Annotated in this window: 57 protein-coding genes (2 of these 57 running past the window's edge); 30 read left to right on the top strand and 27 right to left on the bottom strand. The window is 63.4% G+C overall.

The window, feature by feature from the left end:
- A protein-coding gene (locus NXT3_RS06100; protein ID WP_104838964.1) for an ABC-F family ATP-binding cassette domain-containing protein crosses the window boundary here: on the top strand, positions 1-1,884 show its 3' portion. The gene continues 6 nt to the left of window position 1, outside the view; 1,884 of the gene's 1,890 nt are visible here — the last part of the coding sequence; its start codon lies off the left edge, out of view; the stop codon is at positions 1,882-1,884.
- Positions 1,885-1,896: 12 nt separating this feature from the next.
- Here NXT3_RS06100 and NXT3_RS06095 read toward each other — a convergent pair whose 3' ends face one another.
- Positions 1,897-2,736, bottom strand: a complete 840-nt coding sequence (locus NXT3_RS06095) for a GNAT family N-acetyltransferase (RefSeq protein WP_104838963.1) — start codon at positions 2,734-2,736, stop codon at positions 1,897-1,899.
- A gap of 187 nt (positions 2,737-2,923) precedes the next feature.
- On the opposite strand from NXT3_RS06095, the gene NXT3_RS06090 reads away from it, so the two are divergent.
- On the top strand, positions 2,924-3,850 hold the full coding sequence (locus NXT3_RS06090; RefSeq protein ID WP_097539394.1) for a Gfo/Idh/MocA family protein: 927 nt from the start codon (positions 2,924-2,926) through the stop codon (positions 3,848-3,850).
- 171 nt (positions 3,851-4,021) lie between these two features.
- On the opposite strand, the gene NXT3_RS06085 is transcribed toward NXT3_RS06090, so the two are convergent.
- Together NXT3_RS06085 and NXT3_RS06080 are read right to left on the bottom strand one after the other, a co-directional pair.
- Positions 4,022-4,486 carry a DNA polymerase III subunit chi gene (locus NXT3_RS06085; RefSeq protein WP_097539393.1) on the bottom strand — a complete coding sequence of 155 codons (465 nt, stop codon included), beginning with the start codon at positions 4,484-4,486 and terminating at the stop codon, positions 4,022-4,024.
- 120 nt (positions 4,487-4,606) lie between these two features.
- Positions 4,607-6,100: a leucyl aminopeptidase gene (locus NXT3_RS06080; protein WP_097539392.1), complete on the bottom strand. Its 1,494-nt coding sequence runs from the start codon at positions 6,098-6,100 to the stop codon at positions 4,607-4,609.
- Here NXT3_RS06080 and NXT3_RS06075 point away from each other — a divergent pair.
- The 7 genes from NXT3_RS06075 (at position 6,078) to rsmA (ending at position 14,013) form a co-directional block, all read left to right on the top strand.
- Positions 6,078-6,416, top strand: a complete 339-nt coding sequence (locus NXT3_RS06075) for a hypothetical protein (RefSeq protein ID WP_158665318.1) — start codon at positions 6,078-6,080, stop codon at positions 6,414-6,416. The genes NXT3_RS06080 and NXT3_RS06075 overlap by 23 nt on opposite strands.
- Positions 6,413-7,585 carry an LPS export ABC transporter permease LptF gene (gene lptF, locus NXT3_RS06070; protein ID WP_097526503.1) on the top strand — a complete coding sequence of 391 codons (1,173 nt, stop codon included), beginning with the start codon at positions 6,413-6,415 and terminating at the stop codon, positions 7,583-7,585. Before NXT3_RS06075 ends, lptF begins: the two co-directional genes overlap by 4 nt.
- Positions 7,582-8,664, top strand: a complete 1,083-nt coding sequence (gene lptG / locus NXT3_RS06065; RefSeq protein WP_104838962.1) for an LPS export ABC transporter permease LptG — start codon at positions 7,582-7,584, stop codon at positions 8,662-8,664. Before lptF ends, lptG begins: the two co-directional genes overlap by 4 nt.
- Positions 8,664-11,012, top strand: coding sequence for an LPS-assembly protein LptD (locus tag NXT3_RS06060; RefSeq protein WP_097526505.1), 2,349 nt, complete (start codon positions 8,664-8,666; stop codon positions 11,010-11,012). Before lptG ends, NXT3_RS06060 begins: the two co-directional genes overlap by 1 nt.
- Positions 11,013-11,210: 198 nt before the next feature.
- Complete coding sequence (locus NXT3_RS06055) at positions 11,211-12,149, top strand: SurA N-terminal domain-containing protein (RefSeq protein ID WP_037413859.1); 939 nt, start codon at positions 11,211-11,213, stop codon at positions 12,147-12,149.
- A gap of 11 nt (positions 12,150-12,160) precedes the next feature.
- Complete coding sequence (gene pdxA / locus NXT3_RS06050) at positions 12,161-13,189, top strand: 4-hydroxythreonine-4-phosphate dehydrogenase PdxA (RefSeq protein ID WP_104838961.1); 1,029 nt, start codon at positions 12,161-12,163, stop codon at positions 13,187-13,189.
- Complete coding sequence (gene rsmA, locus NXT3_RS06045) at positions 13,189-14,013, top strand: 16S rRNA (adenine(1518)-N(6)/adenine(1519)-N(6))-dimethyltransferase RsmA (protein ID WP_097526507.1); 825 nt, start codon at positions 13,189-13,191, stop codon at positions 14,011-14,013. The genes pdxA and rsmA overlap by 1 nt, the downstream gene beginning before the upstream one ends.
- Before the next feature lie 15 nt (positions 14,014-14,028).
- Here the strand turns inward: rsmA and gmk are convergent, their stop codons facing one another.
- The 7 genes from gmk to fabD form a co-directional block, all read right to left on the bottom strand.
- On the bottom strand, positions 14,029-14,688 hold the full coding sequence (gmk, locus tag NXT3_RS06040) for a guanylate kinase (protein ID WP_037379753.1): 660 nt from the start codon (positions 14,686-14,688) through the stop codon (positions 14,029-14,031).
- A 3-nt stretch (positions 14,689-14,691) separates the two neighbouring features.
- A complete protein-coding gene (locus NXT3_RS06035) occupies positions 14,692-15,579 on the bottom strand; it encodes a YicC/YloC family endoribonuclease (protein ID WP_037413969.1) in 888 nt (295 codons plus the stop codon).
- 198 nt (positions 15,580-15,777) lie between these two features.
- Positions 15,778-16,965, bottom strand: coding sequence for an endolytic transglycosylase MltG (mltG, locus tag NXT3_RS06030; protein WP_037413855.1), 1,188 nt, complete (start codon positions 16,963-16,965; stop codon positions 15,778-15,780).
- Positions 16,966-17,252: 287 nt separating this feature from the next.
- Entirely contained in the window at positions 17,253-18,518 is a 1,266-nt protein-coding gene (gene fabF / locus NXT3_RS06020; RefSeq protein ID WP_097526566.1) for a beta-ketoacyl-ACP synthase II, read from the bottom strand.
- A gap of 217 nt (positions 18,519-18,735) precedes the next feature.
- Entirely contained in the window at positions 18,736-18,972 is a 237-nt protein-coding gene (locus tag NXT3_RS06015) for an acyl carrier protein (RefSeq protein WP_003531676.1), read from the bottom strand.
- 340 nt (positions 18,973-19,312) lie between these two features.
- A complete protein-coding gene (gene fabG, locus NXT3_RS06010) occupies positions 19,313-20,050 on the bottom strand; it encodes a 3-oxoacyl-[acyl-carrier-protein] reductase (RefSeq protein ID WP_097526508.1) in 738 nt (245 codons plus the stop codon).
- Positions 20,051-20,089: 39 nt separating this feature from the next.
- On the bottom strand, positions 20,090-21,034 hold the full coding sequence (fabD, locus tag NXT3_RS06005; RefSeq protein ID WP_097526509.1) for an ACP S-malonyltransferase: 945 nt from the start codon (positions 21,032-21,034) through the stop codon (positions 20,090-20,092).
- A 327-nt stretch (positions 21,035-21,361) separates the two neighbouring features.
- Between fabD and NXT3_RS06000 the strand changes: the two genes are divergently transcribed.
- Positions 21,362-22,405 (top strand): aldo/keto reductase, encoded by a 1,044-nt coding sequence (locus NXT3_RS06000; protein WP_104838960.1) that lies wholly within the window; start codon positions 21,362-21,364, stop codon positions 22,403-22,405.
- A gap of 36 nt (positions 22,406-22,441) precedes the next feature.
- Here the strand turns inward: NXT3_RS06000 and NXT3_RS05995 are convergent, their stop codons facing one another.
- Positions 22,442-22,774, bottom strand: coding sequence for a four-helix bundle copper-binding protein (locus NXT3_RS05995; RefSeq protein ID WP_097526511.1), 333 nt, complete (start codon positions 22,772-22,774; stop codon positions 22,442-22,444).
- Between the two features lie 371 nt (positions 22,775-23,145).
- Between NXT3_RS05995 and rpsF the strand changes: the two genes are divergently transcribed.
- From rpsF to NXT3_RS05970, 5 genes are all read left to right on the top strand, one after another.
- Positions 23,146-23,595 (top strand): 30S ribosomal protein S6, encoded by a 450-nt coding sequence (gene rpsF / locus NXT3_RS05990; RefSeq protein ID WP_037379737.1) that lies wholly within the window; start codon positions 23,146-23,148, stop codon positions 23,593-23,595.
- A gap of 24 nt (positions 23,596-23,619) precedes the next feature.
- Positions 23,620-23,868: a 30S ribosomal protein S18 gene (rpsR, locus tag NXT3_RS05985; protein ID WP_012707461.1), complete on the top strand. Its 249-nt coding sequence runs from the start codon at positions 23,620-23,622 to the stop codon at positions 23,866-23,868.
- A gap of 188 nt (positions 23,869-24,056) precedes the next feature.
- A complete protein-coding gene (locus tag NXT3_RS05980; protein WP_097526512.1) occupies positions 24,057-25,010 on the top strand; it encodes a YybS family protein in 954 nt (317 codons plus the stop codon).
- 36 nt (positions 25,011-25,046) lie between these two features.
- Positions 25,047-25,622 (top strand): 50S ribosomal protein L9, encoded by a 576-nt coding sequence (gene rplI, locus NXT3_RS05975; protein ID WP_097526513.1) that lies wholly within the window; start codon positions 25,047-25,049, stop codon positions 25,620-25,622.
- Positions 25,623-25,947: 325 nt separating this feature from the next.
- A complete protein-coding gene (locus tag NXT3_RS05970) occupies positions 25,948-27,447 on the top strand; it encodes a replicative DNA helicase (RefSeq protein ID WP_037413841.1) in 1,500 nt (499 codons plus the stop codon).
- Between the two features lie 196 nt (positions 27,448-27,643).
- Here NXT3_RS05970 and NXT3_RS05965 read toward each other — a convergent pair whose 3' ends face one another.
- The 3 genes from NXT3_RS05965 to NXT3_RS05955 form a co-directional block, all read right to left on the bottom strand.
- Complete coding sequence (locus NXT3_RS05965) at positions 27,644-27,949, bottom strand: branched-chain amino acid transport AzlD family protein (protein ID WP_097539383.1); 306 nt, start codon at positions 27,947-27,949, stop codon at positions 27,644-27,646.
- Positions 27,946-28,599 carry an AzlC family ABC transporter permease gene (locus NXT3_RS05960; protein WP_104839945.1) on the bottom strand — a complete coding sequence of 218 codons (654 nt, stop codon included), beginning with the start codon at positions 28,597-28,599 and terminating at the stop codon, positions 27,946-27,948. The genes NXT3_RS05965 and NXT3_RS05960 overlap by 4 nt, the downstream gene beginning before the upstream one ends.
- A 118-nt stretch (positions 28,600-28,717) precedes the next feature.
- Positions 28,718-29,575 (bottom strand): AraC family transcriptional regulator, encoded by an 858-nt coding sequence (locus NXT3_RS05955; protein WP_037413835.1) that lies wholly within the window; start codon positions 29,573-29,575, stop codon positions 28,718-28,720.
- A gap of 142 nt (positions 29,576-29,717) precedes the next feature.
- Here NXT3_RS05955 and alr point away from each other — a divergent pair, with 142 nt between their 5' ends.
- From alr to NXT3_RS05930, 5 genes are all read left to right on the top strand, one after another.
- Entirely contained in the window at positions 29,718-30,857 is a 1,140-nt protein-coding gene (gene alr, locus NXT3_RS05950; protein ID WP_104838959.1) for an alanine racemase, read from the top strand.
- Positions 30,858-30,991: 134 nt separating this feature from the next.
- Entirely contained in the window at positions 30,992-32,395 is a 1,404-nt protein-coding gene (gene radA, locus NXT3_RS05945; protein WP_104838958.1) for a DNA repair protein RadA, read from the top strand.
- A 141-nt stretch (positions 32,396-32,536) separates the two neighbouring features.
- Positions 32,537-33,136 carry a CvpA family protein gene (locus NXT3_RS05940; protein WP_037413830.1) on the top strand — a complete coding sequence of 200 codons (600 nt, stop codon included), beginning with the start codon at positions 32,537-32,539 and terminating at the stop codon, positions 33,134-33,136.
- 146 nt (positions 33,137-33,282) lie between these two features.
- Entirely contained in the window at positions 33,283-34,773 is a 1,491-nt protein-coding gene (purF, locus tag NXT3_RS05935; RefSeq protein ID WP_104838957.1) for an amidophosphoribosyltransferase, read from the top strand.
- A gap of 12 nt (positions 34,774-34,785) precedes the next feature.
- Positions 34,786-35,526, top strand: coding sequence for an SDR family NAD(P)-dependent oxidoreductase (locus tag NXT3_RS05930; protein WP_037413827.1), 741 nt, complete (start codon positions 34,786-34,788; stop codon positions 35,524-35,526).
- Between the two features lie 76 nt (positions 35,527-35,602).
- Here NXT3_RS05930 and NXT3_RS05925 read toward each other — a convergent pair whose 3' ends face one another.
- From NXT3_RS05925 to NXT3_RS05910, 4 genes are all read right to left on the bottom strand, one after another.
- Complete coding sequence (locus tag NXT3_RS05925; RefSeq protein WP_037413825.1) at positions 35,603-36,466, bottom strand: CDP-alcohol phosphatidyltransferase family protein; 864 nt, start codon at positions 36,464-36,466, stop codon at positions 35,603-35,605.
- Positions 36,467-36,475: 9 nt separating this feature from the next.
- A complete protein-coding gene (locus NXT3_RS05920) occupies positions 36,476-37,174 on the bottom strand; it encodes a phosphatidylserine decarboxylase (protein ID WP_104838956.1) in 699 nt (232 codons plus the stop codon).
- A gap of 107 nt (positions 37,175-37,281) precedes the next feature.
- A complete protein-coding gene (locus tag NXT3_RS05915) occupies positions 37,282-39,174 on the bottom strand; it encodes an ABCB family ABC transporter ATP-binding protein/permease (protein ID WP_104838955.1) in 1,893 nt (630 codons plus the stop codon).
- A gap of 205 nt (positions 39,175-39,379) precedes the next feature.
- Complete coding sequence (locus NXT3_RS05910; RefSeq protein ID WP_104838954.1) at positions 39,380-41,092, bottom strand: LysM peptidoglycan-binding domain-containing protein; 1,713 nt, start codon at positions 41,090-41,092, stop codon at positions 39,380-39,382.
- A gap of 243 nt (positions 41,093-41,335) precedes the next feature.
- On the opposite strand from NXT3_RS05910, the gene NXT3_RS05905 reads away from it, so the two are divergent.
- A complete protein-coding gene (locus NXT3_RS05905; RefSeq protein ID WP_037413812.1) occupies positions 41,336-41,953 on the top strand; it encodes an LOG family protein in 618 nt (205 codons plus the stop codon).
- Position 41,954: 1 nt separating this feature from the next.
- Here the strand turns inward: NXT3_RS05905 and rarD are convergent, their stop codons facing one another.
- The 7 genes from rarD to cysS form a co-directional block, all read right to left on the bottom strand.
- Positions 41,955-42,893, bottom strand: coding sequence for an EamA family transporter RarD (rarD, locus tag NXT3_RS05900; RefSeq protein WP_037413811.1), 939 nt, complete (start codon positions 42,891-42,893; stop codon positions 41,955-41,957).
- Positions 42,894-43,064: 171 nt separating this feature from the next.
- Positions 43,065-44,681 (bottom strand): citramalate synthase, encoded by a 1,617-nt coding sequence (cimA, locus tag NXT3_RS05895; RefSeq protein ID WP_037413819.1) that lies wholly within the window; start codon positions 44,679-44,681, stop codon positions 43,065-43,067.
- Between the two features lie 52 nt (positions 44,682-44,733).
- Positions 44,734-45,696, bottom strand: coding sequence for a prolyl aminopeptidase (gene pip, locus NXT3_RS05890; protein WP_104838953.1), 963 nt, complete (start codon positions 45,694-45,696; stop codon positions 44,734-44,736).
- Positions 45,693-46,193 carry a GFA family protein gene (locus NXT3_RS05885; RefSeq protein ID WP_104839944.1) on the bottom strand — a complete coding sequence of 167 codons (501 nt, stop codon included), beginning with the start codon at positions 46,191-46,193 and terminating at the stop codon, positions 45,693-45,695. The genes pip and NXT3_RS05885 overlap by 4 nt, the downstream gene beginning before the upstream one ends.
- Positions 46,193-46,669 (bottom strand): GFA family protein, encoded by a 477-nt coding sequence (locus NXT3_RS05880; RefSeq protein WP_037413809.1) that lies wholly within the window; start codon positions 46,667-46,669, stop codon positions 46,193-46,195. The genes NXT3_RS05885 and NXT3_RS05880 overlap by 1 nt, the downstream gene beginning before the upstream one ends.
- On the bottom strand, positions 46,666-47,148 hold the full coding sequence (locus NXT3_RS05875; protein ID WP_037413806.1) for a GFA family protein: 483 nt from the start codon (positions 47,146-47,148) through the stop codon (positions 46,666-46,668). Before NXT3_RS05875 ends, NXT3_RS05880 begins: the two co-directional genes overlap by 4 nt.
- Before the next feature lie 34 nt (positions 47,149-47,182).
- Positions 47,183-48,583 (bottom strand): cysteine--tRNA ligase, encoded by a 1,401-nt coding sequence (gene cysS, locus NXT3_RS05870; protein ID WP_104838952.1) that lies wholly within the window; start codon positions 48,581-48,583, stop codon positions 47,183-47,185.
- A gap of 415 nt (positions 48,584-48,998) precedes the next feature.
- On the opposite strand from cysS, the gene NXT3_RS31905 reads away from it, so the two are divergent.
- Positions 48,999-49,166 carry a hypothetical protein gene (locus tag NXT3_RS31905; protein ID WP_176536611.1) on the top strand — a complete coding sequence of 56 codons (168 nt, stop codon included), beginning with the start codon at positions 48,999-49,001 and terminating at the stop codon, positions 49,164-49,166.
- Here the strand turns inward: NXT3_RS31905 and NXT3_RS05865 are convergent.
- Positions 49,163-49,939: an SOS response-associated peptidase gene (locus NXT3_RS05865; RefSeq protein ID WP_097526522.1), complete on the bottom strand. Its 777-nt coding sequence runs from the start codon at positions 49,937-49,939 to the stop codon at positions 49,163-49,165. The two genes, NXT3_RS31905 and NXT3_RS05865, sit on opposite strands and share 4 nt — an antisense overlap.
- A 59-nt stretch (positions 49,940-49,998) precedes the next feature.
- Here NXT3_RS05865 and NXT3_RS05860 point away from each other — a divergent pair, with 59 nt between their 5' ends.
- From NXT3_RS05860 to NXT3_RS05825, 8 genes are all read left to right on the top strand, one after another.
- The gene (locus NXT3_RS05860; RefSeq protein WP_097526523.1) at positions 49,999-50,481 is read left to right on the top strand and encodes an NUDIX hydrolase; all 483 of its coding nucleotides are present in this window, start codon (positions 49,999-50,001) and stop codon (positions 50,479-50,481) included.
- The gene (locus tag NXT3_RS05855; RefSeq protein ID WP_037413797.1) at positions 50,478-50,921 is read left to right on the top strand and encodes a TIGR02301 family protein; all 444 of its coding nucleotides are present in this window, start codon (positions 50,478-50,480) and stop codon (positions 50,919-50,921) included. The genes NXT3_RS05860 and NXT3_RS05855 overlap by 4 nt, the downstream gene beginning before the upstream one ends.
- 159 nt (positions 50,922-51,080) lie before the next feature.
- Positions 51,081-51,350: a hypothetical protein gene (locus NXT3_RS05850; protein WP_018239227.1), complete on the top strand. Its 270-nt coding sequence runs from the start codon at positions 51,081-51,083 to the stop codon at positions 51,348-51,350.
- 14 nt (positions 51,351-51,364) lie between these two features.
- Positions 51,365-52,111, top strand: coding sequence for a hypothetical protein (locus NXT3_RS05845; RefSeq protein WP_037413795.1), 747 nt, complete (start codon positions 51,365-51,367; stop codon positions 52,109-52,111).
- Between the two features lie 249 nt (positions 52,112-52,360).
- On the top strand, positions 52,361-53,209 hold the full coding sequence (locus NXT3_RS05840) for a CAF17-like 4Fe-4S cluster assembly/insertion protein YgfZ (protein ID WP_104838951.1): 849 nt from the start codon (positions 52,361-52,363) through the stop codon (positions 53,207-53,209).
- The gene (locus NXT3_RS05835) at positions 53,206-53,814 is read left to right on the top strand and encodes a YfbR-like 5'-deoxynucleotidase (protein ID WP_037413790.1); all 609 of its coding nucleotides are present in this window, start codon (positions 53,206-53,208) and stop codon (positions 53,812-53,814) included. The genes NXT3_RS05840 and NXT3_RS05835 overlap by 4 nt, the downstream gene beginning before the upstream one ends.
- A gap of 1 nt (position 53,815) precedes the next feature.
- Entirely contained in the window at positions 53,816-54,355 is a 540-nt protein-coding gene (locus NXT3_RS05830) for a tyrosine phosphatase family protein (protein ID WP_104838950.1), read from the top strand.
- The gene (locus NXT3_RS05825; protein ID WP_095677923.1) at positions 54,345-55,325 is read left to right on the top strand and encodes an NUDIX hydrolase; all 981 of its coding nucleotides are present in this window, start codon (positions 54,345-54,347) and stop codon (positions 55,323-55,325) included. Before NXT3_RS05830 ends, NXT3_RS05825 begins: the two co-directional genes overlap by 11 nt.
- 3 nt (positions 55,326-55,328) lie before the next feature.
- Here NXT3_RS05825 and NXT3_RS05820 read toward each other — a convergent pair whose 3' ends face one another.
- Positions 55,329-55,357, bottom strand: the 3' portion of a protein-coding gene (locus NXT3_RS05820) for a superoxide dismutase family protein (protein WP_104838949.1). The gene runs 493 nt beyond the window's last position; only the last 29 of its 522 coding nucleotides appear in the window; its start codon lies off the right edge, out of view; its stop codon occupies positions 55,329-55,331.

The raw sequence follows: 55,357 nt of genomic DNA, 5'->3' as shown, positions 1-55,357 counted from the left end.
CAGATTACCGGCCTCTCCGCCCGCGTCGCGGGCCGTCTTCTTATCGAAAACGCTTCCGTGACGCTTCCGGCCGGCACGAAGGCCGGCCTTGTCGGCCGCAACGGCGCCGGGAAGTCGACGCTCTTCCGGATCATCACCGGCGAACTTGCCGCCGAGACCGGCAGTGTCTCCGTGCCGAAGAACGCGCGGATCGGCCAGGTGGCCCAGGAAGCGCCGGGGACGGACGAGCCGCTGATTGAAATCGTGCTGAAGGCTGACAAGGAACGCGCCGCCCTTCTGGCAGAGGCCGAAATCGCCACCGACCCCCACCGGATCGCCGAGATCCAGATGCGGCTTGCCGATATCAGCGCCCATTCGGCGGAAGCACGGGCGGCAAGCATCCTCGCCGGCCTCGGCTTCGACCATGAGGCGCAGCAGCGCCCCGCCTCCTCCTTCTCCGGCGGCTGGCGCATGCGCGTGGCGCTTGCGGCCGTGCTCTTTTCCGAGCCGGACTTGCTGCTGCTCGACGAGCCGACCAACTATCTCGATCTCGAAGGTACCTTGTGGCTCGAGGATTACATCCGCCGCTATCCACATACGGTGATCATCATCAGCCATGATCGGGACCTGTTGAACACGGCCGTCAACGCGATCGTCCACCTCGACCAGAAGAAGCTCAACTTCTATCGCGGCTCCTATGACCAGTTCGAGCGGCAGAAGGCGGAAGCCGACGAACTGCAGATGAAGGCGAAGGCCAAGAACGAAGCCGCCCGCAAGCATCTGCAGAGTTTCATCGATCGATTCAAGGCGAAGGCATCCAAGGCCCGGCAGGCGCAAAGCCGCATCAAGGCGCTCGAACGCATGGGCACGGTCGCCGCCGTCATCGAGGAGCATGTCCAGGGCTTCTCCTTCCCAGATCCGGAGAAGCAGGTCGCCTCGCCGATCGTCGCCATCCAGGGCGGTGCGGTCGGATACGAGCCGGGCAAGCCGATCCTGAAGAGGCTCAGCCTGCGCATCGACGCGGACGACCGCATTGCGCTGCTCGGCTCCAACGGCAACGGCAAGTCGACCTTTGCGAAATTCATCTCCGGCCGCCTTGCGGCAGAGGCCGGCGAGGTGCGGATCGCGCCGGGCCTGAAGACCGGCTTCTTCGCCCAGCATCAGCTCGACGATTTGATCCCGACGCAAAGCGCCGTGGAACATGTGCGCCGCCGCATGCCGGATGCGCCGGAAGCAAAGGTCCGCTCGCGCGTCGCACAGATGGGGCTGTCGACCGAGAAGATGGATACGCCAGCCAAGGACCTTTCCGGCGGCGAGAAGGCGCGGCTGCTCATGGGGCTCGCCGCTTTCGATCAGCCGAACCTTCTGATCCTAGACGAGCCGACCAACCATCTGGACATCGACAGCCGCAACGCGCTGATCACCGCCCTCAACGACTATTCCGGCGCCGTCATCCTGATCTCGCATGACCGCCACCTGATCGAAGCAACCGCCGACCGGCTTTGGCTGGTGCGGGACGGAACGGTGACGAGCTATGACGGCGATCTCGAAGACTATCGAAGCGTCATTGTCGGCGGCCCCAAGGCGAAGGACGAAAAGCCGAGGGCCAACGGCTCGGACGAAAGCCTGTCGAAGGCCGACCAGCGCAAGGCCAATGCCGGCAAGCGTGCTTCGCTGGCGCCGCTCAAGAAAAGGATCAACGAGATCGAGTCCTTGACGGCAAAACTCGAGAAACTGATTCAGGCCCTCGATGCCGAGTTGGCCGACCCGACGCTCTACGAGAAAGCGCCCGCAAAGGCGGCTCAGCGCGCAAGGGAACGGGCGGAGGCGGTAGCAAAGCTCGCCCAGGCCGAAGAGCAATGGCTCGAGCTTTCGGCCGAATACGAGGAGGCGATGGCCAGTTAGAGCAGGCCACGCTCAGCCGAGTTCGAAGGTCGTAATCCCGTAAATCCGTGGAAGCGGCAGGTCCGGCGCCGGTCCACGATACATGCGCGCGGTCTCGAAAACCGGCTTCATGTTGTAGCGCTCGCAAAGTGCCCTCGCCGAGGCGTTCGGCTCGGGAATGTCGAGGAAGATCCGCTGCCCCTTTGCTCCCGCAGCCAGCTTGCGGAACACGAGGTCGGCGCCGGTCTCGTTGTCGGCAAAGAGCGGGCCGATCTTCAACCCTTCGCGGCAGGCGCGGATCGTCCCGTATCCGACGATGGTGCCGTCGCGCAGGAGAAGCACGCTCCGACGGGTCGGCAACTGTTTCGTCCATTCGTAGAGAAAGGCGTCGCGTCGGGCCGGATTGAAGCGGCGGTCATAGTCAATGAGAGCGGCAACATGCACCGGGGCCGCGTCGACAAGATGGGTGCCCGGAGGCTCGGTGACATCGACGGAACCGCCATAGCGGACGTTCGCATGCGCCCAGGCGAAGCCCGATTTTCGATAGTTGCCCTGCTGCGCCACCACCCCGTCAAGGCCGATGACGCGGCCTTCGCTGCTGGCAATCGCCCGATCCCAGAGGGCGAAGCCGATGCCCCTGCCCCGAAACACCGGATCGGCGATGTAAAGGCCAAGAAAGGCATACTGGCTGCCGTAGCGCACCAGCGATAGGCCAGCCGCCAGGGCTTCCTCTTCCGTTGCGACCCAATAGCCCTCCGGATCGGCCGCCCAGAAGGCGTTGCCGTCCTCCAGGCCGGGATTCCAGCCCTCCCTCGCCGCCCAGTCGATGATTGTGTCAAGCTCGGCGCGCGTCGCATGGCGGATGTTCGGCATGGCAAATCCTCGACTGTGCTCCGAATGATGAGGGCGCAAGACCATCGTCATCCGAGGCATAACAGATTTGTTTGCATCTTGTGCCCCGAGGTGCCAGCTTGTTTCAAGACCGAACCCCGCTTGCCCGCCGCCCTCAATCTGCTACAAGAGGCGGCAATAAGTCATACTAATTAAGAGCGAAGCACCCATGTCCCCCATTCGAATTGCCATTGTCGGCGTCGGCAAGATCGTGCGCGATCAGCATCTGCCGGCGCTTGCCAAGGATGCCGACTATCAACTGATCGCGGCAGCGAGCCGCCATGGAACGGTCGACGGCATCGACAATTTCAAGTCGATCGAGGCGATGCTCGAGGCGGTACCGGCGATCGACGCGGTGTCGCTCTGCATGCCGCCGCAATACCGCTACGAAGCGGCCCGCACTGCCCTCGAGGCCGGCAAGCACGTCTTCCTCGAGAAACCGCCGGGCGCGACCTTGAGCGAGGTCGCGGACCTTGAGGCGCTGGCGGCGGCCAAGGGCCGTTCGCTCTTCGCCAGCTGGCATTCGCGCTATGCACCGGCGGTCGAAGCCGCCAAGGCCTTTCTGGCGTCGACGACGATCCGCACCGTCAGGATCATCTGGAAGGAGGATGTCCGCCACTGGCATCCGAACCAGGAATGGATCTGGGCAGCCGGCGGGCTCGGCGTGTTCGATCCGGGCATCAATGCCCTGTCAATCATCACCCACATCCTGCCGCGGCCGATCTTCATAGCCTCGGCGACGCTTGAATTCCCCGAGAACCGCGACGCACCGATCGCCGCCTCGATCGCCTTCAGCGATGCCCAAAAGCTCGACGTTTCGGCCGAATTCGACTGGCGCCAGACGGGCAAGCAGAGCTGGGACATCATTGCCGAGACCGAAGCCGGCGAGATGGTTCTTTCCGAAGGCGGTGCCAAGCTCGCCATCGACGGCAAGATCGTCCACGACGAGCCGGAGCAGGAATATCCGATGCTCTATCGCCGTTTCGCCGAGATCATCAAGGAGGGCCGGTCGGACGTCGACCTGTCGCCGCTCCGGCACGTCGCCGACGCCTTCATGCTCGGCCGACGAAAATTCGTGGAAGCATTCCACGACTGAGATGAAGTGCCGGCGAGGTATCGTTTGCCTCTCGCCGCTGTTTGCAGATTTGCCCCTCACCCTAACCCTCTCCCCGCACGCGGGGAGAGGGGACTTAGAGGGGCCGCGAGTCTCCTTCGCCCCGGCTGCGGGGAGAAGGAGGCCGGCAGGCCGGATGAGGGGCACGGGCGATCATCCCTGCTGTGATTCGGCCTTCTTCTCCCACCTTCCGTCGCGGTTTTGCTGCCAATAGGTGAGGTTATGCCCCTCGCCCTTCAGCCGCTTCCATTGGCCGCGCGCCGCCTCGAGTTGCCCCTGGTCGTACCCGTCGAACATGAAGACGACGCGCTCGTATTCGGAAAGCGGCGGCGGCTCGGCGCCGTCGACGAGGAAGCGCACGGTCGCGCTATTCCGGTTGCCACTGTCGGCGACGATCAGAATCGGTTGCTCGGCGGCAAACTCACCCGCATCCGTGCCGTGCGGCAGAAAGCTGTCGTCGCGGTAGACCCAGAGATGCGTGTCGAGCGCGTCGCGCCTCTCCGCATCGACCGTTTGCACGGCCACCCGCCAGCCGCGCTCGAGGCTTCTGTCCAGGAGCGGCGGCAGGGCGTCCTCGAGTTTCGATTCGGTCAGGTGGTAGAAAAGGATTTCGGTCATTCCCGCAGCCCACTACAGCGCCGCGCGTCTTATCAGACGCGCAAAGGACGCTGTAGCACTTTGGATTGCTGCATGTCTTTATCCTTAAATCGGCGATTTAAGGATACATGCAGTAGGCAATCAGGATTCGTAGTTTGCCCGGACCAGTTCGTCGAGGAGACGCACGCCGAAGCCGGAACCCCAGGACTGGTTGATCTCATCGGTCGGCGAACCCATCGCGGTGCCGGCGATGTCGAGATGCGCCCAGGGCGTATCCTTGACGAACCGCTTCAGGAACTGCGCCGCCGTCACCGAACCGCCGTGGCGGCCGCCGGTATTTTTCATGTCTGCAAATTTGCTGTCGATCATCTTGTCGTATTCCTTGCCGAGCGGCATCCGCCACAGGCGCTCCCGCGTCGTCGTGCCGGCCTTCAGCAGCTGTTCGGCGAGGCGATCATCGTTCGAGAACAGCCCGGCATAATGATTGCTGAGCGCCACCATGATCGCGCCGGTCAGCGTGGCGAGGTCGATCATCGCCTTCGGCTTGAAGCGATCGTTGCAATACCAGAGCGCGTCGCAGAGGACGAGCCTGCCTTCGGCATCGGTGTTGATCACCTCTATCGTCTGGCCGGACATGGACGTGACGATATCGCCAGGGCGCTGCGCACTGCCGTCCGGCATGTTCTCCACGAGCCCGATGATGCCGACGGCATTGACGCTCGCCTTGCGGGCCGCCAGCACATGCATGAGACCGGTCACGGCGGCGGCACCGCCCATATCTCCCTTCATCTCCTCCATGCCGGAGGCGGGCTTGATCGAGATGCCGCCCGTGTCGAACACGACGCCCTTGCCGATGAAGGCAATCGGCTTGTCCTTTGCCTTGCCGCCCTTCCACTGCATCACGACCAGCCGCGGCGGGCGGGACGATCCTTGCGCGACGCCGAGGAGCGCGCCCATTCCGAGCTTCTTCATTTCCCGCTCGGTCAGGATCTCGACCTCGATGCCGAGCCTCTCAAGTTCCTTCGCACGCGCCGCGAACTCCACGGGGCCGAGCACATTGGCGGGCTCGTTGACGAGGTCGCGCGCCAGGAAAACGCCCTCGCCGACCGCCTGGGCGGTGGCGAATGCCTTCTTCGCGGCGATGACCATACCGGTGACGATGGTGACCTTCACCACTTTCTGAGCAGACTTCGAGTCGTCGTCGGACTTGCGTGTCTTGTAGCTGTCGAAGGCATAGGCGTTCATTTCCATGCCGAGGGCGAAGTCGGCCGCCGCCTTGCCGGTTACCTCGGCATCCGGCGCATCGATGAAGATGGTGGCCTTCTCGGCGTTGCGCAGCTTCGCGGCCGCGGCACCGCCGGCTTTCAGCCAGTCGTGGCTCGTGAGCGCTGCCGCATCTCCAAGGCCGAGCAGAATGATCCGATCCGCCGGCGAGCCGTGCGGGGCGACGACGTCGAGCGTGGAGAGCGCCTTGCCGGTGAACTTGCCGATCTTCGCCGCCTTCGGCAGCACTCCCTCGGGATCCACGACAGCGGCACCTGCCGGTTCCTTCGCGCCGGCGACCTGGAGGAGGACTGCGGAGCCCCCGGCCGGGCGGTGGGATTTGCTGAACGTGAACTCGAACTTCATCGGCATACAGGGGACTCCGGCATTTCTGGTGGGCTTCCGTCCGGCTGTTACCGGACGGCTACAGTGGCGGACATTCGCGACGTCGACCATGTTCAAAACCGTGGCGCGCACCCTTCTCGCTTTTGAAGCGCTTGGCAAGATGCCCGCACATGTTTACATGCGGTTAACCGCAGTTCTTCGCCTTATATTATCCCTGTTGTTCGAGACTCTGGGTTTCGACGAAGGAGACGGGAAACCGGTTCGGCCGGAACGCGAATACGAGGCTCGTAAGCGCATGAACGGCTCGAATGAAGAGCAGGATTTGGGTCGGAAACGGGTATGAAGCTGATCGAACGCTACATCTTCCGGCGCGCCACGATCATGTTCCTGGCAACGCTCCTGCCGCTGCTCGGCATCGTCTGGACCACGCAGGCGCTGAGCAACGTCAACCTGGTCACGGACAGCGGCCAGTCGATCTTCGCCTTCCTCAAGCTCGCGACCTTGATCCTGCCTTCGGTCGTTCCGATCATCCTGCCCTTCGCGCTTTTGATCGGCGTCACTCAGACGCTGAGCGTGATGAACACCGATTCGGAGCTGACGGTGCTCAACGCCGCCGGCAGCTCACGCATGTCGGTCATCCGGCCGGTGATCTATTTTGCCGTGGGGCTCAGCGTCCTTTCCTTCGTCATCGACAATTTCGTCGAGCCCTATTCGCGCGTTGCGGTGCGCAAGATGATTGCTACGGCCCATGCCGACCTGCTTTCCTCAGTGGTGCAGGAAAACGCCTTCCGGAAGATCACCGACGGACTTTACGTGCAGGTCGCGGCGCGGCGCAGCGGCGGCGTCCTGCACGGCATCTTCGTCGCCGATTCGCGCAATCCGAACTTCGAGCTCGTCTACTATGCCCGCGAGGGCGCGGTCGACGAGGAGCGTTCGGCGCTGGTGATGAAGGACGGCGAAGTCCATCGCAAACTGCCGGACGGCGGCGTCTCGGTCATCAAGTTCGATTCCTACGCCTTCGATCTTACCGACATGACCAGGGCGGCGGGCGAAGCCACCATTCGGGCCAAGGATCGCGACCTCTTCTATCTCATCGATCCCGATCCGGAAGATCCTTCCTACAAGCGCTCGCCGCTGACCTTTACGGCGGAACTGCACCGGCGCCTCACCGAGTGGACCTATCCGCTCCTCTTCGGTTTGATCGCCCTCGTCGTCAGCAGCGATGCCCGCTCGCACCGGGAGGCGCGCGTTCATCCGACGATCAGTGCCGTGGGCGCGGCCCTCGTCATCCGCTGGATGACGTTCTACGCCGGCAACAGCGCCGAAGATTCGATCTGGTTCATACCGCTCATGTATCTGGTGCCGCTGGTGACCGGCGCCCTGGCGATTCGCCAGCTCGGCAGCAACCGCCGCCTCGACATACCGATGACGTGGAAGGAAAAATTCACCGATCTCATGCTGCGGCTTCGGCTCGTGCGGCCGGCTGGCGCCGACGGGGAACAGGCGTCATGATCCTCAACACCCTCGGACTCTATTTCTTCAAGCGTTACATCGTCACCACGTTCTGGTTCCTAGTCGGCATCTTCGCGCTGATCTTCATCATCGATTTCAGCGAGCTCTCCAGCCGCATGTCGGCCCTGCCGCACTACACGGTCAGCGGCGCCCTGTTGATGACGACGTTCCGCATCCCGACCATCCTGCAGCAGACGGTACCCTTCGTGGCCCTGTTTTCCGCCATGGCTGCACTGATCTCGCTCAACCGCCGCTACGAGCTGGTCGTCACGCGGGCCGCCGGCATTTCCGTCTGGCAGTTCCTGAGACCCTTCGTGCTGGGTGCGTTCCTCTTCGGCGTTCTCGCCGTCGCAGCCCTCAACCCGCTTGCCGCCTGGGGAACGAAACGGGCGGAAGCGCTGGAGGCGGAATGGGGTTCCTCCCGCTCGGCGCAATCCAATTCGATTCCGTGGCTTCGACAGATCTATGACGGCACCGACACGATCATCGGCGCCCGGTCCGTCCAGAACGGCGGCACGGAGCTCATCAACGTCACCGTCTTCCACTTTGATCCACAGGGGACCATCATCCTGCGTCAGGATGCCAAGTCGGCGAAACTTGAAGATGGTTACTGGCTCCTTAACGGGGTCACCGAAAGCGGCAACGGACGGCTGCCCCGACGTCTGGAAACGGTACGTCTTCGTACCAATCTGAAAGCCGATTTCGTCCAGGAACGCTTGGCAAAGGCTGATTCCATTCAGTTTTTCGACCTGCCGCACAAAATCGAAGTGGCCCGATCCTTCGGCTTCTCGACCGACGCCATGGAGACCCAGCTACACTCGCTCCTGTCGCTGCCACTGCTTCTCGTTGCGATGACTTTGATCGCCGCCTGCGTGTCTCTAAAGTTTAGCCGGTTCAACCAATCGCGCTCCGTAATTCTCGGTGGAATCCTGTCAGGCTTCGTGCTTTATGTCGTCACCGTGCTTGTCAAAGCATTCGGGAGCAGCGGTATCGTGCCTCCGTTCGTTGCAGCCTGGTTGCCAGTTGTTGTAGCGATGGCGCTGGGCTCGACGATTCTATTGCATCAGGAGGATGGCTAGTGGCGGCAGGCAACCGCGGACCTATGAAGCTTATCAACGCCGCCCTCCTCGCAGGCGTGGCGCTGCATGCGCTTGCTATCGGAATGCATGCGCCGGCCATGGCGCAGGACACATCTACCCGAATCGACCAGCTGCAGCCGAACATCCCGGCCGACGCGAAGCTCCTGCTGACCGCCAATGAGCTGGTCTACAACCGCGACACGGAAATCGTCATCGTGCGCGGCAACGTCCAGATCGAATATGGCGGCTACAAGATGGTGGCCCGCCAGGTCGAGTACAATCAGCAAAGCGGCCGTATTCTTGCGACCGGGGAAGTGCAGCTGATCGAGCCCGGCGGCAATGTCGTCTATGCCGACAAGATGGACGTCACCGACGATTTCGGCGATGGTTTCGTCACGGCGTTGCGGATTGAAACCACCGACCTGACCCGGCTTGCGGCCGAAAGCGGCGAACGGCGCGGCGGCGAAGAATTCATCCTCAACAAGGCCGTCTATACTGCCTGTACGCCCTGCTCGACCAAACCGGAGCACCGCTCGCTGTGGCACATCAAGGCGCAGCGTGTCATTCAGAACGGCCGCACCCGCACGATTCGCCTTGAACACGCCTATTTCGAGCTCTTCGGAAAGCCGATCGCCTACATACCGGTGATGGAAATTCCCGACCACACCGTCAAACGCAAGAGCGGCTTCCTGTTTCCGACTTTCCGCTACGCGCAGAAACTCGGCGCCGGCGTCGGCATCCCCTATTATTGGGCGATCTCGCCCTATATGGACGCAACCGTCACCGCGACTGGATTGACGCGCCAGGGCTTCCTGCTCGAAGGCGAGTTCCGCCAGCGGTTCCACAACGGCATGCATACGCTGAACGTGGCCGGCATCAGCCAGATGGACCGGGACCAGTTCACGCCCGGAACCGTCGATGCGCAGGAGACCGCACGCGGCATGGTGGCGTCCAAGGGCCGATTCGAGATCAATCCGCGCTGGACCTTCGGCTGGAACGTTCTCGTCCAATCGGACAACAACTTCGCCAAGACCTACGACCTTTCGTCGTTCGATGGCACGACCTATGTCAACCAGGCCTACTTGTCCGGTCTCGGCAAGCGCAACTATTTCGACCTGCGCGCCTTCTATTTCGACATCCAGGATGCCGATCCGGACAGCATCGCCGAAAACCAGCAGCCGATCGCGCAGGTCCTCGACTATTCCTACACGGCGCCCGAACCGGTGCTGGGCGGCGAGCTCAATGCCGACTTCAACTTCACGAACGTCAAGCGCAACCGGCTCGACCGCGACACGACGGTTTTCGGCGTGGATCGCTTCCGCGGGCTTGAGGGAACGTCGCATCGCCTGACCGGCGAACTCGAATGGAAGCGGACCTTCATCGCCCCAGGCGGTCTGGCGCTGACGCCATTGCTTGCGGCGCGCGGCGACGCGATCGGCGTCAATGTCGACGACCCCGTCGGCTACACCGGCGATTTCACCAGCAGCGATGCCGTGACGCGGAGCATGCTCACCGCGGGTCTCGAGGCGCGCTATCCGATCCTTTTTGCCGGTGAAACGAGCAGCCACGTGCTGGAGCCGATCGCACAGCTCTATGCGCGGCCGAACGAACAATATGCCGGCGCACTGCCGAACGAAGATGCCCAGAGCTTCGTCTTCGACGCCACCAATCTCTTCGACCGCGACAAGTTTTCCGGTTTCGACCGGATCGAGGGCGGAACACGTGCCAATGTCGGCTTCCGTTACACCGGAAGCTTCGACAACGGCTACGGCCTGCGCGCCATTGCCGGGCAATCATTCCACCTCGGCGGCCTCAACTCCTTCGCAACTGACGATCTCGTCAAGGCTGGGGCGGATTCGGGCCTGGAAAGCGACCGATCCGATTACGTGGCGATGTTCGGCGTCGACGCGCCTTCCGGTTTGATGGCAAGTCTCTCCGGCCGTCTGGACGAAGAGGACTTCAGCCTGCGGCGTGCCGATGCGACGGTCGGCTATCTCGGGCTGACATGGCAGGCCGCCTTCACCTATACGCGGATCGAGGCACAGCCGCTCTACGGCTCGGCCTTCGACCAGGACGAGATCCAATCGGCTGCCGCCTATCGGTTCCACGACTACTGGTCGGTGTTCGGCGGCGTGACTTACGACATCAATGAGGGCGTCGTAACCCGGCATGGCTTGGGACTGACCTATGACGATCAGGACACGCTGTTCTCGATCGTCTACAAGTCGGAGCGGGATACGGACAGCACGGTCGCCAACGACTGGTCGATCGGTGCCCGCATCAGTTTCCGCACGCTCGGCGACATCAATGTGGGCGAGACCACCTTCGAAGAGCTGGACTATTTCTGAGACGTCCCTCGCTCCTCTTCTAATCTCGAGCGCCGTGATCGCGCCGCATAAATGCGGCGCGATCGTTTGATCACGCGCTCTTGTCATCGTTTAGCCGCATGTATTATGCATTTCCCACAAATTGACAGTGGGCAGGCGGACGGTTGAGGCTGTGGCAACGGCTGCGAGCAATCGACGCGGGATGAGCAGGGAACGATAATGGGCGGGAAATTCTCGATCGTGAAGGCGCTCTCCGCCCTGGCGGTCGCCGGGGTGCTGAGCTTTGCTTCGGGTACGGCCGTTCAGGCTGCGAGCGGAGTGAGTGTAATCGTCAACAATACGGTGATCACCTCAGGTGATATCGCCAAGCGCGTGGCGTTCCTTCGCCTGCAGCGCCAGGGCGGCGGCGCGGCCGAAGCCAAGAAGCAGCTGATCGACGAGGTGCTGAAGCGCGCCGAGATCGCGCGCGTCCAGCAGTCGGTGAGCACCCAGGAGGTCGACGCCGCCTATGCGCGATTTGCCGCCGGCAACAAGCTGTCGCCTGAACAGCTCGGCAAGATTCTCGACCAATCCGGCGTCGGTGTCGAGCATTTCAAACAATATATCGCTGTCCAGATGAGCTGGCCGCGGGTCGTCAATTTCCGCTATGGCAGCGCCACGCGCCTCTCCGGTGGCGATCTCGTCAAACGCATGATGGAAGGCGGCGGCGACAAGCCGGTCACCACCGAGTACTTCCTGCAGCAGGTCATCTTCGTCATACCGGAAAAGAAGCGCGGCGCAATCACCGCCAAGCGGCAGGCCGAAGCCAATGCCTCGCGCTCGAAGTTCCCCGGCTGCGAGACGTCGAAGGTGTTTGCCGCGAACTACCGTGACGTATCGATCCGCAGCCTCGGCCGCGTGCTTGCCCAGCAGCTGCCGGAAGATTGGAAGCCGCTCGTCGAAAAGGCGGGCGACGGCATGACGACAGGTACGCGCGTCACCGAAAAGGGCGTCGAATATCTGGCAATCTGCAAGAAGCGCCAGGTCAATGACGACGCCGCCGCCGAAGTCGTCTTCCGCGCCGAGGATATCGGCAAGAAGAAGGCCGGCGGCGAAGATCCGAACAGCGAAAAATATCTCGAGGAACTGCGCTCCAAGGCGCAGATCGTCAACAAGTAATACGGGCTAACATGAGCGACACGCGCGGCAGGCCGGTTGCCCTGACGATGGGCGACCCGGCCGGTATCGGCCCGGACATCACTCTTGCCGTTTGGGCAAAGCGGGAGGCGCAGGCAACTGCGCCTTTCCTCTTCATCGGCGACCCCCCGGTGCTTTCGGCACGCGCCAAGACGCTCGGGATCACCGTGCGGATCGAGGAAACCGATTGTCTCAACTCCGCCGCCGTTTTCCCGAATGCCCTGCCGGTATTGCCGATCCCATGTCGCGCTACCGTTATCGCCGGTGAACCGAGCGCGGAGAATGCCGCTGCCGTGACCGAAGCGATCGATACAGCCGTTCGACTCGTCATTGCCGGTGAGGCGTCGGCCGTGACGACAAATCCCATCGCCAAAGCCGTGCTCTACGAGGCGGGCTTCCGCTTCCCCGGCCATACGGAATACCTCGCCGATCTGGCGGAGAAGGCGACCGGAACCGCCGTCCGGCCGGTGATGATGCTGGCGGGGCCGAAACTGCGCGCCGTTCCCGTGACGATCCATATCCCGCTCAAGGATGTTCCCGCCGCACTGACGCCGGATCTGATCTACCGGACCTCTACGATTACCGCCGCCGATCTCAAGAGCCGCTTCGGGCTGGAGACGCCGCGCCTGGCGATCGCCGGACTGAACCCGCATGCCGGAGAAGGCGGCGCGCTCGGTTTCGAGGACGATGCTGTCATCCGCCCGGTCGTCGACCGGCTTCGCGGCGAAGGTCTGAACGTCGTCGGCCCGCTTCCGGCGGACACCATGTTCCACGACCGGGCAAGAGAGACCTACGACGTCGCGATCTGCATGTATCACGATCAAGCGCTGATCCCAGCCAAGGCGCTCGGCTTCGACGAGAGCGTCAATGTGACGCTTGGCTTACCTTTCATCAGAACATCGCCGGACCACGGCACCGCCTTTGCGATTGCCGGAAAGGGAATGGGTCGCGAAGACAGCTTGCAGGCGGCCTTGCGGCTTGCCGCGGAACTTTCGGCAAATGCCGGGAAGGCTCAGCGCTGATGGCAGCTCTCGATGGTCTGCCGCCGCTTCGCGACGTCATACAGCGCCACGGGCTGGATGCAAAGAAGGCGCTTGGGCAGAACTTCCTGCTCGATCTCAACCTCACCCAGAAGATCGCCCGCACGGCCGGCCCCCTTGACGACGTCACCGTCATCGAAGTGGGGCCGGGCCCCGGCGGGCTGACGCGCGCCATCCTGGCGCTCGGCGCAAAGAGGGTCGTGGCAATCGAACGAGACTCGCGTTGCCTGCCGGCACTTGCCGAAGTCGGCGCCCACTATCCCGGTCGGCTCGACATCGTCGAAGGCGACGCCCTGAAGGTCGATTTCGAGAGCCTTGCCGAGGGTCCGGTGCGTATCATCGCCAACCTGCCCTACAATGTCGGCACGCAGCTTCTCGTCAACTGGCTGCTGCCGGAGCGCTGGCCGCCCTTCTGGGAGTCGATGACGCTGATGTTCCAGCGGGAAGTCGGATTGCGCATCGTCGCAGGCGCCGACGACGATCACTATGGCCGCCTTGGCGTCCTCTGCGGCTGGAGAACCAAGGCGCGCCTCGCCTTCGACGTGCCGCCGCAGGCCTTCACCCCTCCTCCGAAGGTCACGTCCACGGTTGTGCATCTCGAGCCGATCGAAACGCCCATTCCCTGTGTGGTATCCTCTCTCGAGAAAGTCACGCAGGCAGCCTTCGGCCAGCGCCGCAAGATGCTGCGCCAGAGCCTCAAGCCGCTCGGTGGCGAAGCACTGCTCGGCAAGGCCGGCATCGACCCGCAACGCCGAGCCGAGACGCTGACGGTCGAAGAATTCTGCCGCCTTGCGAATTGCCTGTGAGCCGACACGAAGGACTTAGAACGGGTTTTCCGTCAGAAGCCCGTTGACGAATTCGAACAGACCGGGGCGACGGTCGCGGCGCAGGCGCTCCGCTTCGATGATAGAACGGACCGAGGAGAAGGCGCGGTCCAGATCGTCGTTGACGACGATATAGTCGTATTCCCGCCAATGCTCGATCTCCGCGCGCGAGTTGGCGAGTCGAGTGGCGATCACCTCCTCGGTGTCTTCGGCGCGACGGTGCAGTCGCGACTGCAGCTCGGCCATGGACGGCGGCAGGATGAAGATCGAGACCACGTCGCCCGCCATCTTTTCCTGCAATTGCTGCGCACCTTGCCAGTCGATGTCGAAGAGCATGTCACGCCCTTCGGCCATCGCCGCCTCCACCGCGTCGCGCGGCGTGCCGTAAAAATTGCCGTGTACCTCGGCCCATTCGAGCAGCGAATCCGTCGCCCTCAGGGCTTCGAATTCGCGGATCGTCTTGAAGTGGTAGTGCCGGCCCTCGATCTCGCTCAGTCTCTTCGCGCGCGTCGTCACACTCACGGAAATGCTCAGTTCCGGATCGGCTTCAAGCAGGTTGCGCGCGATGGTCGACTTGCCCGCACCCGAGGGCGACGAGATCACGAGCATCAATCCGCGACGGGGTATCCTGATGGGCGATGCGGTCGCCGATTTCATGTGTTACTCCAGATTCTGAACCTGTTCGCGGAACTGGTCGATCACAACCTTCAGTTCGATGCCCGCGGCCGAGACGACAGCGGCATTCGACTTCGAACAGATCGTATTCGATTCCCGGTTAAATTCCTGTGCAAGGAAATCCAGCTTGCGTCCGACCGGACCGCCTTTCGTCAGAAGCTCGCGGGCGGCAGCGATATGCGAGCGGAGCCGGTCGATCTCTTCCCGGAGGTCGGCCTTTGTGGCAAGAAGTGCGACCTCGGCATGCAATCTCTCGCGGTCGATCGACGAGGCATTGTCCATGATCAGCGCGACCTGCTGCACCAGTCGCGCGGCAATGGCCGAAGGGCTGCGTGAGGGATCGTTCTCCACCGTCGTCGTCAGCGCTTCGATGCGGTCCACCTGCGCCAGCAGAACTTTTTCAAGCGCCGCTCCCTCGTCTTCGCGCATCGCCATGAGGTCGCCAAGCGCCAGCTCCAGCCCCTTGACAATGTCGGCGTCGCGGGCGGCGCGCTCGCTCTCGCTTTCCTCCGGCTCGCGAAGATCGATGATGCCGCGGAGCGACAGAAGCGTATCGAACCTCAGCGGCGCCGGATCGACGAGATCCCCGAGCTGCTCGCGGAGCCTCAGGACAGCGTCCAGGGCACCCCGATTGATCACGGCGTCGACGGCCGTCTCGCCGCCGCTGACCGACAGGGCGATCTGCAGGTTGCCGCGAGAGAAATACTGCGGAGCAAGACGCCGACAGTCGGGCTCGAAACGCTCCAGCCCCTGCGGCAGGCGGAGCCGCACATCGAGCCCCTTGCCGTTGACCGAGCGCAACTCCCAGGCCCAGCGATAGCGGCCGCTGCTCCCCTCTCTCCTGGCGAAGCCGGTCATCGATTGGAGCGGCATGGTTTCCTCCATTTCGCTGCTGAGTGCTTCCTCTAGCCGATTGCAGACGAGGGCCAAACACGCAGCGTTGCTAAGCTACAGCGGCTTTGTGCGTCCGCAAGAACGCAAGGCGCTGTCGTGCAGACAGCAATAGGGCGACGGCGCGGCATACCGCAAGGGATATCCGCGCCGTCCGCCAATCGTCCACAATGAGCCTGTCTATTGCGCCTCGGGCACCGTGGCGGCATCCGCAGCCGCCTTCGCCGCCTCGGCCGCCTTTTCGGCCTCGAGCTTTCGCCACCGCCGCACATTCGCATTGTGCTCTTCGAGGGTTGCGGCGAAGACGTGACCGCCGGTCCCGTCGGCGACAAAATAAAGCTCGGGCGTACGCGACGGATTGGCCACCGCTTCCAGCGCCGCCCGGCCCGGATTGGCGATCGGCGTCGGCGGCAGGCCCTTGATGATATAGGTGTTGTAGGGCGTTTGCTTTTCCAGGTCCGACTTCAGGATCGCCCGGTCGGCTGGTTTGCCCTCGCCGCCGAAGATGCCGTAGATGATCGTCGGATCCGACTGCAGGCGCATGCCTTTTTCCAACCGGTTGATGAACACGGAGGCTACACGCGGCCGTTCGTCTGCGCGGCCCGTTTCCTTCTCGACGATGGAGGCGAGCGTGACGAACTCGTCGACCGACGAAACCGGCAGCTTCGGGTCACGCTTTTCCCAGATCTGCTCGACCAGCGACTTTTGTGCCGCAACCATCTGCTGGACGATCTCGGCCCGCTTGGTGCCGCGGGTGAATTTGTAGGTGTCCGGCTTCAGCGAGCCTTCGGCCGGCAGTTCCGTTGGCAGGTCGCCCACGAGCACCGGGTCGTCCGCAAGCTTGCGGAACATCTGCTTCACCGTCAGCCCTTCCGGCAGAGACACGGCATAAAGGATCGACTTGCCGGATTTCAGCAGTTCCATGATCTCCTGCATCGACGCATGCGCCTTGATCTCGTATTCGCCGGCCTTCAGCGTTTCGTTGTCGAGATAGGCTTCGGAGACGAAGCGGAACACACGGGCGTCGGTGATGATGCTGTTGCGTTCCAGGTCCTCGGCAATCTGAATAATGCCGGCCCCGCTGCGCACGATGAAGTTCCTGTTCGCTTCCAGGGGCCCAGCTTTCTCGTATTCATGCATGGCGTAGTAGACGGCGCCCGCCGCCGCCAACACGACGAAAACCACCACGGTCATCAGGAAATTGAGGAAGATGACGACCTGGCTGCGTGCTTTCCTGGAACGCTTCGGCGGCTCCGGCACGCGTTCGGGTCGTAGCGCCTCGTTCGCCGACTTCGGAATGATCGGCCCGTTGCTCCCGGTCTCATTGCGGCCGAACTGCGCCGCGCTGTTATCGTTTGAGTCGCTCACGATTTTCCCGAATCCGAAACCCGCAAATTCAATTGAGCTGTCGCCGGCGCGAATTTCGGCTTAGACCGGCGGCAAGCGTAACGTGCACGAATGTGTCAGAGCAATGGATAGTCTACAATGCCGGTTGTGCCTTGCGCGAACATAGCCAAGCGGGGCGACGCCTACACGGCAATTTCCCGCCGACAGCTTGTAGCGAGCATTGCGGCAAAAAGCGGGATAAGGCAACGCACGGGCCAGGAAAGCGCGAGCGGTTTCTCGCTCGCGCTGCCGCAGCCGGTCCGACGGGATCAGTGACCCCGGTAGCGGCGCAGCACCAGCGAAGCATTGGTGCCGCCGAATCCGAAGGAATTCGACAGGGCGACGTTGATTTCCCGCTTGCGGGCAACGTGCGGCACCAGGTCGATCTTCGTCTCGACCGACGGATTGTCGAGATTGAGGGTCGGCGGTGCGATATTGTCGCGAATCGCGAGCGCCGAGAAAATCGCCTCGACCGCGCCCGCAGCCCCGAGCAGATGACCGATCGCCGATTTCGTCGAAGACATCGAGATCTTCGAAGCGCTGTCGCCGACCAGCCGCTCGACCGCGCCGAGTTCGATCGTGTCGGCCATGGTGGATGTGCCGTGCGCGTTGATGTAGTCGACGTCGGCGGCTGTCACGCCGGCGCGCTTCAGCGCCATCTGCATGCAACGGTAGGCGCCGTCGCCGTCTTCCGACGGAGCGGTGATGTGGAATGCGTCACCGGAAAGGCCGTAGCCGACCACCTCCGCGTAGATCTTGGCGCCGCGCGCCTTGGCGTGCTCAAGCTCCTCGAGAATGACGATGCCGGCGCCCTCGCCCATGACGAAGCCGTCGCGATCGGCATCATAGGGACGGGATGCCTTTTCCGGATTGTCGTTGTGCTGTGTCGAGAGCGCCTTGCAGGCGGCAAAGCCGGCGAGCGAAATGCGGCAGATCGGCGATTCTGTGCCGCCCGCCACCATCACGTCGGCGTCGCCGAGCGCGATCAGGCGGCTCGCATCGCCGATCGCGTGCGCGCCGGTCGAACACGCCGTGACAACCGAATGGTTCGGGCCGCGCAGCTTGTGGCGGATGGAGACCTGGCCGGAGGCGAGATTGATCAGGCGGCCGGGGATGAAGAAGGGCGAAAGCCGGCGCGGCCCCTTGTCGCGCAGCGTGTAGCCGCCTTCGACGATGCCTTCGAGGCCGCCGATGCCGGAGCCGATCAGCACGCCGGTGGCAATCTGATCCTCGTCGCTTTCCGGCTTCCAGCCGGCGTCCGCCAGCGCCATGTCGGCGGCGGCCATCGCGTAGACGATGAAGGGGTCGACCTTGCGCTGCTCCTTGGGCTCCATCCAGTCGTCGGCATTGAAGGTGCCGTCGAATCCGTCGCCGAACGGAATGCGGCAGGCGATCTTGGCGGGGAGGTCCTCGACCTCGAATTCGGTCACCTTGCGCGCCGCGTTGCCGCCGGCAAGAAGACGCGACCAGCTAACCTCGGTTCCGCAACCTAAAGGAGATACCATGCCGGTACCGGTGATAACGACACGTCTCATGCCCATGATCCACCCTGAACGTTCCATTCCGGAGCCCGACCGGTACGCGTGCGACGAGCCCGATCCCTGCATCCCTTGCAGCTTCGACGATCAGAGGGAAAGGCGGGAGCGCTTTGCTGATCGCGACCCGCAATCGCGGCGGGCCAGCCCACATCCCCAGGGCTGTACGGGCCGCGGTCCAGCGGCCCGCCGGGCGGCCTTGCGGCCGCAGCGACGATTAGGCCTGGGCCTTTTCGATGAACTTGACGGCGTCGCCGACGGTCAGGATCGAATCCGCCGCGTCGTCCGGAATCTCGACGCCGAATTCTTCTTCGAAGGCCATGACCAGTTCGACGGTGTCGAGCGAGTCCGCGCCGAGGTCGTCGATGAAGCTTGCGCCTTCGCTTACTTTTTCGGCATCGACGCCAAGATGATCAATAACAATTTTCTTCACGCGTTCTGCGATATCGCTCATGTCGGAGTTCCTCGACCTTCGTTTTCTCTGCGGCGCCATTGTTGGCGCCGGTACTCGTTCACGCCTGATAGACCAAGATGGCCCACCGGGCAATCCATTCAACCGAAAACAGCGGAAAACCCGTGGCAGCAGGGGCTGCCGGACAACCTGGCCGGACCGGTCGACTGCGCACAGTCATGGCCCGATTAACACGGTTTAAGTCTGCCGCAAAGTCCGAAAATGCCCGACATTCGCTTGCTCAACATTGAATTTCAGGCATTTGACATCGATGGGCGATCGCACTGACCGGGCGCCCGGCGGCAGGCAGCAGGCTGCATCACCCGGCCGCCGAAAAAGCAGGTCAGATCATCGCCATGCCGCCGTTGACGTGGATGGTCTGACCGGTGACGTAGCCCGCTTCGTTGGAGGCGAGATAGGCGACGGCGGAAGCGACTTCGGCACCGCTTCCCATCCGGCGCATCGGGATCGCCGCCATGATGCCTTCCTTCTGCTTGTCGTTCAGCTTGCCGGTCATCGCGCTCTCGATGAAGCCCGGCGCCACGCAATTGACCGTGACGTTGCGGGTGGCGATCTCCTGGGCGAGCGACTTGGAGAAGCCGATCATGCCGGCCTTCGACGCGCAGTAGTTGGCCTGACCCGGATTGCCGGTCACGCCGACGACGGAAGTGATGTTGACGATGCGGCCGAACCGCCGGCGCATCATCGGATGCGTCAGCTCGCGGGTCAGCCGGAAGACGGCCGTCAGGTTGACCTCCAGGACATTATCCCAGTCCTCGTCGCTCATGCGGACGAAAAGACCGTCCTTGGTGATGCCGGCATTGTTGACGAGAATGTCCACGCCGCCGAGCTCGGTGTCCGCCTTCTCGCCGAGCGCCTTGACTTCCACGCGATCAGAGAGATTTGCCGGAAAGATCCGGACCCGCTCGCCAAGAGTGTTGGCGAGCGCCTCGAGCTTTTCGACGCGCGTGCCGTGAAGGCCGACAATTGCGCCTTGGGCGTGCAGCACGCGGGCGATTTCCTCGCCGATGCCGCCGGATGCACCGGTGACGAGAGCCTTGCGGCCGGAAAGATCGAACATGGATTTCTCCCTTTTACAATGGGCGCTTGATTGGGGTGCTCAGGCCAGAAGAGCGGCAAGCGCCGCGTCGATATCGGCGGGCGTATTGACGGCAAGGCCGTTGACGGTCTTGTCGATCCGCCGGGCAAGGCCGGTCAGCACCTTGCCCGAGCCGATCTCGTAGAGTGTCGTCACATCATTGGCGGCGAACCATTGCACCGTCTCGCGCCAGCGCACCTGACCGGTCACCTGCTCGACCAGCAGCCGGGCAATCTCGCCGGCATCGCTGACTGGAGCGGCCAGCACATTGGTGACGACCGGCACGAGCGGATCGCGCTTCTCGACAGTGGAAAGGGCATCGCGCATCGCGTCGGCGGCCGGCGCCATCAGGGCGGAATGGAAGGGTGCGGAGACCGGCAGCATCAGGGCGCGCTTTGCGCCTTTTTCAGAGGCGAGCGCGGCCGCCTTTTCCACCGCCTGCTTCTCGCCCGAGATCACCAGCTGCCCGCCGCCATTGTCATTGGCGATCTGGCAAGCACCGAGTGACAACGCCTCGCGACAGACCGCTTCGACATCCTCGTTTTCCAGGCCGATGATCGCAGCCATCGCGCCCCTGCCGACCGGGACGGCCGCCTGCATCGCATTGCCGCGGATGCGCAGGAGGCGCGCCGTATCGGCAAGCGAAAAGGTTCCGACGGCACAGAGCGCCGAATATTCGCCGAGCGAATGACCTGCAACGAAGGAAACCTTGTTTCTGAAATCGAGGCCTTTCGACTCGAGCACCCGGATGACTGCCATGGAGACGGCCATCAGCGCCGGCTGCGCATTCGCCGTCAGCGTCAGGGTTTCCTCGGGACCGTTCCACATGGTGTCGGAAAGCTTTTCACCGAGCGCGTCGTCGACCTCGGCGAAGACGGCTGCGGCCTCCGGAAAGGCTTCGGCCAATTCCTTGCCCATGCCTACGGCCTGGCTGCCCTGACCGGGGAACGTGAATGCAATGCTCATCAGGAGTGCCCTTCCCTGGATTTCGACGGGCGATCGTGTCGGGCCCGTCGCAATCTGCTTTCTCGGTGTGAGTGGAACGCGGGCGCCGGCGTCACAGTGTCCTCACCCCACCGTTTTCCTCTCCATTCACATTCCTGAACGGCGAGTCAAGCGCGCCGCCCTCTCGTTGCCGGCTTTTGCCCTTGATCTTCGTCAAGCAAGGCTTAAGTTTGCCCGCATCGCCGCACCGGCTCGATATCCTCCAGGTTGCGGCATCACCCTATTCGAGGGCAGCGCGCCTTTCTCCTCCCGCCGGCGCGCATCCGCCAGCACAAGGAACGTGATTACATGCGCTACAATACGCTTGGCCGCACCGGCATCAAGGTTTCCGAAATCTGCCTCGGCACCATGACCTGGGGCTCGCAGAACAAGCCGATCGAAGCCCACGGGCAGCTCGACTATGCCGTCGAACGGGGCGTCAACTTCATCGACACCGCCGAACTTTATCCGACAACGCCGCTTTCGGCGGAAACCTACGGCAATACCGAGCGCATCATCGGCGACTGGCTGGCAGCCCGGCGCCGGCGCGATGACGTGGTGCTTGCCACGAAGGTCGCCGGTTCCGGCCGTCCTTATATCCGCAACGGCGGCCCGATGACGCCGGAGGGCATCGACGAAGCACTCGACGCCAGCCTCAAGCGGCTGAAGACCGACTATGTCGATCTCTACCAGCTGCACTGGCCCAATCGCGGCCACTACCACTTCCGCAATGCCTGGTCGTACGACCCGTCGCGGCAGGACAAGGAGCATGTCGCCGCCGATCTGAAGGCCATTCTCGACAAGCTCGGCGATCTGGTGAAGGCCGGCAAGATCCGCGCCATCGGGCTTTCCAACGACACCGCCTGGGGCACGATGAAGATGCTCCACCTCTCCGAGAAACACGGTCTGCCGCGAGTCGCCAGCATCCAAAACGAGTACAACCTGCTTTACCGCCCCTTCGACCTCGACCTCGCCGAACTCTCGCATCATGAAGACGTCGGGCTGCTTGCCTATTCGCCGCTCGCAGCCGGTTTGCTGACGGGCAAATATCTCGACGGGGCAAGACCCGCCGGCTCGCGCCTGTCGATCAACGGCGACCTCGGGGGCCGCTTCACGCCGCACCAGGAGCCGGCGGTCGCCGCCTATGTGGCGCTGGCGCGCGAGCATGGCCTCGATCCGGCGCAGATGGCGCTTGCCTTTTGCCTGACGCGCCCCTTCATGGCATCCGTCATCATCGGCGCAACATCGATCCCGCAGCTCAAGACCGCCATCGGCGCCGCCGACGCGACGCTGTCGCAGGATGTGCTGAATGGAATTCGCCGTCTCCACCGGCTCTATCCGGCGCCGATCTGAGCGACGCCGTCTCCTCCATTCCAGGCGACCGGGACGTCAGGCGGCCATCTGACGGCAGCTTTCGGCGCAGCGCTGGCAGGCATCGACGCATTCGGCCATGTCGCCGATGCGCTCGCAGTCGGCCGCGCATTCGCTGCAGATCTCCGCACATTCGCCGCAGACATGCCGGTGATGGGGCGTTCCGATCAACATGAAATGTGCCGAGGTCCGGCATATCTCGGCGCAGGCCATCATCAGCCGGAAATGATCGGGCTCCGTGTGCTTGCCGCCCGCCTCGAGACAATGGCTCATTGCCGTCGAAAGACAGGCACGGTAGCAGGCTAGGCAATTTTCGATGCACTCCTGCATCTTCGGATCGATATGGTGCATTGTCGTCTCCTGCAGTTTACGACTGCCGGGCCAACAGGGAAGTAGGCCGAATGTTCCGCAACTTGGCGCTGCGGGGATCCCTTACCATTTCGACGCGACGCAGGATCTTCCGATCGCGCCTTGCATTTCGGCTGAAAATCCGTATAAGCGCGCTGTTCGAAACGCCCGGTCTTCTGGCTGGTGGCTGAACGGAGGGCCGGCTTCCATCCCGGAGGCCGCCAGGAACGACAAGCTGTTCCGGCCTCCCGTGTCTCCGCTCTCGACCGTCTCGATACAACACTTTCTTGCCGGCTCGTTCGAGCCCATAAGAACAGTCGTTGAGGCTTAGCCGCCGAGGTCCGGGCTGATTAACGCAAGAAAGGCAAGCCACAATGGCTCTTTATGAACACGTATTCCTCGCTCGGCAGGACATCACGCCGCAGCAGGTCGACGCCCTCGTTGAGCAGTACAAGGGCGTCATCGAATCGAACGGCGGCAAGGTCGGCCGAGTCGAGAACTGGGGCCTGAAGTCCCTCACCTACCGCATCAAGAAGAACCGCAAGGCTCACTACGTCCTCATGGACATCGATGCTCCGGCACCGGCAGTCCACGAAGTCGAGCGCCAGATGCGCATCAATGAAGACGTCCTGCGCTACATGACGATCGCCGTCGAGAAGCACGAGGAAGGCCCGTCCGCGATGATGCAGAAGCGCGACCGCGACGATCGTCCGCGCCGCGACGGCGACCGTCCGGACCGTGGTGGATTCGGTGACCGTGGTCCGCGTCCGGACCGTGGCGATCGCGAAGACCGTCCGCGCCGCCCGCGCGAAGACCGCGCGTAACCCGAAGCCTAGGAGATAAAGACAATGGCTGAAGTTTCTTCCGCTCCGGTACGCCGCCCGTTCCACCGTCGCCGCAAGACCTGCCCCTTCTCGGGCGCAAACGCTCCGCGGATCGACTACAAGGACGTTCGCCTCCTGCAGCGCTACATTTCCGAGCGCGGCAAGATCGTTCCTTCCCGCATCACGGCCGTTTCCCAGAAGAAGCAGCGCGAACTCGCCCAGGCGATCAAGCGCGCACGCTTCCTCGGCCTGCTGCCCTACGTCGTGTCGTAGGGATCTCTCTCCGTTGGTCGCCTGACTCAACGGTAACCGACTCTGCGTCGAGGCGCTTCCTTCGGGTGAGCGCCTCGACGCCTCCCTTCCGCGGTGGGCGCGGATCGGAACCGGCGCGGAATGCGCCAAATCCCATGTTGGGGCAGCCAAAGGCGCCCCTAACTGCGTTTGAAGCAGGACAGCGAACGTTGAAGAACTGGAACAGGACATCGCTGATCACCGGCGCGCTTGCCGGCGTTACCGCCGCCCTTCTGTCGATGGGCGCGAACACGCAGTCGTCCCTGGCGATCGTTCTCTATGCCGCTTCCGCACTGCCGATTCTGATTGCCGGCCTCGGCTGGGGCAATGCCGCAGCGCTCACCGCGATCGGCGTGGCCGGAGCAACGGCGGCAAGTCTGGTCTCGCCCTATTTCGCGTTGCTCATCCTCGTCGTCACGCTCGTTCCGGCCGGCTGGCTCAGCCATCTTGCCAGTCTGGCGCGGCCTGCCTCCGAACTCGGCGGCCCCGAGGGCGCTCTTGCCTGGTATCCGCTTTCCGACATCCTCGGCCACCTCGCCGGGCTCGTCACCCTCGGCATGATCATCGTCGCCACGATCATCGGATATGATTCCAGCGTCTCGGAATTGATGGTGGACATGCTCGTCGAGGCGGTCAAGGCCCAGGAACCGCTCTACAATCCCGACGCGGCCACGATTGCCCAGCTCAAGTCGATGTTCACGCTGGCGCTGCCGTTGGTGCAGGGGGCGCTCTGGGTGGTCATGCTGTTTGCCGCCTATTACGTCGCCACCCGGATCGTCCAGATGTCGGGAAAGTCCCTGCGGCCGCGCGAAGACATTCCCTCTTCGCTCAGGATGCACCGCAACGCCATCTTCGTCTTCCTCGGCGGCCTGATCCTTACGTTTCTCGGCGGCGCGCCGGCGGCGATCGGCGCCCTCGTCTGCGGCACGTTCGGGGCGGGCTTTCTGCTCTCGGGCTTCGCCTCCTTCCATTTCCGCACGCGCGGCAGGTCCTGGCGGCTTCCCGTGCTGTGGATCGCCTATCTGTCGGTGCTCGTCTTCACGATCCCGGCGGTCTTCTTCCTCCTGTCCGGATTGACCGACACGCGACGCACCATCGCGGTCACGCCGACGGGGAAAAGCTAACCAACGAACAATGCCAACTTTGAAAGGAACCTCGACATGGAAGTCATTCTCCTCGAACGCATCGCCAAGCTCGGCCAGATGGGCGAAACCGTGAAGGTTCGCGACGGCTTTGCACGCAACTACCTGCTGCCGCTTGGCAAGGCCCTGCGCGCCAACGCCGCCAACAAGGCCCGCTTCGAATCCGAGCGCGCAACGCTCGAAGCCCGCAACCTCGAGCGCAAGTCGGAAGCCCAGAAGGTCGCCGACAAGCTTGACGGCAAGTCTTTCGTGATCGTGCGCTCCGCCGGCGAAACCGGCCAGCTCTACGGCTCAGTCGCCGCTCGCGACATCGTCGATGTGCTGGCCGCCGAAGGCTTCAACATCAACCGCAACCAGGTTAACCTCAACCAGCCGATCAAGTCGATCGGCGTTCACAAGGTAACGCTGCACCTGCACGCGGAAGTCGACGTCGTCGTCGAAGTCAACGTTGCCCGTTCGGCCGAAGAAGCCGAGCGTCAGGCCAAGGGCGAGAGCCTGACCTCCGTCGACGCCATCTACGGCGTCGACGAAGACGCCCTGAAGCCGGAAGACTTCTTCAACCCGGAAGCCGAATTCGCGGGCGAAGAAGAATAAGCATCAGCTTCAGAGCTCAACGACAGGCCCGGATCTCCCGATCCGGGCCTTTCTTTTGCCGTCACGAACAGCGCGCGAAGGCGATTGCGAACGACGGGGGAAGACGAATCAGATAGATTTGCGGCCGACCTCCGCCATTGTGCAAATGCCCGGCGTGGCATGTTTCGGGTCCACCGCGCCCCCTGTGAATCAGTGTGAACAACCGCCAAAAACCAAAGGCGGACACGCAAGCTCCAGCACTGTTGCACAGCTACACTAGACGTGGCGGAAGGGAGGAAGCAAATCGATTGGCACACGGGATAATAGAGGCGGATACGGATCTCCCATGAACGACGCAGCGCGAAAGCTCGCTCCCTTGCCCAAGGATCAGGCGGACCAGCATTACCGCGAAGCGCCGAACAATCTGGAAGCCGAGCAGGCGCTGCTTGGCGCGATCCTGGTCAACAACGACGCCTTCTATCGCGTGTCGGACTTTCTCAAGCCCGTGCATCTCTACGAGCCCCTGCATCGCAAGATCTTCGAGGTCGCCGGCGAGATCATCCGCATGGGCAAGACCGCCAACCCGGTGACGGTCAAGACCTTCCTCAAGGCCGACGAGAAGGTCGGCGACCTGACTGTCGCGCAATATCTTGCTCGCCTCGCGGCCGAAGCCGTGTCGATCATCAACGCCGAGGATTACGGCCGGGCAATCTACGACCTGGCGCTCCGCCGCTCGCTGATCACCATCGGCGAGGACATGGTCAACATCGCCTATGATGCGCCGCTCGACATGCCGCCGCAGAGCCAGATCGAGGACGCCGAACGGCGCCTCTTCGAACTCGCGGAGACCGGCCGCTACGACGGCGGCTTCCAATCCTTCAACGACGCCGTGGCGCTCGCCATCGACATGGCGGGCCAGGCCTTCGAACGCGACGGGCACCTCTCCGGCATCTCCACTGGCATCCATTCGCTCGACGGCAAGATGGGCGGTCTGCAGCGCTCGGACCTGATCATCCTCGCCGGTCGCCCTGGCATGGGCAAGACGTCGCTTGCCACCAACATCGCCTATAACATTGCCGCGTCTTATGAACCGGAAGTGCAGCCGGACGGCTCCTTCAAGGCGAAAAACGGCGGCGTCGTCGGCTTCTACTCGCTTGAAATGTCGTCCGAACAGCTTGCGACCCGCATCATCTCGGAACAGACCGAAGTGTCGTCCTCGAAGATCCGCCGCGGCGATATCTCCGAAGCCGATTTCGAAAAACTCGTCGCCTGCTCGCAGATGATGCAGAAGGTGCCGCTCTATATCGACCAGACCGGCGGCATCTCGATCGCCCAGCTGGCGGCCCGCGCACGCCGCCTGAAGCGCCAGCGCGGCCTCGACGTGCTCGTGGTCGACTACGTCCAGCTGATGACCGGCTCGAAGAAGTCTGGCGAAAATCGGGTGCAGGAGATCACCGAAATCACCACCGGCCTCAAGGCGCTCGGCAAGGAACTCAACGTACCGATCATCGCTCTGTCACAGCTGTCGCGTGCGGTGGAAAGCCGCGAGGACAAGCGCCCGCAACTCTCCGACCTGCGTGAATCCGGCTCGATCGAGCAGGACGCCGACGTCGTGCTCTTCGTGTTTCGCGAGGAATACTATGTGAAGAACATGGAGCCGCGCGACGAACTCGACCCGAAATACGAAGAGTGGAAAATGCAGATGGAGCGGGTGAAGGGCACGGCCGACGTGATCATCGCCAAGCAGCGCCACGGGCCGACCGGCACCGTCAAGCTCGCCTTCCAGTCGGAATTCACCCGCTTCTCGGACCTCGCCGACTCATCGTTCACGCAATACGAGCATTGAACGTATTGGCCCCTCATCCCGCTGCCGCGACCTTCTCCCCGCACGCGGGGAGAAGGGGCAAGAGGCACCGCTTAGCCTCCCCCTCCTGCAAGGCGGAGCAAAGTCTGAGAGGGCGCCGCGAGTCTCCTTCGCCCCGCCTGCGGGGAGAAGGTGGCCGGCAGGCCGGATGAGGGGAAAATCCCGAAAACGTTCGCTCTCACGCCCCGATCAGCGCTCTTGCGACCGCTACGACGAAGACGCCAATCGCGACGGCCGCAAGCAGCGGCAGTCGCGTGGCGGCGAGTGCCGTCGCAAGCGTTGCCAGCGTCTCGGCCGGCCCGGTCACGAGCGCCGTCGGGGCGATGACCGCCATGAGCACGGCGGGAGGAATCGCCTCCAGGGCGCGCTTCTGCTGCGGGCCGATCGCGACGAAGCGAATGACGAGAAGACCGGCAATGCGTGTCAGCACCGTAGCTGCAGCCATCGCCACGATGGCGAGGAGCGTATTGGGATCGAGCGTCATGCGCAGGCCTCCCGGTGTCTGGCGGTGAGGAGCGTTGCGGCAACGCCTGCGGCGGCACTGGCCGCGATGTACCAGACGCCGGGCAGGAATTGGTGGGCAAGGACCGCCGCCGCCGCACTGGCGAAGAGCACCGCGCCGGTGTCCCGCCCCTTCCAGAAGCCAATCACCAGAACCGTAAATACGGCCGGGAACGCGAAATCCAGGCCGATCGCCTTCGGGTCGCCGAGGAAGGCGCCAGCGGCGGCGCCAGCGAGGCTCGTTAGAACCCAGACGCAATAGAACGGCACGGCAAGGCCCGCATACCAGGCGGGCGTCAGCCGCGTCTGGCCGGCGCGGACCTCGGCCATGGCCCAGATTTCATCGGCGAGCAGCAACATCGCGGCATATCTTGCCGGGCCGGAAAACGCCGGCATCTTCGTGCCGATCGAAGCGCTCATCAGCACGTGACGGATATTGACGAGCAGCGCCGAAAAGGCGAGCGCGCCCCAGGAGGCCGGATGCGTCCAGATGTCCATGGCGACGAATTGCGACCCGCCGGCAAAGACGAAGGCGCTCATCAGCGTCGCTTCAAGGCTGCTCAGGCCCTTGCTTGCGGCAACGGCGCCAAACACCAGGCCGATCGGCATCACCGCTACCGTCAGCGGCGCCATCGCCCTCATGCCGCCAAGAAACTGAGACATCCCTGCCCTTCTCACGTCCGTTATCTCCACCTTGTTTTGCGGAGAGTTCATAGAACGGACAGCGAGGGCCGGTCTTGAACGAAAGTGATCAGCCGGCGCGGAAGGCCCCCGGCGTCACGCCGGTGCGCGCCTTGAAGTGGCGGGTAAAATGCGCCTGGTCCGCAAAGCCGCAATGATAGGCCGTATCGGCCGGCGACCAACCCCGACGCAGAAGCGTCCTTGCCTCGCGCACCCGCTTGTCGGTCAGGAAGGCATGCGGTGTGATGTGGAACTCCTTGCGAAAGGCCCGGATCAGATGGGCGCGGCTGAGGCCGGCGACGTTCGCAAGCTCGTCGAGGCCGATGTCGCTCGCATAATTCTCGAGAAGATAGTCGCGGGCGCGGTGTACCGCGGAACTCTCGCGCGTGCGGACCGGAACGATGATGGCGCTGCCGTGCCGCTCGAACAGCGTCGCCAGAAATCCAAACATGCCCTCGTCCGCCTCGAGCGCCCCCGTCTTTCCCTCCAGCACCTGATGCGCACGGCGGAAGGCGGCTGCAAGCTCGAGGTCCGTCAGCCACTGCCGCGAAAAGCACGGCGTGCCACGGAACGGACGGCCGGTGATATCTTCGAGAATTTCGACGAACAGCTCCACGGACGGGTATATCATCCTGTAGCGATAGCCGTCATTGCCCGGATGCCCGTCATGGGTTTCGTCGGGATTGATCAGGTAGAGGTCTCCCGGCCCTGTCTGCGAACGCTCGCCTTTGATGGTGCTGATCTGCGAACCCGCTTCGATGGCACCAATGCTGAACGTGTCATGCGCATGCGGCGCGAACTCGTGGGTGATGAATGTCGCGCTCAGGCATTCCATGCCCTTGAACCGCGCATCCCGCCAGAAACGGGTGTGCTCGGCTCCCTTGAGCGGCATGGCCTCGATGGCCTCTTCCTGGGAAATCGTATGCATCGGCCGATCCTAACGGTGCCGAGATTTTTCGTCTTGCACAAAAGTGCTCAGCTTTCGCGAGGTCGGCAGTCAGGCCGAAGAGGTTTGCGGCACCGGGCGCTTGGATGTATTGCTCACATATCGCCCATGCAAGAGTTCTCCCATGCACAGCCCCGAATTCCTCGCTGCCTCGAACCGGCTCACCATCGATCTGACGGCGCTCGCCGACAATTGGCGGGCGATGAACGAGCGGTCGGGCAAGGCCCGTGCCGCCGCCGTGCTCAAGGCCAATGCCTATGGAATCGGCGTCGCGCATGCGGCCCCGACGCTCTACGCTGCCGGCGCCCGCGATTTCTTCGTCGCGGATGCCGAGGAAGGTGCCGAACTCCGCCCGCTCCTGCCGGACGCCCGAATCTATATTCTCGCCGGCATGTGGCCCGGCAACGAGGAGCTGTTCTTCGCCAATGACCTCGTGCCGATCATCAACTCGGAGGAGCAGCTTGCCGTGTTCATGGCGGCGCTTTCCGATCGGGGCGACCATCCTTGCGTCCTCCATGTCGATACCGGCATGAACCGGCTCGGCCTATCGGTCGAGGAGGCCCTAGCGCTCGCCCATGATCCAGCGCGCCCGGCGAGTTTCTCGCCCGTGCTGGTGATGAGCCATCTTGCCTGCGGCGATGATCCGAGGCATCCGATGAACCTCTATCAGCTGCAGCGTTTTCGAGAGGTGACGGCGGCCTTTGAAGGCGTGCCCGCCAGCCTTGCAAATTCCGGCGGCGTTTTCCTCGGCGAAGACTACCATTTCGACCTCACGCGTCCGGGCATTGCGGTCTATGGCGGCGAAGCGGTCAACGATGCCGTCAACCCGATGAAGCCAGTCGTCACCGCGGAAGCGCGCATCCTGCAACTGCGCACCGTCCCCTCGGGCGGAACGGCAAGCTACGGCGCCTCGGCGCGCTTTATGCGTGACAGCCGGATCGCGACCGTCGCGATCGGCTATGCGGATGGCTACCACCGCTCCGTTTCCGGAGGCGGGGTCACGATGAGGCAGGCGATGCCGTCGGGTGCCTGCGGGTTCCTGCATGGCAGGAAGGTTCCGCATGTCGGACGTGTCACGATGGATCTCAGCCTGTTCGATGTCACCGACCTGCCGGAACGGGCGGTGCGTGCCGGCGACTATATCGAGCTTTTCGGCCGGAACGTCGCCATCGACGACGTTGCGCGGGCCGGCGGTACGATCGGCTACGAGTTGCTGACGAGCCTCGGACACCGCTATTGCCGGACCTATGTCGGCGGTGCCTGATCGTCGTTTCAGGCGGCGTCGAAAATCACCCTTTCAATCCGCATTTCGCGTCATTATGTGACCGCTCGAAGTGATTCTCCCGAGGCGGAGACGGACCGCCCCTTCCTCTTGCAACTTTCCGAAAGCTGATCCCGATGGCGAAAACCCGCACCCAGTTCGTCTGCCAGAATTGCGGCACCGTGCACTCCCGATGGGTCGGCAAGTGCGACGGATGCGGCGAGTGGAATACCATCGTCGAGGAAGACCCGATGGGAGGCATCGGCGGCGGTCCGATGCGCGCCCCCAAGAAGGGACGGCCGGTGGCGTTGACGACGCTTTCCGGCGACATCGAGGACGCGCCGCGCATCAAGACCGGCATATCCGAGCTCGACCGCGTTACCGGCGGCGGCTTCGTGCGCGGATCGGCGCTGCTCGTCGGGGGCGACCCGGGCATCGGCAAATCGACCGTGCTGATGCAGGCGGCGGCAGCGCTTTCGCGCCGCAAGCATCGGGTGATCTATGTCTCGGGCGAGGAGGCGGTCGCCCAGGTACGTCTGCGGGCCCAGCGGCTCGGTGCCGCAGACAGCGACGTGCTGCTCGCCGCCGAGACCAATGTCGAAGACATCCTAGCGACGCTTGCCGAGGGCAAGCGCCCGGATCTCGTCATCATCGATTCGATCCAGACGCTTTGGAGCGATACCGTCGATTCCGCCCCCGGAACGGTGACGCAGGTGCGCACCGGCGTTCAGGCGATGATCCGCTTCGCCAAGCAGACGGGGACGGCGGTCGTGCTCGTCGGCCATGTCACCAAGGAAGGGCAGATCGCCGGACCGCGGGTCGTCGAGCACATGGTCGATGCCGTGCTCTATTTCGAGGGCGACCGCGGCCACCACTATCGTATCCTCCGGACGGTGAAGAACCGTTTCGGTCCGACCGACGAGATCGGCGTCTTCGAAATGTCCGACCAAGGCCTGCGGGAAGTCGCCAACCCGTCCGAGCTTTTCCTCGGCGAACGCAACGAGAAATCGCCCGGTGCCGCGGTTTTTGCCGGTATGGAAGGAACCCGGCCCCTCCTCGTCGAGGTGCAGGCGCTGGTAGCACCGACCTCGCTCGGCACGCCGCGACGGGCGGTCGTCGGCTGGGACTCGGCGCGGCTCTCCATGATCCTCGCGGTCCTGGAGGCCCATTGCGGCGTCCGCCTCGGGCAGCACGACGTCTACTTGAACGTCGCCGGAGGATACCGGATTTCCGAGCCGGCAGCCGATCTTGCCGTCGCTTCCGCACTGGTTTCGTCACTCGCCGGGCTTGCTCTTCCAGCCGATTGCGTCTATTTCGGCGAAGTCAGCTTGTCGGGCGCAGTCCGGCCGGTTTCGCATACCGCTCAACGTCTCAAGGAAGCCGAGAAGCTCGGTTTCTCCCAGGCCGTACTGCCGTCTGCAACAGCCGACCTGCCGAGGAGCGGCAATGGCCGCTGGAGCGAGATGGAAACCCTGCCGGACCTGGTTGCGCGCATCGCCGGATCGCGGCGCGCCCTGCAACAGGCGGACGAGGCGGAGTGAAGGATCGGCGCCGACGAAACGCGCTTCTGGCGCGGCGCCGTCGACAAGCGGTGGAAAGATGATCCGGGCGCGGGCGGACGGGGCCTGCGGCGGATAAGCTTGGTAGGACCCGAGTGATGACGGGGTCGGAGTAAGGACAACATGCCCATTACAATTCTCGACGGTATCGTTCTCGGCGTCGCACTGTTTTCGGCGATCCTCGCCATGGTGCGCGGCTTCTCGCGCGAGGTCCTTTCGGTCGCGAGCTGGGTCGGTGCGGCGGCGGCGGCCTATTTCCTCTATCCGTACCTCCTGCCCTATGCCAAGCAATACACCACCAATGACACGGTCGCGATGATCGGCTCGGCCGCGGTGATCTTCCTGGTGGCGCTGATCATCATTTCCTTCATCACCATGCGGATCGCCGACTTCATCATCGACAGCCGCATCGGCGCGCTCGACCGGACCCTCGGCTTCCTCTTCGGTGCGGCGCGCGGCATCCTGCTCGTCGTCGTCGCCATGCTGTTCTTCAATTGGCTGGTTGCGCCGCCGCAGCAGCCGATCTGGGTCACCCAGGCGAAGTCGAAGCCGCTGCTCGACAATCTCGGCAATAAGCTGGTCGCGCTGCTGCCGGAAGAGGCGGATGCCACGATTCTCGACCGCCTGCGTGGCAAGGACACGACGGGCGAAGGCGAAAGCGATGCGCCGCCGGCCGCCACCGAACAGTCGCCCGCCGAGGAAGCGCCGGCGACGAACGGCTAAGGGGAAACGAGAAAATTTGCAACAAAGCCCGCTGTGCGGGCTTTGTCCATTTGGAATAACGCTTGCCAGGCATTTCGGCTAAGATCGCTTGACGTCTGGCAGCCTGATCACGATATGCGCACCGGCACGGAGCAAAGGCGACTGCGATGACCGATCTCAGATCCAGTGAAATCCACGACGAACTCGATGGCGATACGCTGCATGAGGAATGCGGCGTGTTCGGCATTCTCGGACATCCGGATGCAGCCACCCTGACGGCACTTGGTCTGCATGCGCTCCAGCATCGCGGCCAGGAAGCCGCCGGTATCGTCACCTTCGACGGCAAGCAGTTCTATACCGAAAAGCGCATGGGCCTCGTCGGAGACCACTATACCGACCCGGCCACGCTGGCGAAGCTGCCGGGCTATATCTCCATCGGCCATACGCGCTACTCGACAACCGGCGAAGTGGCGCTGCGCAACGTCCAGCCGCTCTTTGCCGAACTCGAAGTCGGCGGCATCGCCATCGCCCATAACGGCAACTTCACCAATGGCCTGACGCTGCGGCGCCAGCTGATTGCCGACGGCGCCATCTGTCAGTCGACCTCGGACACCGAAGTCGTCCTTCACTTGATCGCCCGCTCGAAGCAGACCTCTTCCTCCGATCGTTTCATCGACGCCATTCGCCAGATGGAGGGCGGCTACTCGATGCTGGCGATGACGCGCACCAAGCTGATCGCGGCGCGCGACCCGATCGGCATCCGGCCGCTCGTCATGGGCGAACTCGACGGCAAGCCGATCTTCTGTTCGGAAACCTGTGCGCTCGACATCATCGGCGCCAAATACATCCGCGACATCGAAAACGGCGAAGTCGTCATCTGCGAGATCCAGCCGGACGGTTCGATCTCGATCGACGCGCGCAAGCCCGAGGCCCCACGGCCCGAACGTCTCTGCCTCTTCGAATATGTCTATTTCGCTCGTCCGGACTCCGTTGTCGGCGGTCGCAGCGTCTATGTGGCGCGCAAGAACATGGGCGTCAATCTCGCCAAGGAATCGCCCGTCAACGCGGATGTCGTCGTCCCTGTGCCGGATGGCGGCACTCCGGCCGCGCTCGGCTATGCGCAGCAGAGCGGCATTCCCTTCGAATATGGCATCATCCGCAACCACTATGTCGGACGGACCTTCATCGAACCGACGCAGCAGATCCGGGCCTTCGGCGTCAAGCTGAAGCATTCGGCCAATCGCGCCATGATCAAGGGCAAGCGTGTCGTGCTTGTCGACGATTCCATCGTGCGTGGGACGACGTCGGTCAAGATCGTCCAGATGATCCGCGAGGCCGGCGCACGCGAAGTGCATATCCGCGTCGCCAGCCCGATGATCTTCCATCCGGATTTCTACGGCATCGACACGCCCGACCGCGACAAGCTGCTGGCCAACCAGCATGCCGACCTCGCTTCCATGTGCCGCTTCATCGGCGCGGATTCGCTCGAGTTCCTGTCCATCGACGGTCTCTATCATGCCGTCGGCGGCGCCCCGCGCGATCCGCAGGCGCCGCAGTTCACCGACCATTACTTTACCGGCGACTATCCGACCCGCCTGCTCGATCAGGAAGGCGCGAGTAACGTCCGCAAACTTTCGGTTCTTGCCAGCAACGGATAACCAGACAACAACATGACGCTCAATCTGAAAGACCGGATCGCCGTCGTCACCGGCGCATCGCGCGGCATCGGCTATTTCACCGCCCTCGAACTCGCCAAGGCCGGCGCCCATGTCATCGCCTGCGCCCGCACGGTCGGCGGCCTGGAGGAGCTGGACGACGCCATCAAGGCGGTGGGCGGATCGGCGACGCTGGTCCCCTTCGACCTTGCCGACATGGCCGCGATCGACAAGCTCGGCGGCGCCATCAACGAACGCTGGGGCAAGCTCGACATCCTGGTTGCCAATGCCGGCGTGCTCGGCACGATCTCGCCGATCGGCCATGTCGAGGCCAAGGTCTTCGAAAAGGTGATGACGATCAACGTCACCGCCACCTGGCGGCTGATCCGCTCACTCGAGCCCCTGCTCGTCAAATCGGATGCCGGTCGCGCGCTCATCCTGTCCTCGAGTGCTGCGCACAAGTGCAAGCCCTTTTGGGGCCCCTACTCCGCCTCCAAGGCAGCAGTCGAGGCGCTGGCACGCACCTGGGCCTATGAGACGCAGCGCCTGCCGCTCCGCATCCTCAGCGTCGATCCGGGTGCGACACGCACCGCGATGCGGGCCCAGGCCGTGCCCGGCGAGGATCCCGCAACAGTGCCGCACCCCTCCGAGGTCGCCGCCGCGCTGATGCCCCTCTTCGGACGGGATCAGACCGAAACCGGCAAGCTCTTCATCGTCCGAGAAAAGAAGATCGTCGACTACCGCCTGCCGGAGTAATCGGTTTCTGCGCATGTCCCACAAAAAAGCCACCGCGATGTCTCGCGGTGGCTTTTTCTTAGCAACGCGTTTGTGGTCAGTCGGTGTCCCCTGGCAGGCCATCATTTCCCTGTCCGGCAGGCCAGTCGCCATATTTCCTCTGCCAGGAGCGGGCGCCGAACGGCAGGGTCAGCAAATAGCCGACTGCCGTCACGACCATGGTTTCCCAGGTGTAGGTCATCAGCGTCGCGACGTAGAGGACGACGACCAGAATGGCCGGGAGCACCAGATCACGGCGAACGCGGTTTTCGGACTTGCCGGACCAGACCGGCAGGCGGCTGACCAGCAGGAAGGCGATCAGGACGGTATAGAACGCCGCGATCAAGGCGAAGATCCTGCCGGGCGCCAGCCCCAGGAGACCGATATAGACCGGCAGCAGCACCAGCATGGCGCCGGCCGGAGCCGGCACGCCGACGAAATATTCCGACTGCCAGGCCGCCTTGACGGGGCGCTCGGCCATGACGTTGAAGCGGGCAAGTCTCAAGCCGACCGCAATCGCATAGATCAGCGCCGCGATCCAGCCGACCGAGCGCGCCTGGTCCAGCAGGAAGACGTAAAGCACAAGAGCCGGGGCGACGCCGAAATTGATGATATCGGCGAGCGAATCCATCTGCACTCCGAAGCTCGACGTCGCCTTCAGCAGCCGCGCCACGCGCCCGTCGATGCCATCCAGGAATGCTGCAAGCAGGACCATCGCGACGGCGAGCTCGAAGCGATTTTCGAAGGCCAGGCGGATGCCGGAGAGGCCCGCACAAATCGCCAGGACGGTGATCGTATTCGGCACCATCAGGCGCAGCGGGATTTCCCGCAGCCGCGGGCCACGGGCCTTGTCATGCCCGTCGTTCGTGTCGACCGCCACTTCGGGGATCTCGGCCGTTTCTTCCTGCCGGGGATTTTCCATGTCGGTTCCTCACGCGCGTCGGCTGATGACCGGCCCCTTCGACGAGCCGAATTCGGCGATCACGGTCTCTCCGCCGATAGTTTTCTGACCGAGACTGACGCGCGGCTGCGCGCCTTCCGGCAGGAAGACGTCGAGGCGCGAGCCAAACCGGATGAGGCCAAAGCGTTCGCCGCTTTCCAGCGAGGCATTCTCCGTGGTCCAGCACAGGATGCGCCGCGCCACCAGGCCGGCGATCTGGACGACGCCGACGGCGCCGTGGCTCGTTTCGACGACAAGGCCGTTGCGTTCGTTGTCCAGGCTCGCCTTGTCGAGCTCGGCATTCAGGAAACTTCCGGCCCGATAGGCAATTCGCCTCACCGTACCGCTCATCGGCGCGCGGTTCACGTGGCAGTCGAAGACGTTCATGAACACGGTAATGCGCAGCATCGGCTCGGCGCCGAGACCGAGTTCTTCCGGCGGGACGACGGTGGCGATCGACGATACGCGCCCGTCGGCCGGGCTGATGACGAGATCCTCGTCGATCGGCGTCATGCGCTCCGGATCGCGGAAGAAATAGGCGCACCAGGCGGTCAACAGAAAGCCGATCCACATCAGCGGCTCCCACAGGAAACCAAGGATCAGGGAAACGACGAAGAAGATCGCGATGAAGCGATAACCTTCCTTGTGCACCGGGACCAGCGTGTTGCGGACCGTTTCAACCAAGCTCATCAACTTACTCCAGCTATGACGCGGAACGTGAACTAGCGCGATTTCGCACACCCGGCAACGGCGAACGGCAAACCGCGGTTGCTTCACCGCCACCGAAGCGACCCTGCTCAAGCCGCCGGCGCGCCGCGGTCGACGATGCCGAGATCGTCTCGCTCGCGCACTCGCTTCAACTGCTCCTCCGCCTGCGTAGCCTCGCGCTGACGGCTCCACATCGAGGCATAGAGGCCGTCACGGTCGATCAATTCGCCGTGCGTGCCCCGTTCGGCGATGACGCCGTCCTTGAGCACGATGATCTCGTCGGCGTTGATGACTGTCGACAGGCGATGGGCGATCACCAGCGTGGTGCGATTGCGCGACACGATATCGAGGGCCGCCTGGATTTCCTGCTCCGTCTTGGTGTCGAGGGCGGAGGTCGCCTCGTCGAGGATCAGGATCGGCGGCGCCTTGAGGATCGTCCGCGCGATCGCGACGCGCTGCTTCTCGCCGCCCGAAAGCTTCAGCCCGCGCTCGCCGACCATCGCCCGGTAGCCTTCCGGCAAGCCGCGGATGAAACCGGCGATCTGCGCCGCTTCGGCCGCCGCCTCGACTTCGGCATCCGAGGCCGCCACTCGGCCGTAGCGAATGTTGTAGGCGATCGTGTCGTTGAAGAGCACCGTATCCTGCGGAACCATGCCGATCGCCGTGCGCAGGCTTTTCTGGGTGACCTCTCGCACATCCTGGCCGTCGACGGTGATCGACCCCCGCTGAACGTCGTAGAAGCGATAGAGCAGCCGCGACAAAGTGGACTTGCCGGCCCCGGACGGACCGACGACCGCCACCGTCTTGCCGGCGGGCACCTCGAAGGAAATTCCCTTGAGAATGGGACGGGCCGGATCATAGGCGAAATGCACGTCCTTGAAGGCGATTGCGCCGCGCCCGATCGCGAGCTCCTTCGCATCCGGCCGATCGACCACTTCCGCTTCAACGTCGAGGAGATCGAACATGTGTTCGATGTCCGTCAGTCCCTGGCGGATTTCGCGATAGACGAAGCCGATGAAGTTCAGCGGAATGGCAAGCTGGATCAGCATCGCATTGATGAAGACGAAGTCGCCGACGGTCTGCTCGCCGTTTCTCACGGCAAGCGCCGAGATCGTCATCATCACGGCCGTGCCGGCCCCGAAAATAACGGCCTGGCCGAAGTTCAGCCAGCCGAGGGAGGTCCAGACCTGGGTGGCGGCGCGTTCGTAGCGCTCCATCGACTTGTCGAAACGCTTCGCCTCCATGTCTTCATTGCCGAAATATTTGACCGTTTCGAAATTGAGCAGCGAATCGATCGCCTTGGTGTTGGCCTCGGTGTCGCTGTCGTTCATCGACCGGCGAATGGCGATACGCCAGTCGCTGGCGCGCACGGTGAACCAGATATACAACCAGACGGTGACGGCGGTGACGACGAGATAGCTGAAGCCGTAGCCCCACCAGAAGATCACTGCGGTCAGCAGAAATTCGATCAATGTCGGAACGCTGTTCAGGATCGTGAAGCGAACGATCGTCTCGATGCCCTTGGTGCCGCGCTCGATGATGCGCGACAGCCCGCCGGTGCGCCGCTCCAGATGGAAGCGCAGCGACAGCTGATGCATATGAACGAAGGTTCTGTAAGCCAGCTGCCGAACGGCGTGCTGGCCGACACTTGCAAAAAGGGCATCACGCAATTGGTTGAGGCCGGATTGCAGCAGGCGCGCCAGATTGTAGGCGAGCACCAGCATGACGGCGCCGGTCAGGAATTGCGGCAGGAAGCCGAGCGCATCAGGCTTGTTGTTCAGCGCATCGGTCGCCCACTTGAAGAAATAGGGAACGAGTACGAGGACAATCTTGGCGGCGACGAGAATGATCGTCGCCCAGACAACGCGCAACTTGAGATCGGGACGGTCGGCCGGCCACATATAAGGCCAGAGATTGGCGATCGTAGCCAATGGATTGGCGGCATCGGCGGAAACCGTCTTCTTCTGGCGCGTAGGTGTCAAATGTATCTGCTTCCGATGCTTCCGGATCGCGGCGATGCCGAATGCGCGCGATCCCCGACGTGAACCGAAGGGCCAGGATACCGCGCGAGCTCGTCCGCGACCCTGACCGATCAATGAAAAGCGGCGTCCTTGAAGACGCCGCCTTCCTTACAGATAGGTCCACCCCCGCACGATCGCAATGGAACTGCGGTTGGAAGACGGATTATTATTCGCGCCTCACGCGCTTGCGATGGATCTCGCGCGACTCGTCGTCGGAGAGCGCCTCATTGGGCACCCCGAACACCTGTCCGGGGCGGATCAGATCGGGATTGTCGATCTGTTCGCGGTTGGCGAGATAGATCGTCGTGTAGCGAACCCCCGCGCCATAGACGCGGCGCGAAATCTGCCAGAGCGTGTCGCCGCGGCGGATGATCACCGATTCCTTGCTTTCCTTGAGCGGCGGCTGCTCGATCGTCGCGGGCTGCGCCTCAGCCGGTGAGGACGCGGCGACCTGCTCGCTGGCCGGCGGAGTTGCGGCCTTCGCCGCGCTCTCGGGCTTCGCCGGCTCCACCGCGTCACTCGCCGCCGCCTGGGGCTTGGCGGCAGCCACGAGTCCGGTCCCAGCCGCCCGTTGCGGCAGGGCAGGTCCGATGACGCCCTCGACCTTGCCAAGCGTCGCGACGATGCCTGCCGGGTCCTGCGGCGAGTTGCGCAGAAGCTTCAGGGCCTCGGCGGCTGCCTTCGAAGCCTCGGCCGCCGCCGCTGTCTGGGCCGCGTCCGCACTGTCGGCCGGCTTGAATTCGGAGAGCGACTTCAGCGCAAATTCGGTGGCCGAACGAGCAGCGGCGAGTTGCTCGGCGGAGGGCTGCTTGCCATCGGCGAAGAGCCCCTTCAGCAGGGTGAGCGCCTTGCCTGCCTCCGTCCTCAGGCCATCGAGACCTGGGGCGGCGTGTTCCGAGGAGGAACCGGCGATCGCGGCAACCTGCGTGCCGGACGGCCTGTCGAAGGGGACCGAGGCGCGCATCGCCACCTTGGTGGCGTCCTCGCTCATCATATCCGCACGGATGATGTGACTGCCGACGGCGAGATCGACCAAACCGTCGACGACGAAATGCCCCTTGTCATCTGCCTTCATCTCGCCGACGAGCGTGTCGTCGGCGTAGATGCGTACCAGCGCTCCGGGCTTCGCGTTGCCGGCAACGAACATCTTCCTGCCCTCGATCTCCACGGCCGTCACCTGCAGCCCCGGCACGGTATTGGAAGGGGCCGGCGTCGCCGGCACCGCCTCCGTCGCGCCGTTCTGCGTGGCGGGCGCGGCGGCAGTCTCGGTCGGCTTGGCTTCGGCCGTCGGCGTGGTGATCAGCCGGCTCGCCTCACCCGGTTTCGATACCATCGCCAGCAACTGTCCGCCCGGCTCCTTCGGCACGGAAACGGTTGCAACCTCTTCCGAGATCTTGCTGGCGCCGCCTGTGCCGACGCTTCGAAGCGTCAACTGGTGGTCACCTGCAGCGAGCGGATTATCGAAGACTGCGGCGAAATCCCCGGCGGCGTTGACATCGGCCGTACCGACAACGGTGTTGCCGCTCAGAATTTCGAGCTTCGTGCCCGGCTGGGCGCGGCCCGCGACGACGGTCGACCCGTCGGGCTCAACACGGAGAAGATCGAAGCCCGGAACGGTCAAATCGGCAGCACCGGGAGCAGTGCCGCCGGCGGTGGCGGCCACCTGTTCCTTGGTCGCGTCTCGTGCCGCGCCCGGGGCGCCGTCAATCTTGGCGGCGGGCGCAACCCCTGCGATCTCCGTTCCGGTAGCCGCCGGTAGCGCGGCCTGATCCTTGTCATCGTCGTTCAAATCGAGGTTCGGTTGGACCACGAAAACCATCAAGGCGGTCGCAATCGCCAGCACACCGAGGGCCACCCAGCTGGCCTTGTTCTTGATCATGCCACTCTCCACGGGAGCGGAGCGCTGCTCCGCACATGCCCCTTCGTCGACTTACGAAGCGCAAGCCATTGACATATTATAGCGCAACGGCGGGCGCACGTCCGAATTCTTCAATGTAATGCTGAAATTGCTAACGTTTCCTGTAGTTAAGCACAAGCTTCGACTGCGCCCGCGAGAAACTGCGCGAAAAGTTTTCGCGCATTTTTCTTGACCGGTGCTGCGCTGCAATGTCTTTTTGCCCCCATGAGCAACCAGCCTACCCCGATTCGATCCGTCTGCGTCTATTGCGGTTCGCAGCCTGGACGCGATCCCGCACATATCGAGGCGGGGCGCCTTCTTGGCAAATCGATTGCCGATCACGGCCTGCAGCTCGTCTATGGCGGCGGCACGCGCGGCATCATGGGTGCCGTGGCGAGCGGCGTACTTTCGGCCGGGGGTCACGTCACCGGCATCATTCCCGAGTTCCTGATGGACAAGGAGGCGACTCGCCACTCGCTCGGCCAGCTCAACGAGCTGATCGTCACCGGGGACATGCACGAGCGCAAGCACACGATGTTCGAGCGCGCCGACGCCTTCATAGCGCTGCCCGGCGGCATCGGCACGCTCGAGGAGATCGTCGAGATCATGACCTGGGCACAGCTCGGCCGCCACCGCAAGCCGATGGTGTTCGGCAATATCAACGGCTTCTGGGCGCCGATGCTCGAACTGCTGACGCACATGCGCGAGCAGGGCTTCGTCCACACGGCCCACCTGGTTCAGCCGCTGGTGATCGATCGGGTCGCAGACATCGTGCCCGGCATCCTGGCCACCGCCGCCGCGAACGGTCGCGAGGGGGAAAGCGAGATCATCTCCAGACTCTGAGCTATTCCGCCGGGGTCGGCTGTGCGGCGCGACGCGCCCTGCTTTCGGCCAGCATCGCTCCCGAATAGATGAAGAGGGCCGCCCAGATCAGCGCAAAGGCGATGATCTTCGCAACGCCGAAGGGTTCGTGGAACACGAAGACGGCGATCACGAAGATCATCGTCGGGGCGATATATTGCATGATGCCGATGGTCGAGAGCCTGAGGAGCTTGGCACCATTGGCATAGATCATCAGGGGCACGGCGGTGACCAGACCGCAGGACAGCAAGAGGACGACGTCGGCCATGGTCGTATCGCCGAAATGCCCCTGCCCTGTCGCCTCGAGCCAGATGATGTAGCCGACCGCCGGGATGCTGAGCAGCAGCACTTCGAGGAAGAAGCCCTGGTTCGGTCCGATTGGCAGCGTCTTGCGGAAGAAGGCGTAGAAGCCCCAGGAGATGCAGAGTCCGATCGACACCCAGGGCAGGCCGCCGGCGTCGAAGGCGAGCACGGCGACCGCAAGCGCGGCGAGCCCGATCGCCACCATCTGCGCCGGATTCGGACGTTCCTTGAGCAGCAGCGCACCAAGGAAAATCGAAAACAGCGGGTTGATGTAATAGCCGAGTGCCGTCTCGATCGCCCGGCCGGCACCGATCGCCCAGACATAGATGCCCCAGTTGACGGTGATGAGGGCGGCCGTCAGCGTCGCCATTTTGAGCATGCGCGGCGAGCGTAGCGCAGTTTTGATCTCCTGCGTGCGGCCAAGCCACAGAAGCACGAGGCCGGCGAGCGGCACCGACCAGACGATGCGGTGGGCGACGACTTCGGGCGCAGGGATGTGCGCTACCGCCTTCATGAAGAAGGGAAGAAAACCCCAGAGCAGATAGGCCGTCAGCGCGAAGGCGAAGCCTCTCGCGGAATCGGTATTCTCGGCGGGCTGCTTCGCATTCGGCTCTGCCATGATCCTGATCCTGAAAACTCGACCGGAGCAATGCGACTCCGGTGCCAATCGACGACCAAGCAACAGCGGAGATCGGCCGTCTCTCCTTCCCGCGTCCTACTCCAACGAACAGTGATGCACCAATTCATTTCCGTGAACCGATGCGTGAACGCGATTGAAGGTGGGGCGACGCTATTCCGCCGCGATCAGCCCGACCCGGTCGCGGTTCTTCAGCAGCTTGTAGACGATACTGTCCATCAGCGCCTGGAAGGAGGCGTCGATGATGTTGTCGGAAACGCCGACGGTCCACCAGCGCGCACCGGTGCGGTCCGTCGATTCGATCAGCACTCGGGTGACCGCCCCGGTGCCGCCGTTCAGGATACGCACCTTGTAGTCGGCGAGTTCGAGATCGGCGATCTCGGACTGGAATTTGCCGAGGTCCTTGCGAAGAGCAAGGTCGAGTGCATTGACGGGGCCGTGTCCCTCGGCGACCGACATCATCACTTCCCCGTCGACGATGACCTTGACCACGGCCTCCGACACGGTCTTCAGATTGCCGTTCGCATCGAAGCGGCGCTCGACCATCACCCGGAAGCTCTCGACGTGGAAGAAATCCGGCACGGTGCCGAGAATGCGGCTGGCGAGCAGCGTAAAGCTCGCATCGGCGCCCTCATAGGCATAGCCCGTCGCCTCGCGCTCCTTGACGATTTCTATCAGCTTGTCGAGCCGCGGATCGTCCTTGGCGACAGTGATGCCGCGCCGCTTCAGCGCATTGATGAAGTTCGCCTTGCCGCCCTGGTCGGAGACCATGACCTTGCGCAGGTTGCCGACCGACTCGGGCGCGACATGCTCGTAGGTGCGTGGGTCCTTCAGGAGCGCCGAAGCGTGTATCCCCGCCTTGGTGGCGAAGGCCGAAGCGCCGACATAAGGCGCCTGCGGGTCGGGCGAACGGTTGAGGAGCTCGTCGAAGGCATGCGCAAGCGTCGTCAGTTCCTGCAGCTTGTCGGCATCGATGCCGGTCTCGAAGCGATCCGAGTAGGTTTCCTTCAGCGCAAGCGTCGCAATCAGCGTCACCAGATTGGCGTTGCCGCAGCGCTCGCCGATGCCGTTCAGCGTGCCCTGTATCTGCCGCACGCCGGTTTCGACCGCGGCGAGCGAGTTGGCCACCGCCTGGCCGGTATCGTTGTGGGCGTGGATGCCGAGATTGGCGCCCGGCACCCCCGCGGCGATCACGGCCGAAACGATCTCACGGATTTCCGGCGGCTGCGTGCCGCCATTGGTGTCGCAGAGCACCACCCAGCGCGCCCCGGCCTCCAGCGCCGTTCTCGCACAGGCGATCGCATAGGCCGGATTCGCTTTGTAGCCGTCGAAGAAATGCTCGCAGTCGACCATCGCCTCGCGGCCGGAGGCGACCACAGCATCGACGGAGGCGCGGATATTCTCGATGTTCTCCTCGTTGGAACAGCCGAGCGCCACCTCGACATGGTAGTCCCAGCTCTTGGCGACGAGACAGATGGCATCGCTTTTCGCCGCCAGCAGCGCATTGAGGCCCGGGTCGTTGGAGGCGGAGACGCCCGCACGCTTGGTCATGCCGAAGGCGACGAAGGCGGCCTGCTGCGTGCGCTTTCTCGTGAAGAACTCCGTGTCGGTCGGATTTGCCCCTGGATATCCGCCCTCGACATAGTCCATGCCGAATCCGTCGAGCATGGCGGCAATGGCGATCTTGTCCTCGACGGAAAAGTCGATGCCGGGCGTCTGCTGCCCGTCGCGAAGCGTCGTGTCGAAGAGATAGATGCGTTCCTTGGTCATGGCTCGGTCCAAAATGCGAGTCTGGAAATCATTGCGGGTCGTGGTCATCCCGCTATTCGGTCTTCCCGGCGAATTTGTCGGTCGCGCGGATCAGGCGATCGAGAATGCCCGGCTCGGAATAGGCATGGCCCGCGCCCTCGATCAGATGGAATTCTGCCTCCGGCCAGGCCTTGTGAAGCAGCCAGGCGTATCTGGCCGGACACGGCATGTCGTAACGGCCGTGGACGATCACCCCGGGAATGCCGTGGAGCCTATAGGCGTGGCGCAGCAATTGGCCTTCCTCGAGCCAGCCGGCATTGACGAAGAAATGGTTCTCAATCCGCGCAAAGGCATCGGCAAACTCCTCTTCCTCGAAGCGGTTGCTGGTCGCCGGCTCCGGCAGAAGCGTGATCGTCTCGCCTTCCCAGATGCTCCAGGCCTTGGCCGCGGCGAGCCGCGTCGCGCGATCGTCGCTCGTCAGGCGGCGATGATAGGCGCGCATCATCTCGTGCCGCTCTTCCGGCGGGATCGGGGCTATGAAGCGTTCCCACTTGTCCGGAAACATCTCCGAAACGCCGAATTGATAGTACCAGTCGAGTTCGGCCCCAGTGAGCATATAGACGCCCCGGACGACCAGCTCGGAGACGCGCTCGGGAAACTTTTCGGCATAGGCGAGGGCCAGCGTCGAACCCCAGGAGCCGCCGAAGACCAGCCATTTTTCGGCACCGGCCATTTCCCGCAGCCGCTCGATATCGGCGACGAGATGCCAGGTGGTATTGGCCTCGATCTCGGCATGCGGGGTCGACTTGCCGCAGCCGCGCTGGTCGAACAGCGTGACATCGTAGAGCGCCGGATCGAAGAGGCGGCGATGGTTCGGCGAAATCGTACCGCCGGGACCGCCATGCAGGAAGACGGCCGGCTTCGCGCCGGGCGTGCCCACCCTTTCCCAGTAGATCACATGGCCGTCGCCGACCTCGATATGACCCGAGGCATAGGGCTCGATTTCCGGATAGAGAGTTCTGAGCGCAGCACTCACAGCAGGTCTTCCTCGGGTGGCCAGTGGACGGTGTCGAAGTCGGGGTGCTGGCGGTTCGATCCGAGCACGCGCAGATGGCGCGCGACGGCCTCTGCGCTGCCGTCGTCCGTGTCCCTTTCGGGAAGTTTTGGCAGGTGCGCAAACCACATCATGCGCGACTCGACGCCGGACTGATAAATGGGCTGGACGTCGTCGGGATCGTCGAGCGAGCCCAGCGCGATGTTCAGGAAGCCCGCGTCCGGCATGTCGTAGAACAGCGGCGTCCCGCAATTGCGGCAGAAACCGCGCCGCACCAGGTCGGAGGTGCGGAACCAGGAAGGCTGGCCGCGCGTGATGCTGAAATCCTGGCGCGCGATATTGGCAAGCGGCAGGAAATAGTTGCCAGCCGCCTTCTGGCACATGCGGCAGTGACAGATATGCGGGTCGTCGAGCGTGCCCTCGGCACGGTAACGAACCTGGCCGCATTGGCAGCCACCGGTGAAGATGCGCCGGATCATCATGCCCAGTGCCCTGCCCGCGGCCACTGGTCCGTCTCATGATCGGGATGCTGGAAGGAAATGATCTGTTCCTGCCGCGAATAATAGTCCTGATCATCATGGACCGGCTGGTCGAAGATGGTTTCGACCCAAGGCAGGCGGGCCTGGTAGTTGACCTGGATCCTCGGCGCGAGATCGGAGCGGTCGTCAAAGGCGCCGATCGCGATTTCCAGGCCGCCGGGATGGCGATAGGTGAGAGGCGTCCCGCATTTCGGGCAGAAGCCGCGGTCAATGTTGACGGAGGATTGAAAATAGCTCGGCTCGTCGCGCGTCCATTCGACGCCGTCCTTGGGCGCCGTCACCAAGGCTGAAAAGAACGAACCGAACTGCTTCTGGCACATCCGGCAATGACAAATCGACGGGCGTCCGAGTTCGCCGCGGATGCGGAAACGGACCGAACCGCACTGGCAGCCTCCACTTCGCGTGGCGTCACTCATCGTCTCTCCTCCGGGGCCCAGATTTCGGTGTCGTGATCGGGATGCTGATAGGAAACAAGATCGGCCAGATAAGAAGCCTGGTCGAGGTCGGCCATCGTCTCCTCGCCGGGAAGGGTCGGCACGTGATCGACATAGGGCAATTTCGCCTCTGTACCCCACTGAATGGTCGGCGTGATGCCTTCGGGCCTGTCAAATGCGGCAATCGCCAGCGCCATGCCGTCCGGCGCCTCGAAGGTGAGCGGCGTGCCGCAATCGCCGCAGAAGCCGCGCCATACCGCGTTGGACGATTGGAAGCGCCTGCGCTGCCCGCGTGTCCAGGCGACTTTCGCCCCGCGCACCGAAACGAGCGGCAGATAGAAGTTGCCGCTCGCCTTCTGGCACATGCGGCAGTGGCAAACCGAGGCATCGCCGAGCTTGCCCTCGACGCGGAAGCGGACCGCACCACATTGGCATCCGCCGGTATGGATATCGTCAGCCATGTCTTCCTCCTCGTCCGCAGGTGCCGGGCAACGGTCAGACCTGCGATCGTTTCACTTCCCAGGTGGTCACCCGTTCCCCGGTTTCCGGATCCTTCCCGTCCTTGAGCTGGACGCCGCGGGCCAGGAGATCGGCGCGGATCTCATCCGCTTCGGCATAGTTCTTCGCCTTCAGGAGTTCGAGCCGAGCTCGCACACGGCCGTCGATCTCCTGCACGACCGCCTCATCGAGCTCGATCTCCTTCGGTAGGACGCCGATCAGCGCCGCGCTTGCGGCGAAGACGCCGAGATATTGCGCATCCGCAGACGCCTTCTGCGCCAGGGCATGCAGAGCCTGGATCGCCGCGACGGTGTTGAGGTCGTCCGCCAATGCAGCCACGACCGAGGTATCCGCCTCGCCCGTCGCCTCACCAGCCGCGGGCCATCTGGAGAGCAGGTGCTCGGCTTCCTCCAGCCGCTTGATGGAGAAGTCGATCGGCTCGCGGTAGTGCGTCATCAGCATTGCGAGCCTCAGCACTTCGCCCGGCCATTTGCGGCCGCCGAACGTCTCCGTGTGGAGGAGCTCGTAGATGGTGACGAAATTGCCCTCGGACTTCGACATCTTGCGGCCTTCGACCTGCAGGAAGCCGTTGTGCATCCACACATTGGCCATGACGTCCGTGCCGTGGGCGCAGCGCGACTGGGCGATCTCGTTCTCATGATGCGGAAAGATCAGGTCGAGCCCGCCTCCGTGAATGTCGAACACGTCGCCAAGATAGCGGCCGCTCATCGCCGAGCATTCGATGTGCCAGCCGGGCCGGCCCCGCCCCCAGGGACTGTCCCAGCCAGGCTCATGCTCTTGCGAAAGCTTCCAGAGCACGAAGTCGCCAGGATTTTTCTTATGGGCCTCGACTGCGACGCGCGCACCGGCCTGCTGCTCGTCGAGATTGCGCCTGGAAAGCTGGCCATAATCCGGCATCGATTTCGTGTCGAAGAGCACCTCGCCCTCGGCCAGATAGGCATGACCCTTGGCGAGGAGCTTCTCGATGATCTCAACCATCTGCGGAATGCTCTCGGTGGCGCGCGGCTGAACCGTCGGATCGAGGCAGCCGAGCACAGCGGCATCATCGAGGAACTGCGTCTCGGTCTTCTCGGTGACGCGGCGGATCGCTTCGTTCAGCGGCAGGCCGGGATAGTCGCGCAGGGCGCGAGCATTGATCTTATCGTCGACGTCCGTGATATTGCGCGCATAGGTGATATGGCTTTCGCCGTAGACATGGCGAAGCAATCGGAACAGCACGTCGAAGACGATGATCGGCCGCGCATTGCCGATATGGGCATAGTCATAGACGGTCGGGCCGCAGACATACATGCGGACGTTTTGAGGATCGATCGGCCGGAAATCGGCCTTTTCCCGCGTCAGCGTGTTGTACAGCTTCAAAGTCGGCACTCCGCCCATCCCAATTCTCCAAGACTGCATGCAACCGTAACACTATACGCCCGGGCCGGCCCGCACGTTTGTCATCTTGGATTTCGGGAGACGAAAACGGCCAGGCCAGCGGATCGCTAGCGAATAATCTTCCGGCAAATAATGCAGATAACCGTTTTCATGGCGATCCTTATCGCGCGTCGCATCGCGCCGGTCAAGGGGCAGCCCACATGCAAGCAAAGGTGGGCATCAACGCAACACCGCGGCCATGGATTTGTCACGATTTGGCTCGACCGGATCATCGGGCGGGAACCGTGATTCGCGCTGCACCTGCGTGCGGCATCGGATGCTTGTTTCCCTTGGAACAAGGAGAAACGTCGTTTTCGGGCACAAAACCGAAGACGAAGCGTTTCCGATCTAGGGAAGCATCAAGGAGAACCTGAAAATGAAACCCGCCAAGACACCCGGCTCCAAACGAGCGGCAGCCGATCTCGTGGCGAAATACCGGCCGGTCGGCCTCAAGGCCGTACTCGCCGCCGCGCTACAGGCCAAAGCCAAACCTGCCGGTAAGAAACCCGCCAAGCGTTCCCTACCAGGGCGGAGCGCGCTTTAAAAGAGCGTCAGCTGTCCATTGTCTCCATCGCGATCGTCGGCAGGATTTCTTACCGCCGAGCGCGATACGACGGGCCTAACTTCTTCCTGGAGATCGGGTCCGGCACTCGCGACTTTGTTGACGCGGTCGGAAATAGGAATCGCTTCGAAGAAATCCTCAGGCGCCGGACTCATGAGGTCGGTCATGTCGCGCGGTTCCTGCGTCCTGCAGTCCAGCCAGCGGGAAAATTCCTCCGGCGGGACCACCACGGGCATGCGATCGTGGATGTGCCGGATCGTTTTGTTCGCGCCGGTGGTGAGGATGGCGGCCGTGTCGACCTCCGATCCATCGGCCGACGACCAGGTCTCCATGAGACCGGCGAAGGCGACGATGCCGCCTTTCTTTGGCCGGACCCAATAGGCCTGCGGGGCTTCACGGCTCCCTTTCGGTGGACGATGCCACTCATAGAAACCGGAGGCTGGCACCAGAATGCGGCGGTGGCGCATCGCAGCGCGGAAGGCGGCCTTTTCCATCGCGGTGTCGGCGCGGGCATTGATGAGCAAGGGAAAGCTGCGCGGATCCTTCACCCAGCCTGGCGTGAAGCCCCAGCGGACGAGCATGGCCTTGCGGTCGGGCAGGTTGCTGCCTGGCTCCGGCTGCTCGGACGCAACGACGATGAGAATCGGCTGGGTCGGCGCGATGTTGAACCTCGCCGGAAAGTCTTCCACCTTCAGCAGGCCAAACAGTTCCAGCAATTCTTCCGGGCTCGCCGTCAGCGCAAAACGTCCACACATGACATGGGTGTGGCATTTCAACTAGGATGGGTCAACGACATATGAAGACAGCTCTGACGATGACACGCCAGCCCCAGCTCGCCTCCTCCGCCATCATCGAACGGAACGGACGCTATCTGCTCGTCCGCCGAGCCAATCCGCCATCCGCCGACATGTACGCCTTTCCGGGCGGCCGGGCAGAACCCGGAGAGACTCCTGCCGAAACCGCCCTGCGCGAACTCGCCGAGGAAACCGGCATCTGCGGCCGTGAGCCGGTGCTTTTCGAGACCTATGACCTCGTTCCGAGCCACCCGGAGAGCCGGCATTTCCTGCTCTCCGTCTTTACGGTCGAGGCCGATCCGGATTGCGACGCCGTTGCCGCCGACGATGCGGCAGACGTCGGCTGGTTCACGCCGGAAGAGATCTTCGCCCTGCCCATTCCGGAGAGCGTCCGTCATTGTGTGGAAAAACTGGGTGTGGAAAAAGCCGGCATTCGGCCGACGATCCGCCCGGGCCGCGACGCCCTTGCAAGCGGCGCCGATTCGGATTTGATGGACCCATGATCATTGCGTCCTTCATCTTCCGACTTGTCCTGGCCGGCACCGCGCTCGCTATCGCGGCAGGGGCGGCCGCACAGGAGGCAGCCCCTGCTCCTCAGGACGCGCAAACCGCTGCTCCGCCCCCGGTCGAAGACAAGCCGCCGCCCTATGAGCAGCGCCTCGTCCGTCTGGCGGAGATCCTCGGGTCGGTCCATTATCTGCGCAATCTCTGCCTCAACCAGCCGGAAGACAGCTGGCGACGCTCTATGCAGGAATTGATCGACAAGGAGACTGCCGACGAGCCGAAGCGGCGCGAGCGCATGACCGCCGCTTTCAACCGCGGGTACAGAACCTTCGCCTCGGTCTATACGGCATGCACGGAGCCCGCGACGCTCGCCGAAGAGCGATACCGTGCCGAAGGTGCAACACTCGCTTCCGAAATCGTCGCGCGCTTTGGAAATTAGGGAGATATTAACCTCTTTTTCCGCCGGCCCGTGTCGTTTCGGGAAAAGGCTGCTAAAGTCCGTTAAGAGAGTGGTAAGAAGTAGCCGGCCTGTCTGCCCGTTCAGTTGCGGTTCAGCGGAGAGGCGCTAGGTTGACCAACTGCACGTGATGGAAGCCGCATGGAACGAATGATGGAACCAAGCCTGACCGACATCGACGACATGATCGTTCACGAGAAAATGCAGGCGGCTCTGGAACACCAGAACGAAGCCTGGGCGGACGGCATGGCGGATGGGATCGAGCCGGAAATCATTGCCGACGCGGCGATAGCACTGGCCATGCGGGAAACCATTCGGCTGCATGGCGAAGACGGCGCCGAGGCCATGCTGAATTCGCTTCGCGAGCGCATGCTCGCCGGAGAGTTCTCGCCACAGCGGTCAATCCAATAGCATCAGGACTGCCCATGACCCGGATCCTTGCAGGCCGTGCCAGAGCGGTGCGCCTCGTCATGCTGTTGCTGGCGGGGGCCGTTCCTTACGTCCCGATGGCGGCTCCGGCTGCATTCGCCTTAAGCGAGCTCAATGGCGCTCCCCCTACCGCTCCGAGCGACAGCGCGGAGAACGCGGCACCGGCCGAGACGCCCGAAGCCGAACCGGAAGAGCCGCTTGAAATTCCGATGCCGGATCCGCTGGTCGACAAGGCCGCGACCGAGACCAAGGATGCCGCGCCGGAAGTGGTCCAGCCGGTCGAGGTTTTGTCCGATGTTTCGAAAATTCCTGAACCGGTCGCCCGCATGCGCGAACTGATCGTCGAGGCAGCCGCCTCCGGCGACATCGAGCGGCTGCGCCCGCTGCTCGGCAAAGGGCCGACCCAAACCCAGGTCAGCGGCAGCGGCGGCGATGAAGATCCGATCGCAATTTTGAAGGGCTTGTCCGGCGACCAGGACGGTGTCGAAATTCTTGCGATCCTGCTCGATGTTCTGTCGACCGGCTTCGTCCTTGCCGACAAGGGCACGCCGGAGGAAGCTTATGTCTGGCCCTATTTCGCCGAAAAACCCTTGTCTTCCTTGACCCCTCCGGAGAAGGTCGACCTCTTCCGGCTGGTGACCGCCGGCGATTTCGCCGGCATGGAAGAATTGGGCAACTACAACTTTTACCGCGTCGGGATTGCTCCCGACGGCCAGTGGAAGTTCTTCGTCGCCGGCGATTGACCGTTTCTCAATGGCTTCAGGCGGGATGCGGGCGGAAAACCGCTTCGCACTTTTCCTCATCCCGCTTTTAAATTCGGACGCGGTATGCGGGCGGAAAACCGCTTCGCACTTTTCCTCATCCCGCTTTTAGATTCGGACGCGGTATGCGGGCGGAAAACCGCTTCGCACTTTTCCTCATCCCGCTTTGCGCGCTTGCCCTACAGCAGCGGAAATCCTACCTCTTCGTCAAAGAGAACGGGATTCGAAACCATGCCCAAACTTCGCCTCGAGGATCGCGCGCTGATCAGCGTTTCCGGCAAGGACGCTGAAGCGTTGCTGCAGGGGCTGGTGACGACCGACATCGGCGCACTGGCCGCAGACGAAGTGAGACCGGGGGCGCTGCTGACGCCGCAGGGCAAGATCTTTTTCGACTTCCTGATCTCGCGCGATGAAGGGAGGTTACGGTTGGAAACGTCCCGCGACCAAGCTGACGCGCTGTTGAAGCGGCTGACCCTGTACAAGCTGAGGTCGGCAGTGGAACTCTCTCTCCTCTCACCCTCCCCGGTGACTGTCGTCTTCGGGGAGGCACGGCCCGAGGGCAGCTATCGGGACCACCGGTTCGAGAAGGCAGGCATGTCCGTGTTCCGCCTCTATCGCGAACTCGCCGGAGCAGAGGCGAGCGTCGCCGAATACGACCGGCTGCGGATCGAAGCTGGTATCGCCGTTTCGGAGCGGGACTACCCGCTGCAGGATGCCTTTCCGCATGACGTGCTGATGGATCTGAACGGCGGTCTCTCCTTCCGCAAGGGCTGCTATGTCGGCCAGGAGGTCGTCTCGAGGATGCAGCATCGCGGCACGGCGCGGCGTCGTGTGGTCATCGTTTCCGGCCAAGCCGACCTCCCGCCGACGGGCACCAGCCTTTCGATCGGCGGCCGCCCGATCGGCTTGCTTGGGACCGTCCAGGACAAGGCGGGACTGGCGATCGTCCGCATCGACAAGGCCGGCGAAGCCATCGCCAAGGGCGATACCATTCTCGCCGGTGACGTGCCGGTTAGCTTGACATTGCCCGGCTGGACCGGCCTTGCCTTTCCCGCCGAGGCGGACGAGGCGAGCGCATGATGAATGCACGCGCGTGGCAGCGGATGCTTTCCGGCCGGAGGCTCGATCTGCTCGATCCCTCGCCACTCGACGTCGAGCTTTCCGACATTGCCCACGGCCTTGCGCGGGTGGCTCGTTGGAACGGGCAAACGACTGGCGACCACGCCTTTTCCGTCGCCCAGCACAGCCTGATGGTCGAAGACATTTTTCGCCGCACCAACCGTTGCAACGCGGCCGACTGCCTGATGGCGCTTCTTCATGATGCGCCCGAATATGTGATCGGCGACATGATCTCGCCCTTCAAGGCGGTGGTCGGCGGCGGATACAAGGCGGTGGAGAAACGGCTCGAAAGCGCCGTCCATCTGCGCTTCGGCCTGCCTCCGCATACGCCCAAGGAGCTCAAGGAGCGGATCAAGAAGGCCGATCGCGTCGCCGCCTATTTCGAGGCGACCGAACTTGCCGGCTTCTCGCCCGAGGAGGCGCGCAAGTTCTTCGGCCAGCCGCGCGGGGTCACGCGTGAGACGCTGCTGATCACCCCCCTGCCAGCGGTCGATGCGCAACGGCTTTTCGCCGAGCGCTTCACGTTTCTCGAGGCGGAGCGCGCCAAGTTGAGCCAGGAGGCCTGAGATGGCAGGCATCATCGTCTCTCCGCTCGGCCGTATCGCCGAAATGGCTGTCCGCCACGGATGCCGCGAAATGCTGAGCCTGGTGGCCAAGGGACAGGATTTTCACCGCCCCGGCATTATCGATCGAGACAAGCATCTGACGATCGGCGTCAACGACATCAGCTTTGCGGGAACGGGCGAACTGATCGCGCCCCAGGAAATGCATGTCGCACAGATGATCGATTTCGCCCGCAAGTGGGACCGCTCGCGGCCGCTGCTCGTCCATTGCTGGATGGGCGTCTCGCGCTCGCCCGCCGCGGCGCTGATCGCGGCGCTCGCCGTCGAGCCGGACCAGGACGACGACGCGCTGGCCCGACGCCTGCGGCTCGCCTCGCCCTTCGCCACGCCGAATGCACGCATCATCGAGATCGGAGACGATGCGCTGTCGCGAAAAGGAAGGCTCGTCGCCGCGGTGCGGGCGATCGGCCGCGGCGCGGATGCCGACGGCAATGCTCCCTTCCTGCTATCTCTCCTCCCGGAAAATCGCCGTCATGCGGGCTGAGGGCGTGCCGGACACCGTCGAGATCGGCCTCAACGCGGTGATCGTCGCCGTCGTCCATCGCAGTCCGCGCATTCTCGCGGTGAGCGAAACGGACGGCGACGCACGCGACAGCCTGCCCTTCGGTCCCTTCGATCCAGCCCGCCACCGCACCTTCGAGGCGAGCCTGCGCGACCGCGTCGAAAAGCGAACGGCGCTCAAGCTCGGCTATATCGAGCAGCTCTACACCTTCGGCGACCGCGGTCGCCAGCGCCTGCCGGGTGAAGAAGGCAAGCACATGGTCTCCGTCGGCTATCTGGCGCTGACACGCACCGATGCTGAAAACAACGAGAGACTGGCGGAGGCCGGCGCCCATTGGCGGGACTGGTACGGATACCTGCCCTGGGAAGACTGGCGACAGGGACGACCTCAGCTACTCGACCAGACGATCCTGCCTGCACTCGCCCGCTGGGAGGCCGGACCTGACGGCGACGAGAGATCGGCCGCGGCTGCGCAGCGCCGGTCGCGGGTGCGGCTGGCCTTCGGCCTCGACGATTTCCCATGGGACGAGGAGCGCGTGCTGGAGCGCTACGAACTGCTCTACGAAGCCGGCCTGGTGCGTGAGGCGGAGATCGACGGCCATTGCCGTGGGTCGGAGAAGCCAGCCGCCGGGCTGGCGATGCAGCACGACCATCGCCGCATCGTCGCGACCGCTGTCGCCCGGCTGCGGGGCAAGATCAAATACCGTCCGGTGGTCTTCGAGTTGATGCCGCCGGAATTCACCCTTACCGACCTTCAGGCGACGGTCGAGGCGATCTCCGGCCGGCACCTGCACAAGCAGAATTTCCGCCGGCTGGTCGAGGGGGCGGAACTCGTCGAGCCGACGGGAGGGACCCTTGCCTCCACCGGCGGCCGGCCGGCCGCGCTCTTTCGATTCCGCCGGCAGATTCTCGACGAGCGCCCAGCGCCCGGCCTCAAGGTCGGCGGAAGGTAATTCCTATTTAATGACGGCACAGGCGAGCCGGT

Origin of the sequence: Sinorhizobium fredii (assembly GCF_002944405.1) — a bacterium.
Taxonomy (GTDB): domain Bacteria; phylum Pseudomonadota; class Alphaproteobacteria; order Rhizobiales; family Rhizobiaceae; genus Sinorhizobium; species Sinorhizobium fredii_C.
This window is presented reverse-complemented; position numbering and strand designations above follow the sequence as displayed.

Excerpts from the sequence above, each read along its gene's own strand:
- NXT3_RS06095 (WP_104838963.1), bottom strand. The coding sequence starts at position 2,736 with ATGCCGAACATCCGCCATGCGACGCGCGCCGAGCTTGACACAATCATC.
- NXT3_RS06090 (WP_097539394.1), top strand. The coding sequence starts at position 2,924 with ATGTCCCCCATTCGAATTGCCATTGTCGGCGTCGGCAAGATCGTGCGC.
- NXT3_RS06085 (WP_097539393.1), bottom strand. The coding sequence starts at position 4,486 with ATGACCGAAATCCTTTTCTACCACCTGACCGAATCGAAACTCGAGGAC.
- NXT3_RS06080 (WP_097539392.1), bottom strand. The coding sequence starts at position 6,100 with ATGCCGATGAAGTTCGAGTTCACGTTCAGCAAATCCCACCGCCCGGCC.
- lptF (WP_097526503.1), top strand. The coding sequence starts at position 6,413 with ATGAAGCTGATCGAACGCTACATCTTCCGGCGCGCCACGATCATGTTC.
- lptG (WP_104838962.1), top strand. The coding sequence starts at position 7,582 with ATGATCCTCAACACCCTCGGACTCTATTTCTTCAAGCGTTACATCGTC.
- NXT3_RS06055 (WP_037413859.1), top strand. The coding sequence starts at position 11,211 with ATGGGCGGGAAATTCTCGATCGTGAAGGCGCTCTCCGCCCTGGCGGTC.
- pdxA (WP_104838961.1), top strand. The coding sequence starts at position 12,161 with ATGAGCGACACGCGCGGCAGGCCGGTTGCCCTGACGATGGGCGACCCG.
- rsmA (WP_097526507.1), top strand. The coding sequence starts at position 13,189 with ATGGCAGCTCTCGATGGTCTGCCGCCGCTTCGCGACGTCATACAGCGC.
- gmk (WP_037379753.1), bottom strand. The coding sequence starts at position 14,688 with ATGAAATCGGCGACCGCATCGCCCATCAGGATACCCCGTCGCGGATTG.
- NXT3_RS06035 (WP_037413969.1), bottom strand. The coding sequence starts at position 15,579 with ATGCCGCTCCAATCGATGACCGGCTTCGCCAGGAGAGAGGGGAGCAGC.
- fabF (WP_097526566.1), bottom strand. The coding sequence starts at position 18,518 with ATGAGACGTGTCGTTATCACCGGTACCGGCATGGTATCTCCTTTAGGT.
- NXT3_RS06015 (WP_003531676.1), bottom strand. The coding sequence starts at position 18,972 with ATGAGCGATATCGCAGAACGCGTGAAGAAAATTGTTATTGATCATCTT.
- fabG (WP_097526508.1), bottom strand. The coding sequence starts at position 20,050 with ATGTTCGATCTTTCCGGCCGCAAGGCTCTCGTCACCGGTGCATCCGGC.
- fabD (WP_097526509.1), bottom strand. The coding sequence starts at position 21,034 with ATGAGCATTGCATTCACGTTCCCCGGTCAGGGCAGCCAGGCCGTAGGC.
- NXT3_RS06000 (WP_104838960.1), top strand. The coding sequence starts at position 21,362 with ATGCGCTACAATACGCTTGGCCGCACCGGCATCAAGGTTTCCGAAATC.
- NXT3_RS05995 (WP_097526511.1), bottom strand. The coding sequence starts at position 22,774 with ATGCACCATATCGATCCGAAGATGCAGGAGTGCATCGAAAATTGCCTA.
- rpsF (WP_037379737.1), top strand. The coding sequence starts at position 23,146 with ATGGCTCTTTATGAACACGTATTCCTCGCTCGGCAGGACATCACGCCG.
- rpsR (WP_012707461.1), top strand. The coding sequence starts at position 23,620 with ATGGCTGAAGTTTCTTCCGCTCCGGTACGCCGCCCGTTCCACCGTCGC.
- rplI (WP_097526513.1), top strand. The coding sequence starts at position 25,047 with ATGGAAGTCATTCTCCTCGAACGCATCGCCAAGCTCGGCCAGATGGGC.
- NXT3_RS05970 (WP_037413841.1), top strand. The coding sequence starts at position 25,948 with ATGAACGACGCAGCGCGAAAGCTCGCTCCCTTGCCCAAGGATCAGGCG.
- NXT3_RS05965 (WP_097539383.1), bottom strand. The coding sequence starts at position 27,949 with ATGACGCTCGATCCCAATACGCTCCTCGCCATCGTGGCGATGGCTGCA.
- NXT3_RS05960 (WP_104839945.1), bottom strand. The coding sequence starts at position 28,599 with ATGGCGCCGCTGACGGTAGCGGTGATGCCGATCGGCCTGGTGTTTGGC.
- NXT3_RS05955 (WP_037413835.1), bottom strand. The coding sequence starts at position 29,575 with ATGCATACGATTTCCCAGGAAGAGGCCATCGAGGCCATGCCGCTCAAG.
- alr (WP_104838959.1), top strand. The coding sequence starts at position 29,718 with ATGCACAGCCCCGAATTCCTCGCTGCCTCGAACCGGCTCACCATCGAT.
- radA (WP_104838958.1), top strand. The coding sequence starts at position 30,992 with ATGGCGAAAACCCGCACCCAGTTCGTCTGCCAGAATTGCGGCACCGTG.
- NXT3_RS05940 (WP_037413830.1), top strand. The coding sequence starts at position 32,537 with ATGCCCATTACAATTCTCGACGGTATCGTTCTCGGCGTCGCACTGTTT.
- purF (WP_104838957.1), top strand. The coding sequence starts at position 33,283 with ATGACCGATCTCAGATCCAGTGAAATCCACGACGAACTCGATGGCGAT.
- NXT3_RS05930 (WP_037413827.1), top strand. The coding sequence starts at position 34,786 with ATGACGCTCAATCTGAAAGACCGGATCGCCGTCGTCACCGGCGCATCG.
- NXT3_RS05925 (WP_037413825.1), bottom strand. The coding sequence starts at position 36,466 with ATGGAAAATCCCCGGCAGGAAGAAACGGCCGAGATCCCCGAAGTGGCG.
- NXT3_RS05920 (WP_104838956.1), bottom strand. The coding sequence starts at position 37,174 with ATGAGCTTGGTTGAAACGGTCCGCAACACGCTGGTCCCGGTGCACAAG.
- NXT3_RS05910 (WP_104838954.1), bottom strand. The coding sequence starts at position 41,092 with ATGATCAAGAACAAGGCCAGCTGGGTGGCCCTCGGTGTGCTGGCGATT.
- NXT3_RS05905 (WP_037413812.1), top strand. The coding sequence starts at position 41,336 with ATGAGCAACCAGCCTACCCCGATTCGATCCGTCTGCGTCTATTGCGGT.
- rarD (WP_037413811.1), bottom strand. The coding sequence starts at position 42,893 with ATGGCAGAGCCGAATGCGAAGCAGCCCGCCGAGAATACCGATTCCGCG.
- cimA (WP_037413819.1), bottom strand. The coding sequence starts at position 44,681 with ATGACCAAGGAACGCATCTATCTCTTCGACACGACGCTTCGCGACGGG.
- NXT3_RS05885 (WP_104839944.1), bottom strand. The coding sequence starts at position 46,193 with ATGATCCGGCGCATCTTCACCGGTGGCTGCCAATGCGGCCAGGTTCGT.
- NXT3_RS05880 (WP_037413809.1), bottom strand. The coding sequence starts at position 46,669 with ATGAGTGACGCCACGCGAAGTGGAGGCTGCCAGTGCGGTTCGGTCCGT.
- NXT3_RS05875 (WP_037413806.1), bottom strand. The coding sequence starts at position 47,148 with ATGGCTGACGATATCCATACCGGCGGATGCCAATGTGGTGCGGTCCGC.
- cysS (WP_104838952.1), bottom strand. The coding sequence starts at position 48,583 with ATGGGCGGAGTGCCGACTTTGAAGCTGTACAACACGCTGACGCGGGAA.
- NXT3_RS31905 (WP_176536611.1), top strand. The coding sequence starts at position 48,999 with ATGAAACCCGCCAAGACACCCGGCTCCAAACGAGCGGCAGCCGATCTC.
- NXT3_RS05865 (WP_097526522.1), bottom strand. The coding sequence starts at position 49,939 with ATGTGTGGACGTTTTGCGCTGACGGCGAGCCCGGAAGAATTGCTGGAA.
- NXT3_RS05860 (WP_097526523.1), top strand. The coding sequence starts at position 49,999 with ATGACACGCCAGCCCCAGCTCGCCTCCTCCGCCATCATCGAACGGAAC.
- NXT3_RS05855 (WP_037413797.1), top strand. The coding sequence starts at position 50,478 with ATGATCATTGCGTCCTTCATCTTCCGACTTGTCCTGGCCGGCACCGCG.
- NXT3_RS05850 (WP_018239227.1), top strand. The coding sequence starts at position 51,081 with ATGGAACGAATGATGGAACCAAGCCTGACCGACATCGACGACATGATC.
- NXT3_RS05845 (WP_037413795.1), top strand. The coding sequence starts at position 51,365 with ATGACCCGGATCCTTGCAGGCCGTGCCAGAGCGGTGCGCCTCGTCATG.
- NXT3_RS05840 (WP_104838951.1), top strand. The coding sequence starts at position 52,361 with ATGCCCAAACTTCGCCTCGAGGATCGCGCGCTGATCAGCGTTTCCGGC.
- NXT3_RS05835 (WP_037413790.1), top strand. The coding sequence starts at position 53,206 with ATGATGAATGCACGCGCGTGGCAGCGGATGCTTTCCGGCCGGAGGCTC.
- NXT3_RS05830 (WP_104838950.1), top strand. The coding sequence starts at position 53,816 with ATGGCAGGCATCATCGTCTCTCCGCTCGGCCGTATCGCCGAAATGGCT.
- NXT3_RS05825 (WP_095677923.1), top strand. The coding sequence starts at position 54,345 with ATGCGGGCTGAGGGCGTGCCGGACACCGTCGAGATCGGCCTCAACGCG.